Genomic DNA, 57,671 nt, shown 5'->3' with positions numbered 1-57,671 from the left:
GGCCGGCTTCAGCAAAATCGCTCTCGACCAGCGACGGGTCGGTCAGCGAGGGATCCTTGACGAAGCCGCTGATATCGGCAAGCCAGCCGCCTTTTTCAAACTGCCGCTTCTGGACGTGATAGCTGAGATGCACGACGTCGAAGCTCGGCTTGCCCGAGCTCAGTTCGATCGTGGTCTTCTGGCGCTGCTGCTGTTCGGGTGTTGCTTCGGCATTGACCTTGATGCCCGTCAACGCTTCGAATTCGCTGAGATACTTCAGGATCGTTTCGCTGCGCGGGCTCTTGACGAGGTTGACCTCAAGGGTTGTTCCGGCAAAACGCTTCCAGTCCACAGCCRCAGAGGCGGGCTTGATGCCGAGAAGCCCGGCAGCACCGATGGCCGCCGATCCCGCCAGAAAGTGGCGACGTGTCGGATGAATGAATGACGATGGCATGCTGCTCTCCTCCTCTTGTGTGGCCCGCGATCTCCTCACCGCAGGCGTCAGTCTATAGTCTCAGCGCACGACTTCGTGCGTGATTGATATGGGCGGCAAGGGCATCAACGGCCTCTCCCGCATTTCTCTGTTCAATCGCCTCAAGCACACGAAGGTGCTCTCCCATGACGGGACCGACGCGGCCGTCGATGCGGAAGCGTTCCTGGCTGATCAGGCGCATCTTGATCGAATTGACGCGATAGGCGTTGGAAATGATGGTATTGCCCAACGCATCGATAAAGGCGTCATGCATGCCCCAGTCGACCGCCTGGGCGCGAACCTCCAGATCATGCGAATGATTGCCGCCTTCGATTGCCGACATGATCTCGCGATGCTCGCTCAGCATTCCGCCAATCGTCTCGTCACTGGCCGTTTGCGTAAAGATCGCAACGGCCTCCTTTTCGAGAAAAAGCCGGAGCTGAAAGGCTTCACGGATGAGATTGAGATCGATATGGGCAATCTGCAGGCCGCGTTGCGGCACGGTCTTGATGAGCCCTTCCGCTTCAAGGCGTGGAATAAGCTCGCGGATTGCGCCGAGCGTCAAGCCGGTCAACTCGACGAGCCTGCGCTGGGAGACGAATTGCCCAGGACGGACGTCACGCGCCAGCAGATGCCGGGTAAAGCTCTCATAAGCTTTTTCTCTCAGCGTCGGCTGCTCGTCAGCTCCATCCATCGGGCTCTCCTCGTACATGACCGCTATGCTGCCTTTGTGCGGAAAAGTCCATCAAAGGCAAGAGCAAGCTCGCGCCTGCCGTCGGCGGAGATTGACGTCAAAGGCGGGCGAACGGCAAGCCAAGTATCATCGCCCGTCATCTTCGACACCATGACTTTTACAGCCGGCGTGACGGGATGCTTCAGAAGCTCCGATACGAAGCGTTCGACGCGCGGATCGTCATTGCCGTCGACAGCCATCGACCGTACTTCATCAGGGGCGAAATTCGCCATGCCCGAAATCGCACCCTGGCCGCCCATGCGCACGCCTTTGGCAAGATGCCGTTCGTCGCCGATCAGGATGATGAGGTCGCCATGTTTGCCCAAAAGCGTTTCCGTATAGGGCCAGTCGCCGGAGGAGTCCTTGACACCGGTGACGACCGAAGGAAACGCGGTTCGCAGGCGTCCGATCAGATCGATACTCAAGGCCACCATCGTCACCGACGGAATATTGTAGACGAGGACGTCACGCGCCTTGCTTCCCACCCGCGCGAACACATCGGCAAACCAGGCAAACAGGCCGTCGTCGCTCACATTCTTGAAATAGGAGGGCGGCGCCAGCAGGATGTTGCGTACACCCTTCAAGAGCGCCTGCGAGATCTGCTGGGCGGCATCTTCAGCCGCGTCGACGAGGACGCCAACGACAATCTGGGAGGGCTGGATACCGTCGGCGAGAAATGCGTCGAGAATCCGTTCCCGTTCCTGGGTGCCGATCGAGGCCCCTTCGCCGGTCGTTCCGAACAGCGTGACGCTGGCGCAGCCTGAATCCAGGCTCCGCTTTGCCTGAGCGAGCATGACCTCAGCTGCAATCGCACCGCTGCTCTCGAAAGGCGTCGCCAATGCGACCGACAAACCAAACCCCGTCACCAATTGATCTCCTTCATGTCAGTACGGGATGACTAACATGTTAATTATGGAGTGTAAACCTGTTTGTGGTGAAAGGTCTCCGGTTGATGTGAACTGTGGATTATGGCAACGGCGCGCGCGGCCCTGGCCATCAGCGGAGCATTGCCGGTGGTGTTGCGATAGGCGGGTTTGCGGGTGCGCGGCACTACAACGTGCCGGGAGGTTGGTTGCATTCGGCGCAGAGCGAAATGCCACTGGCAGACGGCTGATGTCTCCAACAGTGGTTTGTTGCGGCGGCGCGCGATCGAGAAAGGAAGGACCGCGAGCCTGATCTTCTGGGGGAATCAGGGAGCGCAATTTGGAGGATTGCGCTCCCTCTGGCCTGCCGTCTCACCAGTCCAGGCGTAGGAGAGACACGCCTTGACGCGGTAGGGAGAAATGCAGATCGATCTTGCCGTCCGTGACGGAGACCGATGCCTTGTCGTCGATCTCTGCGAGCTTGCCGGAGGCTTCGAGCTTGCTGTAGTCCGTGCTCTCGATGTCTTGCGGCTTGCCCATTTCCTTCCAGATACGGAAGGAGTTGGAGTGCTGTTCGTCCATGCGGAAGTGCTTGAGCGCAGCCGGACGATTGCCCCAGCCATCGATCGAAAGGCTGACCTCGGCAGCGGGGCCTGCCTCGTCATCGTCATGATAGTGCCAGACGAGAACCGAGACGCCCTTGTCGTCACGGGTCGCCACGACATTGACGTCGGGCTTGTCGCGAACGCCGTGGCTCATGATGTCCTCGATATCGCGGCGATAGTCGCTGTCTGATTCCAGCCATTGCCCGTCGAGCTTGCCGAGCATGCGGAAGCCGTTCAGCACCGCCTTGTCGACGCCGTTGGTCGCCAGATCCCGGAAGCCGTCGAAATAGGGCTGGTCGTCGAAGAGGAAGGCCCAGGTGACGGCGCCCTCGATTTCGATATTGGCGCGGCGAGACAATTCGTAGGTACGAATCATGCTTTCGACGACATAGACGCCGTAAAGCGGGCCGTTGCGATAGCCGTTTTGCGGGTGCACGCGGGCCGAGCAGGCCGCGCATCCCTCCGGATCGGATTCGCCGATGACGACAGGCAAGTGCCGCAGTTCGGGGAATTCGTTGATGATGGCGAGGTTGGTTTCGATATCGCGCAACTGCTTGTGCAGGCCCATGCGCACGTGGCCGTCGTAGATGACCGGATTTCCCTTGGCGTGGAAAGCGATGAAATCGAGCGGCGGCTTGTTCTCGACGACGTGGCGCAGGAAGGCGCGCAGGAAAGTCTGCGCCTTCTCATTGGCAAAGGCACCACAGGTGTGCGGGCCACCGACGCGCGCCTTCGGCAGGGCGCGCTTCACGGCGCGCGCGCTTGCGTCATACATGGCGCAGAATTCCGGGATCGTACCGGTCCAGTAATGGCCGTCGGGCTCGTTCCAGACTTCCCAGGGCCAGGAAGAGACGACGTCTTCGCCGTAGCGGTCGGCAAGATGCCGTGCCCAAGCCTCGATCAGGTCGCCCCACTTTTTCAGGTCCTTGGGCGGCGCGGTCCAGCCGGTGGTGATCGTCGCATATTTGTCGGCCGGCTCCCAATCATGCTTGTAGGGGCCGTCGAAATTGGAAAGCGCTTCCGGCGTGAAGCCGATCTGGATCAGCGGTATGTTGCCGGCCTCGACATAGGTGTCGAAGATCTGGTCGATGATCGTCCAGTCATAGACCGGATTGCCGTTCGCATCCTCTGTGTAAGCATTGGTCGAGCCCCATTTCAGGGCCGGCTTACCGTCGCCGCTCGTCAATAGATTATGGGCGCGAATGCGTGGTGCGACGGGGCTGAGCTCCGTCAACTCCTTCAGGAGCTTTTTGCCGTGTGGAGAATAGGTGTAGTTCGGCTCGTCGTAACCGAACCAGTTCCACAGCGGCTTATAAGGCCCGGTCGGCCTTCCGGCGTGAACGTTGATGGTCACGTCATAGGAACTCGTCATCGTCTTTTCCTCTTGAACGGTCATGCCTCAGCCTCCCCCCGAGGGCCAGCCGACCGATATGGTGATGAGGTGCGGCTGTCTTGGGAGGGCGCCGCGCTCGTCGCAAAAGCTATGCGAAATGACCATTTTGTCAATAATATAAAAAGTCACACTTGTATTAGAGTTAGAAAATGCCCGGAATACCAAGAGTTTTGGGCATTTTTAAAATTACCTGTTGCCGTTTGGTGAAAAATTGTCGATAAATGCTGCAGCGAGGCTAAGCGTTTGGAGGAGTCATACGGGTCATCAGATCCCTATGCAGGCGCTTTTGCCGGAACGCGATCGATAACGGATTACGGGAAGCGCCCGCCCATGCGGGCCGAGGAGGAGGAGCGTCCGATGAAGTTCCCTAGATTTGCAGTGATTGCCCTATTGTCTCTCGCCGCCCTCCCTGCCTACGCGCAGGATTTCATTGCCGGCATTCCGCGCAATGAAACGCTGATCATTCAGGGCACGCCGCAACAGAATGCAGACTGGTTCAACGTCTGGGCACCGGGCGGCGGTGGTGCGGCCAATCTCAACGGCCTGCAGCAACTGACGACCGATACGCTGTGGTTCATCAATCCCGAAGGTGGTCCGGATGCCTGGCAGAATGCGCTGGCGACGGAGCCTCCTGCTTATAATGCCGATTTCACGCAGATGACCGTGAAGCTGCGCAAGGGCATCTACTGGAGCGATGGCGTCGAATTCACCAGTGACGATGTGGTCTATACTGTCCAGACGCAGATCGACCATCCGGGCATGTCCTGGAGCGCCCCTTTCACCGTTAACGTCGCCAGCATCGAGAATCCCGATCCCCAGACGGTCGTCTTCCATCTGAAGAAACCCAATTCTCGCTTCCACACACTGTTTACTGTGCGCTGGAACGCCGCCTGGATCATGCCCAAGCACGTCTTCGAAAAAGCGGGCGACCCCTTGGCATTCAAGAACAACCCGCCGGTCTCGCTCGGCGCCTACGTGCTGCAGAGCTATGACAAGGGTGGCAACTGGACCATCTGGAAATTGCGTGACGACTGGCAGCGCAGTTCGATCGGCATGGCCGCCAAGGAGCCGCCGCAGGTCAAATATGTCGTCTATCGTGCTGCCGGAAATCCAGAGGCTCGCGTCATCGAGCAGCGCAATCACAACCTCGATGTGATCAATGACATGGCGCCAGAGGGAATGTTCGCCATGATGCGCGACAGCAAGAGCGTCGCCTCCTGGCTGAAGGGCTTCCCCTTTGCCCATCCCGATCCGACCCTGCCGTCGGTGCTCTTCAACACGAAGAAGGCGCCCTACGACAACAAGGATGTCCGCTGGGCACTGGCGCTGATGATCGATATCCGCGCCGTGGCGCTCGGCTCCTATCGCGGGGCCGCCAATCTTGCGGCCCTTGCCACACCGCCGACCGGCTCGGCGCCGGACGATTATTATGCGCCGATGCAGGACTGGCTCACCAATTTCGAGCTTGATACCGGCAGCCGCAAGATCAAGCCTTATGATCCCAACATCTCCGCGCAAATCGCCACAATGGTCCGCGGCCAGTGGGGCGACCAGATTCCGACCGATCCGAAACAGCTGCAGCGCACCTTCGGCTTCGGCTGGTGGAAACAGGATGTCCAGGCCGCGACCGAACTGTTGCAGAAAGCCGGTTTCAAGAAGAATGGCAAGCAATGGATGAAGCCTGACGGCACGCCGTTCACGATCCGCCTGCAGGTGGAGGGTGACGCCATTCCGACCCTTGCCCGTGCCGGCACGGTCATCGCCCAGCAATGGAGCCAGAACGGCATCGCCACGAAGGTGGACGTCGCCGGCCCGACGAACGGCCAGCGTCTGAGCACCGGCGATTTCGAAACGGCGATCTACTGGAGCATCGAAACCTGGGGAGGCCATCCGGATCTGTCCTTCTTCCTGGACAGCTACCATTCGGAGTTCATCAAGCCGGTCGGCCAGATTCAGCCGCCGCGAAACCTGCAGCGCTGGCAGGATCCGCGCCTCGACCAGCTGATCGCGAAAAACCGGTCGATCGCCTTCGATTCTCCTGATGTCACGAAGGTCGGCCAGGACTTCCTGAAGCTCGCTGTCGAAGAGATGCCGATGATCCCGCTGATGGCCTACAACAAGTTCGCGCCGTTCGACACAACCTACTGGACCAATTATCCGAGCGCTGAGAACCCCTATTCCGCCTCGGGTCCGAACTGGTCGAACATCCGCTATATGGTTGTCGGCCTGAAGGCCAATCCGGACGCTCCCAAGAACTGATCGCGTCGATATGGGGCGTGGCCGGGCTGCCGGCCGCTCCCCTTCTGCTATTGGAGGGTGGATGCCATGAATGGCTTTCTGATCTATGCGGGCAAGCGTTTCCTGCAGTTCCTATTTGTCGTCGGCACCGGCATCACGCTCGCGTTCCTGATCGCGCATTTCTCGCCGGTCGATCCTGTGGAACAGACCGTGTCTCTGCTGACGAGCTTCGGCTCGACCGATCCGAAGGCGGTCGAAATCCTGCGCGAGTCGCTGCGGGAACTCTATGGAACCGGCGGTCCTCTCCTCGACCAGTATTTCACGTTCTGGGGGCGGGTGCTGACGGGCGATTTCGGCCCCTCGCTGTCCTCTTTCCCGACGCCTGTCATGACCGTCATCGGCCGCGCCTTGCCCTGGACCGTCGGGCTGTTGTCGCTCGCAACGATCATCGCCTGGATCATCGGCAATCTGCTCGGCGCGCTCGCCGGCTATTTCCGCAACAGCCGGCTACTCAAGTTCGCCGGCATCGTGATCATGGCGCTGCAGCCGATCCCGACCTACATCATCGGCCTCAGCCTGGTCATTCTCTTCGGTTTCATCTGGCCGATCCTGCCGATCAGCGACGGCGCCCAGGTCAACCTTGCGCCCGGCTTCAGCCTGGCTTTCATCGGATCGGTCATCGAACACGGCATCCTGCCGGCGCTGACGCTGGTGCTCGTCGGTATCGGCGGCTGGTTTATTTCCATGCGCTCGCTGGTTTCCAACATCGTCACCGATGACCATGTGGTCTATGCCGAACTCGGCGGGGTGCGTTCGCGCAGTATCTTTTCGCAATATGTGGCGCGCAACGCCATGCTTCCCCAGGTCACCGGCTTGGCGCTCAGCCTCGGTAATGTCTTCGGTGGTGCCGTCATCGTCGAATTCGTCTTCAACTATCCCGGCATCGGCAAGCTTTTGATCTCGGGCATCTATTCCGGCGATTACAGCCTTGTGCTCGGTGTGACGACCATTGCCATCATCGCCGTCGCTTCGGCCGTCTTCGTGATCGACATCATCTACCCGCTGATCGATCCGCGCGTGAAACTGGGATAACCGCGATGTTCAAGATCCTCAGAGACCTGCTCCGCTATAACAAGGAATTCCTGTTCGGGACGATCCTGATCCTGATCATCGTCGGGTTGATCGTCGCCTCCTTCTTCTCGCCCTATGACGAGAACGCCATCTACGTCGTGATCCCCGACATGCCGCCGTCCGCCGAATTCTGGTTCGGTACGACGTCGCGCGGGCAGGATGTCTTCTGGCAGATCGGCGCATCGCTGCGTAACACGCTCCTCTTCGGCATCATCGTTGCTGTCATCAGCCGCCTCATCGCGCTGGTCGTCGGGCTGGTCTCCGGTTACATCGGCGGGCGCACCGACCAGATCATCATGGGCATCAACGATACGCTCGGCGCATTGCCGAATATTCCGATCCTGCTTCTCCTGGTCTTCGTGCTGCGCGACCAGATGACCTGGTCGATGCTGGCGATCGTCGCAGCCCTGCTCGGCTGGACGCATGATAGCCGACTTATCCGTTCGGTGGCGCTGTCGCTTCGCCATCGCGAATTCACGCGTCACGCTGTTTTTTCGGGCATGCGCACGTCGCAGATCCTCATCCGCGAGCATCTTCCCTATGTCATGCCGATCGTCTTCTTCACGACGATGAATAACCTCATCTGGGCGATCGGTCTGGAGGTAACGCTCTCCATCCTCGGCTTTTCCGACATCAACCGGCCGACGGTCGGCGGCATGATCTATTGGGCCAATGCCCATTCCGCCATGGTCGCCGGCGTCTGGTGGTGGATCGCCTTCCCGATGCTCTTCGTGGTGATCCTGTTCCTTGGCCTCTTCATGCTCGCCATGTCGGTCAACGAATATATCGATCCGCGCTCGCGGCTGGCACGGATGGGAGCATGAGACGATGCAGAACCTATTGAGGAAAGCGCCCTTGACCCTCGTCGAAAAATCCCAGGACGCACTGACGATCGATGGGCTGAAATGCTACTATGTCAACGACTATTTCGGCGTGCGGCGCGAGATCCGCGCCGTCGACGACATCAGCCTGACGGTGCGCAAGAACGAGATCTATGGCATCGCCGGAGAATCCTCGAGCGGCAAGACCTCGCTCATCAAGACGCTTGCCGGCGCCATCCGCCCGCCGATGCGGGTCGTGGGCGGCACGGTCAATTTCAATTTCGATGGAAAGCTGATCGACGTCTATGGCGAACCGCAGAAAATGCGGGCCGCTCGCTGGCGCCATCTGTCCTATATCATGCAGGGCTCGATGAACGTGCTGAATCCGGTCCGCCGGGTGAAGCACGCCTTCAACGATTTCGCCTTCCGCCACATGAACCTCGATCCGGCCGCTTTCCGCCAGCGGGTAGAGGCGCATCTTGCCCGTCTGCATCTCGATCCGCATGTGCTCGAAGCCTTCCCACATCAGCTCTCCGGCGGCATGCGCCAGCGACTGACCATTGCGCTTGCAACCGTCTGCGAACCGGAATTCATCATCGCCGATGAGCCGACGACGGCGCTCGACGTGCTGGTGCAGCAGGATGTCCTGGCGCTGATCAAGGAAGTGCAGACCCGCATGCAGTCCTCGGTCATCTTCGTAACTCACGATATGTCCGTGCATGCCGCCATCACCGACCGGTTGGCCATCATGTATGCCGGGCGGCTGGCCGAAGAAGGGCCGACCCAGGCGATCTTCGACAACCCGCAGCATCCCTATACGGTCCACCTGATCGGCAGCCTGCCGCGGATCGGCGACACGAAGACCAGAAAGAGCCTGCAGGGCAAACCGCCGGCGCTCTCGAACCCGCCGTCTGGATGCCGATTTCACCCGCGCTGTCCGATTGCGGTCGAGAGATGCTCGAAGGAGGTGCCGGTCATRCAGCCGAGTGCGAGCGGCGGGCGCGTGGCCTGTTTCAGGGCAGGGGAGTACAAGATCCAATGAGCGGCGAACATCTTCTCGAGCTTGACAATGTCAGCAAGTTCTTCCCGATCGGCGGCTTCTTCTCGCGCGCCAAGATGACGGCAGTGAACCAGGTCAGCTTCGCACTGGAGACCGGCCGGCCGGAGATTTTCACGATCGTCGGCGAGTCCGGTTCAGGCAAATCAACGCTTGCCAAGATGATCCTCGGCAGCGAGACGGCTGACCGTGGCACGATCCGTTTCGATGGCGCAGATGTTGCCGGCATGCGTAGCCGCAGCGCCCGCGAAGCCTTCATGACGAGTGTTCAGCCGGTCTTCCAGAACCCGTTCGAGGCATTCAATCCGCTGACGCGCATCGACGAATATCTTTTCTCCACCGCTCATCGCTTCAAGGGCGCAAAAAGCCGGGCGGACAGGGAGGCACTTGCCGATATATCGCTACAGCGGGTTGGCCTCTCGCTCGCGGAAATCCGCGGACGCTATTCGCACGAATTGTCTGGCGGGCAGCTGCAGCGTGTGGCGATCGCCCGCGCCCTCATTCCCGAACCGAAGCTCATCGTCGCCGATGAGCCGGTGTCGATGGTGGATGCATCGCTGCGCATGTCGATCGTCAATCTCTTCCGCGAACTGCGTGATACGCTGAAAGTGTCAGTCATCTACATCACGCATGATCTGGCGACCGCCTACTATATCGCCGACCGGGTCATCATCATGCGCAGGGGGATAGTGGTGGAGAGCGGCGATGCGCGTACAGTGCTCGACAATCCGCAACACGAATATTCGATCGCCCTGAAGAACGCCGTGCTGCCCCCGAACCCACGCGAGGCCTCGGCGATCATCCGCGAGCGCCAGAAGGATGCAGGTGCTTCTGCGCCCCGGGAGATCGTTAGCGCCTGAAAAGCCACGCCCCTCGATGGGCGAAGCCTTCGTCTCAAGCGGCGCGGAAACGCAGATTTCCAGCCGAGAGGTCGCTGACAGAAGCGGCCCCCATCAGCTTCATGCCGCGCTCGATTTCAGTGCGCATCTGCAGCAGCGCGCGTTCGACACCGGCCTGGCCGGCGGCCGCAAGCGGGAAGAGATAGTAGCGGCCGACGCCGACCGCCTTGGCGCCAAGCGAGAGAGCCTTCAACACATGCGTGCCGCGCTGGATGCCACCATCGACCATCACATCGATCCGGTCTCCGACGGCCTCGACGATTTCCGCGAGCTGGTCGAAGCCGCTGCGCGAACCATCAAGTTGACGCCCGCCGTGATTGGAAAGCACGATACCGGTGCAGCCGATATCGATGGCGCGCTTGGCATCCTCGACCGTCATGATGCCTTTCAGGCAGAATTGCCCGCCCCAGATCTTCACCATCTCGGCAACGTCGTCCCAGTTCATGGCGGGGTCGAGCATTTCGGTAAAATAGCGGCTGATCGACATAGTGCCGCTGCCCATGTCCACATGGCTGTCGAGCTGCGGCAGGCGGAATTTCTCATGGGTGAAATAGTTGATGGCCCAGGCGGGTTTTACGGCGAACTGCGCCATGCCTGAGAGGTTGAGCTTGAAGGGGATGGCAAAGCCGGTGCGTTTGTCGCGCTCGCGGTTACCGCCGGTGATGCTGTCGACGGTCAGCATCATCACCTGCACGCCGGCCTGCTTGGCTCTCGCCATCATTTCGCGATTCAGGCCGCGATCCCGGTGGAAATAGAACTGGTAGACCTGCGGCCCGCTGCTGATCTTTCGCGCTTCCTCCAGGCTGATCGTGCCGAGCGAGGAAACCCCGAACATCGTGCCGAATTTGCCGGCGGCATGGGCGACTGCCCGTTCACCCTCATGATGGAAAAGCCGCTGCAGCGCCGTCGGCGAGCAATAGACCGGCATGGCGAGCTTCTGGCCCATGACGGTAACCGACATGTCGACCTCGCTTACGCCTCGCAGCACGCTTGGAAGAAGATCGCAGCTTTCGAAGGATGAGGTATTGCGCCTGTAGGTGACCTCGTCGTCCGCCGCGCCGTCGATATAGTTGAAGATCGGCCCGGGAAGGCGCTGCTTGGCAAGGCGGCGGAAGTCGTGAAAGTTATGGCAGTCTGAAAGGCGCATACCCGTATCCAATCGAGGGCCAGCGCGTCATGCCTCCGCATGCGGAAGTATGGCGTGCTGGCCGATGAACGGCCGCGAGACCTCCTCGTCGTCGCGATCCACGGCCTATGGGATACGATTATTACCGCACCAATCTCAAGCTCTCTTGCGCGTGCTTTCGTCGCCTTCGCTGATAAAGGTGCATTTTATTGCCGGGGATATGCGTCAACGACCGGGCTTGACTGCCAGCCAGATGACGTGCCGCGCTCCGCCGCGCTTGCCATTGGCCCGCGTATTGACTGCATCCGCGACAAAGCCGCTCTCCTTCAGCCGTCGTGTGAAGGACGCATCCGGCCCGGAGGACCAGACGGCTAGCACGCCGCCGGGGCGCAGCGCCTCTTGGGCGGATTTCAGCCCGGCATAGTCGTAGAGCCGATCATTGGATTTGCGTGTCAGGCCGTCAGGACCATTATCGACGTCGAGCAGGATGGCGTCATAGCCGGCCTTTCTGGCGCGGATCGCCTCGCCGACATCGCCCTGATGGATCGATACGCGCGGATCGTCGAGACAGCCCTTGAACACCTCCGCCATCGGTCCGCGTGCCCAGTCAACGACTTCCGGGATCAGTTCGGCGACGACGACACCGGCATCCGCCGGCACGACCGCAAGGGCAGCCCGTAGGGTGAAACCCATGCCAAGCCCGCCAATCAAGATCTTCGGCTTCGGATGCGATTTGATCCGCTCGAAGGACAGGGTGGCAAGCGCTTCTTCAGAGCCGCTGAGGCGGCTGTTCATCAGCTCGTTGGTGCCGAGCATGATGGAAAACTCAGCACCGCGCTGCTTCAGCCGTAGTTCACCGCCATCGCCGGGAATGGTCGCGGAATCGAGCTGGATCCAGGGGAGCATGGCGGTTTCGTCTCGCTGAAAGGGACCGTCCCCTAGCATAGGGCGACGGTCTAAGCCAGCAAGCCGTGCTCAGACCACGCGCACGAAATGGTCCGGCTCATGTTCCACCACCTGTTCCTGCGGTGCGGCGGAACGGCGGCGGATATCCTCGACTTCCTGCGGCTGCAGGCGCATCCGTGGATCGTCGAAGCGCACATCCGGGTCCGGCACGGCTGACAGCAGCAGGCGGGTATAGGGATGCAGCGGATTGTCGATCACCTTGGCAGTGTTGCCCCATTCGACGATCTGGCCGGAATACATGACCGCGATATCCTCCGCCACATAGCGGGCGGTGGCGATATCATGGGTGATGTAGAGCAGGCCGAGATTCATCTCCTTCTTCATCTCGTTCAGGAGATTGAGAACGCCGAGACGCACCGAGACATCGAGCATCGAGGTCGGCTCGTCCGCAACGATCACTTCCGGCTGGGCCGCAAGTGCGCGGGCGATATTGACGCGCTGGCGTTGGCCGCCCGAAAGCTCGTGCGGATATTTCGGTGCGACAAGATCCGGATCGAGCTTCACGCGCTCAAGCAGTTCACGCACTGTCGTATCGATCTGGCTGCCACGGATGTCAGGCCGATGCAGCTTCAGCGGCCGCCGTAGATGATGGGCGATCGTATGGGCCGGGTTCAGCGAGGCGAAGGGGTCCTGAAAGATCATCTGCACGGAGCGGCGGTAGCGAGCGATTTCGTCTGACTTGGCACCTTCGACCGGGCGCCCCTTATAGAGGATCTGACCTGATGTCGGCAGATATTCGCGCATCGCCATACGGGCGCAGGTGGTCTTGCCGCTGCCGGATTCGCCGACCAGCGCCAGCGCACGGCCGGCATGGAGCGAGAACGAGATGGCGCGGGCGGCATGAACGGCGGAATCGCCGTGGCCGAAGGTCTTCGTGACCTTATCGAGGGCGAGGATGGCATCGCTCATAGCAGCACGCCTCCGTGAAGCGAGGGGAAGGAGGCCCAGAGTTTCTTGGTGTAGTCGTGCTGCGGCGTCTTGTAGATCGCCTCGGCGTCGTTCTGCTCTACGAGCTTTCCCTGGAGCATAATGCCGATGCGGTCGCAGAACTGCACCATCAGCCCAAGATCATGGGTGATGAAGAGCACCGAGAAGCCGAATTGCTTGCGGAGTTCATTGATGCGCTGCAGGATTTCCCGCTGCACCACGACGTCAAGCGCCGTTGTCGGCTCGTCCATTACGACGAGCTTTGGATCGAGTGCCATGCAGATGGCGATGACGATGCGCTGGCGCATGCCGCCGGAAAACTGATGCGGATAGTTGCGCATGCGGTCCGGCGAGATATCGACGAGCCGCAGCATTTCGGCAGTGCGCTCGCGCGCATGCGCCTTCGTCATGCCCTTGTGGGTGCGCAGTACGTCGTAGAACTGGTCTTCGATGCGCAGCACCGGGTTCAGCGAATTCATAGCGCTCTGAAAGACCATGGCGACTTCGCGCCAGCGGAAGGCGGCAAGCGCCTTCGGGTCGAGGTCCAGCACGTCGCGGCCGGCAAGCAGGATCTGGCTGTCCTTGCGGATCAGCGCCGGCGGCTTGTGAAGGCGGCTGATGGCAAAGGCGATCGTGCTCTTGCCGCAACCGGATTCGCCGGCAAGGCCGAAGACCTCGCCGGGCGCGACGTCGAAACTGACATCGTCGACGGCGCGGAAATCCTTTTCCTCGCCGATATAGTCGATCGTAAGGTTTTTGACCGAAAGCAGCGGCTGGCTCACAGGCGGCCCTCCCCGGAGCGGATGAGAAGGGACCAGCGCTTCAGATGATTGCCGGTACGCAGGCGCGGATTGGCGATCTCATCGACGGCGAAGTTCAGCAGCGACATGCCGATGCCGAGGAAGGCGAGCGCAAAGCAGGGTGTGAGAATATCCCACCAGGCGCCGACCGACAGCGCCGAAGCCTTCTGTGCGTTATAAAGCATGGTGCCCCAGGACACGACGCGCGGGTCRCCGAGACCGAGGAATTCCAGCGTCGCTTCGGTGATGATCGCGAAGATGACGCTACCGATGAAATTGATGCCGACGATGGAAATCACGTTCGGGAAGATCTCGAATGTCATGATGCGCCACTGTGGCTCGCCCATCATCTCCGCCGATTTGACGTAGTCCTTTTGCTTGACGGAGAGCGTTTCGGCGCGGGTCACTCGTGCTCCCCAGGCCCAGGACGTGCCGCCGAGGATAAGCGCGATGACGAGCGGGCTTGCCTGGCCGATGAAGGCCGCCAGCACCAGCAGCAGCGGCAGGTTCGGCACGACGAGCACCATATTGGTGAAGAAGCTGATGATCTCGTCGATCTTGCCGCCGCGATAGCCGGAGATGATGCCGAGGGCCGTGCCGACAGCGGTGATCAAGAGACCGGCGCCGAAGCCGACGGCAAGCGAGGTGCGTGCGCCATAGATCAGCCGGGAAAAGACATCCTGGCCGATGCGCGTCGTGCCGAGAATATGTTCGGCGGACGGAGGCTGGTGCGGACGGCCGGTCCGGGCGGCGGGGTCGTAATGCGTCAGCAGGGGTGCTGCGATCGCCACGATGATGATGAAGGCGATGATGGCGAGGCCGATCAGCGCCTTGCGATTGCGGAGCAGGGTTTTCATCTCACGCTCCCTTCAGTCGCGGATCGAGCAGCACATAGCTGACATCGACGATGAAATTGGCGATCAGCATTGTCGCGGTCATGATCAGAAGCTGGCCCTGGATGACGGGGTAATCGCGCGCAAGGATCGCCTGGTAGAGGATATTGCCGAGGCCGGGGTAATTGTAGACGACCTCCGTCACCAGCGAACCGCCGAGAATGGTGCCGATGGCGATGGCAAGGCTGGACACGGTCGGCAACAGCGCGTTGCGGGCTGCATACCAGAGCATCACATGCCGGTCGGAGAGACCCTTGGCACGGGCCATGACGATATAGTCCTCGCCAAGCAGGTTGATCATGTTGTTGCGCATGGTGACGGTGAAACCGCCGACCAGCACGGTGCAGAGCGTGATCATCGGCAGGATGCCGTGATAGGCCAGACTGCCGATATATTGCAGGCTGAAGGCCGGATCGAGCGAGGGATCGGCCGCATAGCCGTTCGGGAACCACCCGAGTGTAAAGCCGAAAATGAAGAGCACGATCAGCGAGGTGACGACGGCCGGTACCGACGTCGCGAAGATCGCGCCGATCGAGACGATGACGTCGAATTTGCTACCGCGCCGCCAGGCCGCGACGATGCCGAGGAAGGTGCCGAGCGTAAAGCTGATGATCGTCGCCGTGCCCATCAGGCCGACGGTCCAGACGAGCGCATGGCCGAGGACCGACGTGACCGGCAGCGGGAAATATTTGATCGACCGGCCGAGGTCGCCGGTGAAGATGCTGCCGAGATAGGTGAGATATTGCTGCCAGAGAGGCCCATCGACAAAGCCGAAGGTGAGCTTCAGCGCCTGCAGGCTTTCCGGCGGCAGTTCGGCGCCCGCACTCGAAAACATGATGCGCACGGGATCGCCCGGCATCAGCCGGGGCAGGAAGAAATTGATCGTCGCTGCCGCGATGAAGGCCGCCAGGTAAAAGGCGAGGCGGCGAAGCAGAAAGGCCATGGGGACTCCGTCAAAACAGGAGCGGCGCTTGCCGCGCCGCTCCCGCCGTTTGTAATAATGGCTTACTTGACCGGCTCGAGCGCCAGCAGGTTCAGAAGACGTGCCGGGTTGGTACGCGAGATGGACGGATTGACGAAGGGGTTTTCCTTGGTCGACCAGCCGGTGAAGCGCTTGGTGTTGTACTGATACCAGTTCGGATTGTTGAAGACCGGGATGACAGGCATGTTTTCGGCAACGATGCGCTGCGCCTTGTTCATCGCTTCCTTCTGCTTGTCGAGATCGGCCGTGTGCGTGAACTGGGTGACCAGATCTTCCACTTCCGGGTTGAACCAGCGCTGCGCAGTGAAGCGCGTCTTGCCCTTGTCCGAAGCGCTGAAGGCGCGCTTGTAAGGATAGTAGGGCGAGGCCGATGCCGGCAGGCTGTTGATCGCCGCATCGAACTTGCCGTCGATGAGGTCGGAGGTCCAGACGGCCTCTTCCGGCGTCTCGATCTTGGCGTCGATGCCGACGGCCTGCATGCCTTCGATGGCGATGTTGACCGTGTCGATCCAGTCCGTCCAGGAGTTCGGAACGATGATCGAGAAGGAGATTTTCGAACCGTCAGGATTGTCGCGCAGGCCGTCGCCGTCCTTGTCGACATAGCCGGCAGCATCGAGCTGTGCCTTGGCGGCATCAGCGTCATAGGCGGCGAACTTGCCGAAGTCGGCCTTGACGGACGGGTCCGCCCAGCTCTTGTAGAGCTCGCCCATCAGGCCCGGGTCTTCGTTCAGCGTCGGATAGCCGTAGCCGGCGACATCGATCATCGTCTTGCGGTCAAGCGCCATGGAGACCGCCTGGCGGAACTTCACGTCGTTGAAGGCCTTCTTGTTGGCCTCGTTCGAAGTCTCGAGATTGAACAGGAAAGCAACCATGCTGCTTGGCGAGTACCAGTAGTGATAATGCGCCGGATCCTTCGAGACATAGACATTGTCGATATCGGGAATGAAGGAGACGCCCCAGTCGAGCGTGCCGTCGGCCGTCGCCGTCAGGATCTGGTTGTTATCGGCAAGCTGCGGGAAGCGCATGCAGTCGACCTTCAGATGCTCGGCATMCCAGTAGTTCGGGTTGCGGCACTGGTCGTAGGTCTGGCCGGTGAAGCGCGGCACTTCCGTCAGCGGACCGCTGCCGACCGGGGTTTCGTTGGCGTAGGTGACCGGATCGGCAACGTCCTTCCAGACATGCTCAGGCACGATCGGCAACTGCGACAGCTGTTCGGCGGCAAGCGAGCTCGGATTGGCGAGCGTGAAGCGCACCGTCTGGGCATCGACGGCCTGCACGTCGGTAATGAAGCTCCAGATGCTGACGAAGTCGAGCGCCGGGAATTTCTTCAGATAGTCGTAGGTGAACTTGACATCGGCAGAGGTCAGCGGCTTGCCGTCCGACCACTTCAGGTTCGGGCGCAGCTTGAAGTCGATGCTCTTAAGGTCGTCGGAGAGCTTGAAGCTCTCGGCCAGGCGATAGACCGGCTTGTTGCTGTCGAAGCGGTTGAAGACGACCAGCGGCTCGTAGATGAAGTCGAGGGTCGACTGGCGCGACGAGGTCTGGTTGAACGGGTTGAAGTTGCGCACCCAGGTCGTGGCCGGCTCGATATTGGCCGTCAGGATGGTCTGCGCCATGGCCGAGCCTGACAGCATGGTCAGGGCCGCGGCCGCCAGGATATATTTCTTCATGTCAAATTCCCCTTTTCTTATGCGATGAAAAATGGCGGCGCCGGTCAGGAGGCCAGTGCGCTTGCAAACATGGCTTCGACTTCCGCCTGGGCAGCGCGATAGTCGATCTTGAGAGTGCCGAGACGGGCCTTCCCCGCGGCAATACGCTTCTGTGCGGCTTCGGTCAGCGGGCGCGCGCCCTTGGCGGCGGCTTCGCTTTCCCTAACATCGCCATGGCTGTGCAGCGCGATGTCGAAACCGGCATCGAGAACCTGGGCGACGCGTTCCGGCAGGGTGCCCTGCAGCGACTCCATGAAGATGCAGTCGGAGATCAGCACGCCGTCATAGCCCATGTCGTTGCGGATCACGTCATGCATGATCGGCGAGATGGAGGCCGGAAGCTCCGCATCGTAAGCGGAGTAGACGACGTGGGCGACCATCGCCCAGGGCGTGTCCTTCAGCGCCACGAAGGGCTTGAAATCGGTGGCGACAAGCGTCTCGCGCGAGGCATCCACGACAGGACGCTCCTTGTGAGAATCGAGCGTCGCGCGGCCATGACCCGGAATGTGCTTCATAACAGGCATATTGCCGGTTTCGAGCAGACCATCCACCACTTCGCGGCCGAGCGCGGCGATGAAATCCGGATCCGAACCGAAGGAGCGGGCGCCGATGACAGCGCTCGTCGTCTCGAACACGAGGTCGAGAACGGGCGAGCAGCCGCTCGACAGGCCGAGTTCGCTCATCATCGCGCCCATGGCCTGGGTGGAAAGGCGCAGCGCCTGCTTGCCGAGCTCGAGATCATGGCGGGCAAGCTCGGCGAACTGGCCGAAGCTGCGGAAGAGCGGCCAGGGGCCGGCATCCATATGCTGCACGCGGCCACCTTCCTGGTCGGTGAAGACGGGCGCATCGTTGCGGCCCACGGCCTCGCGGAAACGGTCAATCAGGATCTTTGCCTGTTCCGGATCCCGCAGGTTGCGGCGGCCGACGAAGAGGCCGAGCGGATTGGTTTCACGGAAGAGGGCGAATTCGTCGTCCGAAAGCGTCGGATTGGGAAGGCCGACGAAGAGAGCGAGCGGGGTCGAGGACACTATTTAAAAACTCCGGTATCAGATGGTCATTTCGGCTGGCTTCGCAGCATGCCTTCGTAAATGCCCTTGTCGGGGGCGGGAATTTCGACCGCGCCTGCGGTCTTGACGTAGAAATCGACGGGGCCGGCATCGCCAATGAAGGCATAGGCATGGCCAAGCGTCTTCAGGTTTTGCAGGCAAGCGGAAAAGAGGGCGAGGCCGATGCCCTTGCCGCGCGCTGCGGGATCGACGCCGGTAGGGCCGAAGAAGCCGCGGGCGGTCGTGTCATAGCAGGCAACGCCGAGAAGCTTGCCGTTCTCGACGGCGACAAGACAGGCGACGGGCTGGCGGGAAAATGCGACGGCGACTTCACTCGCCCAGTTCTCGCTGAAATGCTCGCGCACCCAGCCGACGACGACGTGAAGTTCCGGCGGCAAAGCCGGACGGATTGTGATGCCGACGGCATCGGCTTTTTCTTTCAGTTCGGCGAGCTTCGTGGAATATAAGCTCACAAGCAGGTCTGACACCCGAATTCCTCCAGATATTCCGTTATTGCGGAATTTATCCCCTTTTAATGTCATAGCTTTGGATATCTGGGCGACCTTGTCAACAGGCTTTTTACCGGGCAGGCCTGGTTCAACGCAGGGTAGGCAAAAGAAAACGGCCCGGTTTGACCGGGCCGTCTGCAATCCTCGAATTGTGATCCGGCTCAGAGGCCGGCGTCTTTCCACAGGGCGTGGAAATGCTGCACAGGCCCATGGCCGGAACCAACCATCAATTCGCCTGCGGCAGCGACCGCTTGCGCAAGATAGGTCTTGGCAGTTGCCACGGCCATTTGCGGCAAAGCGCCCTTCGCGAGCTCGGCGGCAAGCGCGCTGGAAAGGGTACAGCCCGTGCCATGCGTGTTCTTCGTTGGCACGCGCTTGGCCTCGAACCAGTGAAGACCTGAAGCGGTCGATAACACGTCCGGGCTCTCGTCGCTGTCGAGATGCCCGCCCTTCACCAGCACGGCGGCGGGGCCGAGCGCACGCAGGCGCTCAGCCTGTGATGCCATCTGCTCGCGGTTTTCGGCAACCTCTTCGTGCAGCAGTGCGGCAGCTTCCGGCAGGTTGGGGGTGAGCAGCGTCGCAAGCGGCAGCAGATGCCGCGTCAGCGCATCGACGGCCTGCGGGTCGAGAAGTGCTGCTCCGCCTTTGGCGATCATGACGGGATCGACAACGATGGGGATGCCGCGATGCGGCGCAAGTGCCTCGGCAACCGCTTCGGCAATGCCGGCATTGGCGATCATGCCGATCTTGACCGCGTCGACGCGCACATCGGCAAAGACCGCCTTGATCTGCTGGGCGACGAAGTGCGGCGGCACGAGATGCACGCCGGTCACACCCTGCGTGTTCTGTGCCGTCAATGCCGTCAGCGCCGCCATGCCATAGACGCCGCGAGCGGAGAAGGCTTTGAGATCGGCCTGGATGCCGGCGCCACCGGAGGGATCGGAACCGGCGATGGATAGCACATTGCGGATCATCGGCTGACCTTTCGGATTTCCTCTGCGATGCGGAGTGTCGCGGCCATCGGATCCGGGGTGCCGCAGACCGCCGAGACGACGGCAAGCCCATCAGCACCTGCCGCAAAGACAGACGCGACATGCTCGCTCTTCAGGCCGCCAATCGCAACCGTTGGAACGGGCGCGACTTTCACCAGATTCGCCAGCCCGTCGAAACCGATCGGCTGCTTGTGGTCACTCTTGGTGGGTGTTGYAAAGACCGGTCCGATGCCGGCGTAATCGACGACAGCAGGGTCGATTGCCGCAGCCAGCGCCTCCGTCTCAACCGACAGGCCGAGAATCATGTTCGGACCGATTTTCGCGCGTGCGGCAGCAGGTCCCATATCGTCCTGGCCAATATGCAACCCGTCGGCGCCGATCGCGAGGGCAGCTTCCACATCGTCATTGATAACAAGCAAAGCGCCGGTACCCCTCAAAACGTCTCTCAGCGCAAGGCCGGTTTCCACCATCCGCGCCGTTCCGCCGTGTTTGTCGCGCAACTGCACAATGGTTGCACCGCCTACGACGGCAAGCCGCGCCGTCTCGATCATGCCGATGCCGGCGCAGAGATCCGGATCGAGGACCAGATAGAGGGAGAGATCGAAGCGTTTCATGCCGCGCTGATCCTGACCTTCGCATCCAATGCTGCACCATCGAGCGCGGCGAGCGCATCGAGGAAGCGCCAGGAGAAAGAGCCGGGTCCGCTCGCATTTTTCGCCGCCTCTTCGCCGGCAACCGCAAAGGTGGCAAGTGCTGCAACGGCAGCAGCGAAGGGGTCGCCGGGGATGGCGGCCGCGAAGGCGCCGGTCAGGCAGGTCAACGAGCAGCCGAGCGCGGTCACCTGCGGCATCAGCGACGAACCACCCTCGATGCGCAGCGCCTGTGCGCCATCAGTCACGAAATCCACGACACCGGTGACGGCGACGACTGCGCCATGCCGTTCGGCCAGCCGCTGCGCAGATGCTTCGGCCTGTTCTACCGGGTCACGGCTGTCGACGCCTTGGCCGCGGCTTTCGCCGCCGGCAAGTGCAATGATCTCGGAGGCATTGCCGCGGATGATCGTCGGGCGAAGGGCCAGGAGATCGGCAACCGCCTTGCGGCGGAAGGACGTTGCGTAATGGGCGACCGGATCGAGGACCCACGGCTTGCCGCCTCCATTCGCGGCCGTTGCCGCCGCATGCATGCCGTCGATCCATTGGGGGGAGAGCGTGCCGATGTTGACGGTCAAAGCCCCGGCAATCGCGGCAAATTCCCCCGCCTCCTCGGCCGCATGAACCATGGCAGGCGACGCGCCGGCCGCGAGCACCACATTGGCGGCGATGTTCATGGCGACATAATTGGTGATGCACTGCACGAGCGGCGGCTTGGCGCGCATCTCCGTCAACAGAGCTCCGGGTGTCTTGTTCTCCATAGTACCCCTTTCAGGCGGGGCAGGCGCGGGAACGATCATGCAATGAAGCAGACTGCGACCCGAGCGACTCCCTCCGCCGGCATTATCCGGTTCAGGTTCGAAGGGTGCTTCTCAGCCCGTTCTTGCAAACGGGCGCCCCTGTCTCTCAACGGTAATCTTTCTTGCAGAGAATGATGCCGATGTCACTGGCAAAATGACGGTTTTGCCAAAGAGGATCCTCGCTTGGTACCGCCGCGCCGGCTGGAGTCATCAGTCAAGCTGATGTCTGCTTCCAGCCGGTGCGGGAGCTTGCCAATCTCTTCGGTGGCCTCCTTGGAGACTCCGCCGTTTGAACGCTGACAAGCTCCGATCGATCAACGCAACGGTGTCGGAAGCAGGTTCACCGTAAAGTCCTGATACGAAACCGGCCGCAGGAACCTGTAGATCGCCAGCGTCCCGACCGAGGTCGATCTGCCATCGGCTGTTGCCGGGTAGGGGCCGCCATGCACCATGGCGGGCGATACCTCGACGCCGGTTCCGAAGCCGTTCACGAGCAGTCGTCCGGCAAGCATCTCCAGCCTGGGAACGAGGCGCTTTGCGTCCGGCTCGTCTTCGCTCGTGATGTGGAGGGCTACGGTCAGCTGGCCTTCCAGGCCGTCAAGCACCCGCTCGAGTTCGGCGAGATCGCGGCAGCGCACGATGAGCCCGGCGGCGCCGAAGACCTCGTCCTGAAGCTCGTGATGGGCGAGGAATGCCGCAGCCGTCGTCTCGAAGAGTGCAGCGGTACCTTCGAATTCGCTGCCCGGCTTGCCATTGGCAACGAGACGGACTTCGGGATGCTTTTCCAGCCGGGCGACGCCATTGCAGAATGCCTTGGCGATGGAGCCCGTCAGCATGGTCTGCGCGCCGACATCAGGCAGAAGCTCCCGCGTCTTGGCGATAAAAGTGTCCAGACCTTCACTGTCGACGGCGAGAATGAGGCCGGGATTGGTGCAGAATTGTCCGGCGCCCAGAACCAGCGAGCTGACAAAAGCCGTTGCAATCTCTGTCGCGCGGCTTTTCAGGGCATCGGGGAAGAAGATGACCGGGTTGATGCTGCTCATTTCGGCATAGACCGGGATCGGCTGCTTGCGCTCGGAAGAGATCTTCATCAGTGCCGTGCCGCCGCGGCGCGAGCCTGTGAAACCGACTGCTCGAATTCGGGCATCGGCGACGAGCTTCTGTCCGACCTCGAAGCCGGTGTCAAAGAGAAGCGCGAAGGTGCCCGCATGCAGCCCGGCCTTGGCGACGGCCCGCTGAACGGCGCGACCGACCAGTTCCGACGTGCCCGGATGCGCCGAATGCGCCTTGACGACGACGGGGCATCCTGCTGCGAGCGCAGAGGCCGTGTCACCGCCGGCCACCGAGAAGGCGAGCGGAAAGTTTGATGCGCCGAAAACCGCAACGGGGCCGAGGGGAACGTTGCGCAGGCGCAGATCGGGCTTCGGAACGGGCTTGCGGGAGGGATCCGCGCCGTCAAAACGAAGTTCCTGGAATCGGCCTTCGCGAACCTCTTTCGCAAACAGCCGAAGCTGTCCGATCGTGCGGCCGCGCTCACCCTCGATCCGTCCGCGTGGAAGTCCGGTTTCCGCCATTGCACGCACGATCAACTCATCGCCGATCGCCTCGATCTCGCTGGCGATTGTTTCAAGAAAATCGGCCCGCGTTTCCAGATCTGTTTCCCGGTAGGAGGCGAACGCCTCCCATGCAAACCTGGTTGCCTCCTCGACGTCTTCCGCGGTGGCGCCACCGAAAGAGACGGGCAGTGCCGCTCCGGTGGCCGCCTCGACGCCGTAGAGCTCCCCGCGAGTGCCGCGTTTCTCCGATCCCGCGACGAGCAGGCTTCCATTGATAGTCATGATGGATTTCCTTTCAAACAGACTCGGCAGCTATATAGGCGTTCGCTTTCTCATTTTCACGACATCTTTCCCCGATATCGCATCGAAGATGGAGGTTCCCGACAGAGACGTCGTCGTGTCGGCGAATGGGCCATAGGGACAACGCGCGCAAAAGCGGTTGCGTGTCGAAATGCCGCCCCTTTTTTACGTTCATCCTCTGGTGGAATTTATATCGAGGGGGTCACATGAAATACGCATCCACCATCTGTGCGGCGCTTACCGCAATACTGCTCTCCACAACCGCATTCGCGCAAACCGGGACTATCAAGTCTATCAGGCTGTCCTCAGGAGGCGTTGCCGAATATGTGCGCAGTCTTAATGTCGGGGACGACGGCAACGCTGTCGTCGATGTGCCGACAGACCAGATGGATGACTTTCTGAAGACCCTCGTTGTCTCGGGGCCGGCTCCCGTAAAGGGATTGTCGACCACCGGGCCGGGCATGGTCGATGAAACATTCAAGGTGCTGCCGATCAAACGGAAGGATCTGGATTCGGCTGCTGCTGTGCTGCGGGCTCTCAGAGGCGCGCCTGTCTCTGCGAACGGGGTGAAGGGTCGCATCGTCGGGGTAGAGCCCGCCACTGAAAAGCAGCGCGCGCGGCTGATCGTGATGCTTGACCGCGGCGCCTTCGACGTTGCCGAGATCGGTGGCGCCATGGCCTACAAACTCGATAATCCCAAAGATGCCGAGATGGTTGCTCGGGCAGTGGAACTGCTGTCGAGCGATGGAGTGCAGGGGACGCGTGCAGTCACCATTTCGCTCAATGGCAAGGCGTCGGCGGCCGTGGACATTTCCTATGTCGTCGCAGCCCCGCTCTGGAAGCCGTCCTATCGGATCATTGTCGACGCCAAGGGCAAAGCGCGGTTGCAAGCATGGGCAGTTCTGGAGAATGCCTCTGGCGAAGACTGGAAAGGGGTTTCAATATCTCTGACGTCAGGCAAGCCAGTGACGCTTCGCCAGAGGCTGTACGCCAGAACATGGCCATCACGCCCTGAGGCGGAGGCCGCATATCTTGACGTCGCGAGCGCCAAACGGGGGATGGTCGCGGGTGCGTTGCTGAACGAGCCCGCTGCGGAGGCTCCTGCTCCCGTTATTGCCGCTCCGGCCGCTACCATTGCTGCCGCCGCCGACGAGGGCGATGTGGTCGCAAACTTCGATCTTCCCGGCGCATACGACCTCAAGAACGGTGAGACGATTTCCGTGCCGATCCTCGATCGCGAGATCGGCGCGGAGTTCGTCGCTCTCTATCGCGATGGCGCCCAACATCCGGATGCGGCGCTGATGCTGACGAACGACACGGGTACCTCGCTGCCGCCGGCGGTCGCCGCGGTCTATGACGAAAAAGGGCGCTATGTTGGCGATGCGCGCATAGGCAACGTCAAGCCGGGCGGAGTTGAAAAGGCGACGTTTGCGGCTGATCAGAAGATCGAGCAGGAAATGGCCATCACCAACTCCAGTTCCTTCCGGACAGTTGTCGTCAAGGACGGTTATCTCGACGCAACATTGGAGCGTCGCGTGCGAAAGACCTTCACCGCCTGGGGCGCAGACACTGACAGGAAGTTCGTTGCGGAAGATCCAGGCATGCCAGGGTGGGAACTCGTTCTGTCCGAGGGGGTGGAGGAAACACCGCAGGGCGCGCGGGCGACTGTCGTGGTGCCCGCCGGAAAGAAGGTTTCGACTTCAATCGAATGGCGCATGGTAGAGAGCGAAACGCAGGCGATTGCCGATATCGACGACGCGGTGATCCTGCAATGGCTCGATGAGGGGCCGTCCCCGGAGATCGCCGAGAAGCTTCGCGGGCTCGTGACGGCGAGGACGGCCCAGAAGGAGGCGGAGAGAGATCTGTCGGCGGTGATGCAGGCGATCGAGGATGCAACTTCGGAATCCTCACGGATTTCAGGCATGCTTGCCTCCGTAGGCGACACACCGCTCAAGCAGCAGTTCCTTGAGGATCTGACGGAGCAGGAGAAGTCGATCAAAGAGCTGCGGGCGCAAAGGGACGAGGCACGGGCTCGGCTTGAAAAGCTTCGCAAGGAACTAGGGGAGGCGATAGCCCGTCTGTAGGCGGGCTCGCTGTGGACGCGGCGCCGTGCATTGACATTAGAGATCGACTTTCCCGTTCTCTTCGCCGTCCCAATATTGGGCGAAACGTGCAGTAACCTTGATAAGAATAAGTCCAGGCGTCTGCACGCCCTCGGGAAACCATCGTTCCAGTCCTTTGACCCAGTGGGTCTCGAACTGCGAGGTGTCCTCGATAAGCACGGCGTCGCCATCGATGGCTATGAATATACCCGGCTTTCCCAGCAGATGCGGCGGCGCCGTAAAGGTTAGCAACACCGCGGGGTCTTTCCGAATCTCGGATATTTTGTGCGTGTCCGCATAGGAGAAAAACCAGGAATCGCCGTCATATTCGACGTCGCCATTGTTACTCATCGGGCGACTGGTTATCCGGTTTGAGGTTCCGCGTGTTGAAAACATGCAGAAATCCAGCTTCTTCAGCTGCTTGGACAGCTCTTCTCTCGTCATAGATGCCATTTGCAGTCCTCCAATCCAGATGGAAACAACGCGCGATGATCGAAGTTCCATAGAGGTGGGACCTGCACGACGGTCGCCTGCCAAACAATCCATCATGCCAATCGCGGATTTGCACCTTTAAGCGTGATCGCGCGTTCATCCTTATGCCGAACGGAGGCAGAGCGATGCGCACAAATTTTCGTTTAAGCCTGCGATCAACCGCGATCCTGTCGCTCGCTACGTTTGGCGGCGTGCTGCTCGTGATGCGCCGTTTCGACATGAGCCCGAAGGCGGCCATGCGGGCCGATTTATCGACAGAAGACGACGGGCATGGCCGGCAGGCATCGGTCCCGGAATCCATTCCGAGGCAAGGACTGAGAGACGTGTTCTGGCGTGTCGTGCATGAGGTATTGGATGACAGGGTGACGCTGATCGCTGCCGGCGTGACTTTCTACCTTCTCCTTGCGATGTTTCCGGCGCTTGGCGCACTGGTCTCTCTGTACGGGCTTTTCGCAGATCCTCTGACCATGTCGGAACACCTGGGCAAGCTGGCGGTGGTGCTGCCGCCAGGCGCCTTCGATCTCGTTTCGGAGCAAATCCGTTCGCTCGCCGAGAGACGCGACAGTACGCTGGGCGTGACTTTTTTCATCGGTCTGGCTATCGCCTTGTGGAGCACCCACAGCGGTACCCTTGCGCTCTTCGACGCCATGAACATCGCCTATGAAGAGCGGGAAAAACGCAGCCTGGTCCGCTTGAACCTGATTGCACTCTGCTTCACGGTCTGCGCCATTATCACCGCGACAATTCTTATCGGGCTCGTTGCCGTGATGCCGGTCGTGCTTTCGTTCCTCTGGCTGGATCGCTTCGACGAACAGATGGCCCTCGTTCTCAGGTGGCCGCTACTCCTGGCCGTGGTTGTGGCCACCGTCATGGCCATCTACCGGTTCGGTCCTAGTCGTGAGCCGGCGCGTCTGCGGTGGATGACATGGGGCGCTCTGCTGACGGCGTTTGCCTGGTTTCTCATGTCGCTCGGCTTCTCGATCTACCTTGGCCACTTTGCCAACTATAATGCGACCTATGGAACGCTCGGCGCGTTGATCGGCTTCCTTGTTTGGACGTGGCTTTCGGTCGCGATCCTGATTGTGGGGGCCGAACTCAACGCCGAACTCGAACACCAGACCGCAAAAGATACGACGACAGGGGCACCGAGAGCGATGGGTATGCGCGGCGCTCATGTCGCCGATACGCTGGGTGAAACAGCAGATTGATCCAGAGTTTTATCGAACACCGAACGCCTGCCTGCTGACGCGGTCTGATTGGCCTCTAACTGTGGGCGAGTGAACCTGGATCTGACGGGTGAGGGCGCCTGTGTCATCGAACATGAGAGACGGCACGTCTGCAATTCCGACTTCCGGTCAAGAGAGATTGGGATGGCTGCAGATACGCAACGCGCAGCCATCCCATTTTGAGCAAGCCTACCCTCGTCGTAGGCTTGCAACCGGCCCCCGCCAATCGTTGAAATGTTAGCAACGCCTAAAGCATTCCCGCTAGGGCGTAAGTGCAACACTTCGTCAAAGGTTTCTAATGAAACGATTGCTCGCGAGCGCCTTTCGACTCTTCCGACAAGGAAAGCAGAGGCTGATCAGGGCGCGAAKAAACGCGCCCTGATCAGTTCATGATCGGAGATTGCCACGCCATCGGCATCAACAGCCGGAACGGTTACGGCGTCGCTTGCAACAAGACCGCGGGTCAACAGCCAGTCGAGCCGGGCGAGGGGCGGCTGCGGCGTTCCATCCGGGCGCGTGCGGCGCGTATGCGCAAAATCGTTGGCCGTTTCCCAGTGATAGCCGGCCTCAGCCAGCAGACCGAAAAGCGGCTCATATGCTTCCGGCTCGCGCGATCCATCGGGAAGCAAATTGGTATTAAAGTCGCCGCCGATGACGACGGGCAGATCGCCGGCGAGCTGTTCAACGGCCGCAATCAGCCGCCGCGTCTGCTCGGCGCGATCCTCGATATCGGTCTTGCTTTCCAGATGAACGCTGACGGCAAGGATCGGCCCGAATGCAGTCTCGACCTTGGCGGCAATCGCCATGCGTCCGCCGATCCGGCCCTGTCCATCCTTCGCATCCGTCCACCACGTGCCGCCATCATCGAGGCGGATGAGTGCGGCGTCTTTGAGGGGCAGGCAGGAAAGCAACGCATTGCCGTGGAAACCGACCGAATTCGTCTCCCCCTTGTGCCATTCGCGTTCGCGTGAATTCCCGAGGCCAAGTTCGACGAACTCCACGCCAAAGACATAGGACATACCGAGATCGCTGGCGAGATCAGCAACGGTATGGCGGTTGCCTGCGCGCGCCGTACCGAGATCGGCTTCGGTGAGCAGCAGGATATCCGCGCCGCTCTGGCGCACGAGTTCGACGGAGGGAGCGTGATACTTGAGCCGCTCGGCATTCCACGCGGCGACGACAAGGCCGTTGCTGGCACCGGTGCCGCTGTCGATGTTCAAAACTTCGATCGTCGAGAGCGCGGGCAGGGTTGCCGCCAGCCGGTCATGCTCGGCCTGCGTCAGCTTCGCGGCCCGTGCCTCGTCGAAGAAGGCGGCGGAGGGCGCCGAGAGCGTTTCCACGGCAACCGCAACGAGGTTGCGGTTGCTAGCGGCGATATCGGAAAAGCTGGTCATCAGCGTCAGGCTCAGGCGTTCACGGTGATGGCGCCGCTGCGTGCCGGAGCGACGAGGACTGCGCCGGTGTCGGCCGAATAGAGATGGATCGAATCCTGATCGATGGCGACGCCGATACGGTCGCCGGTCTTCAGCGAGACCGAACCGGTCATGGCGACGGCGAAAGGCAGGCCATCGAAATCGGCATGCACTATACGGCTCGCGCCGAGTTCTTCGATGAAGTCGGCAGTGGCCAAGAGCGCACCAGGCGCGTCCGGAGAGACGAGGCGGGCGGCTTCGGCACGCACGCCGAGAACGACGCGCTGGCCGGCAAGCTGCTTGCCACGTTCGGCCGGCAGAGTGACTGTACGTCCTTCGTCATAGATGAAGACGCCGTTTTCGTTGACACGGCCTTCCAGGAGGTTCATCGCCGGCGTACCGACGAAGCCGGCAACGAACCGGCTTGCGGGATAGTGATAGACCTCTTCCGGCGTGCCGACCTGTTCGACATATCCGGAATTCATGACGATGATGCGATCGGCGAGCGTCATTGCCTCATTCTGGTCATGCGTAACAAAGATCGAGGTAGCACCGAGGCGGCGATGCAGGCGGCGGATTTCCGCACGCATGGCGATGCGCAGCTTGGCGTCGAGGTTGGAGAGCGGCTCATCGAAGAGAAAGACCTTCGGCTCGCGGATCATGGCGCGGCCCATGGCGACGCGCTGGCGCTGACCGCCCGAGAGGGCTGCCGGGCGGCGTTCGAGGAAGGGCTCGAGGCTGAGTGCCTTGGCGACTTCGGCGATGCGGCGGTCGCGCTCGACCTTCGGCACGCCGGCGACCTTCAGCGCGTAGCCGATGTTTTCGGCAACGCTCATGTGCGGGTAGAGCGCATAGTTCTGGAAGACCATGGCGCAGCCGCGTTCACGCGGCTCGAGCTGGTTGACGACCCGGCCGTCGATGGCGATTTCGCCGCCGGTGATTTCTTCCAGGCCGGCGACCATGCGGAGCAGCGTGGACTTGCCGCAGCCGGACGGACCGAGGATGACGATGAACTCGCCCGACTGGATTTCGAGATCGACGCCATGAACGACGGCGTTCTTGCCATAGCTCTTTTTCACGCCACGGATGGAGATCGGTGCCAAGGGTCTGTTCCTTTCACTTCTCGGTGGAAATAAGGCCGCGCACGAACCAACGCTGCATCAGGATGACGAGGATCAGCGGCGGCGACATGATGATCAATGTTCCGGCCATTGCGACGTTCCAGTCGGGCAGGCCGAATTCGGAGGGGATGAGTGTCTTGAGCTGGGTCACGGCAATGCCGAACTTCGGGTCGGTGGTGATCAGCAGCGGCCACAGATACTGGTTCCAGGCCCAGACGAACATGATGGTGAAAAGCGCGATCATGTTCGGACGCGACAGCGGCAGCAGAACGTCCCAGAAGAAACGGACCGGGCCTGAGCCGTCCATCTTCGATGCCTCGGCGAGTTCGTCCGGCACCGTCAGATAGAACTGGCGGTAGAGGAACGTGCCCGTCGCGGTCGCGACCATCGGCAATATCAGGCCTGGATAGGAGTTCAGAAGACCCCATTCCATCTTGATCTGGATGCCGGTGATCTGCGCGACCAGCCACGTGATGCCGGTCACATCGAGGATCGCCTGAAAGGGCTGAAGCGCATTGGCGGCGATCGAATAGGTCGGCACGATACGCACTTCCAGCGGCAGCATCAGAGTGATGAAGATGATCCAGAAGATCAGATAGCGGCCGCGGAAACGGAAATAGACGATCGAGAAGGCAGCCATGGACGAAAGCAAAACCTTGCCGGCGCCGACCGTCGCGGCGAAGATGACGCTATGGAACAGCTTGTTGCCGAGATCGGCACGAACCCAGGCAGTGTGCACGTTTTCCCAGAAGTGCGAGCTCGGAACCAGCGGCAGCGGCACCCGGTTGACCGTCTCCAGATCAAGTGTCGACGCGATGATGACGATGGCGAATGGCAGGAGTGCAATCACCAGGCCGAGCGCGAGCAGCGTGTAGCAGATGAAGTTGAATATCGGCGTGCGTTCGATCATGTTCGCGACCTCACTTGTAGTGCACGCGCCGCTCGATGAAGCGGAACTGGAAGATGGTGAGCAGGATGACGAGCCCCATCAGGATCATGGATTGAGCTGCGGCGCCGGAATAATCGAGGCCTTTGAAGCCGTCGAAATAGATCTTGTAGACCATGAGTTCGGTGGCGCGCGCTGGACCGCCCTGGGTCATGACATCGACGATACCGAAGGAATCCTGGAAGCTTTCCGTGATGTTGATGACCAGCAGGAAGAAGAGCGTCGGCGTGAGCAGCGGCAGCTGGATGTCCCACATGCGGCGCAGCGGCCCGGAGCCGTCCATGGCCGCCGCCTCGATCAGCGAGCGTGGGATACCCTGCAGGGCCGACAAGAAGAAGATGAAGTTGTAGCCGATATATTTCCAGGAGAAGGCGACGACGACCGCGATCATCGCATCCTTGCCGTCGAATGCCGGGTTCCAGAGGCCAGGCCAGACATGGTTGATGACCGACAGAAGACCGGCTTCAGGCGCCAGGATGAAGCGGAAGGCGAGGCCGAGCGCAGGAGCGGCAATCGCATAGGGCCAGATGAAGACCGAGCGATAGATTTTATGGCCACGCAGCTCACGATCCGTCAGGAGCGCCAGGATGAGCGCCAGCCCCATGGCAATGGCAGTCGAACTGAAGCCGAAAATCATGCTGCGGGTAATTGAGTCCCAATAGACCGGGTCGCTCAGCAGCTGCCTGAAATTGTCGAAACCGACCCAGGCGTTACCGCCGCCCCATGGCTGCTCGAGCGTGAACGCCCAATACAGCGCCTGCGCGCTCGGCCAGTAGAAGAAGACGAAGATCAGCAGCAGCATCGGAAATGCGAAAAGAAGGCCGATCGTCGTCGAGGAGAAAGTGACGCGCTTTTCCATGAGTGGTCGTTTTCGTCCGGGTTTGGTTCTGGCGCGGGCGGCGATCTCGCTTCCGCAGCCGGTAGGGAATGTACAAAGCCGCACCCGGAGCGCCAGAAGCGGACCGGGTGCGGCTCATATCAACCGATTAGGGGAGCTGAACGCCCTTGTAGGTCTGCTGGAAGCGACGCAGGAGCTGGTTGCCGCGATCGGCAGCAGAGTCGAGCGAAGCCTGGACATCGGCATTGTTGACGAAGATCGCCTGCAGGCCGTTAGCGATTTCGGTACGGACCTGGAGCAGGCCACCGAGACGGATGCCCTTTGCAGACGTGTCGCCAGCCGGAGAAGCGGTCAGGCTCTGAATGGCAAGTTCGCGACCGGCATAGGGAGCCTTGTCGTAGAAGCCCTGCTTCTTCAGGTATTCGAAGCCGGAGTTACGAACCGGGATATAGCCGGTAACGGTCGACCAGGTGAGAGCTTCTTCCGGCTTTGCAATGAAGTTGAAGAAGGAAGCGGCAGCCTTGTATTCGGCGTCCGAATGACCCTTCAGAACCCAGAGCGAAGCGCCGCCAACGTAAGAGCTGTGACGCGTTGCGTCGCCATAGGTCGGCAGCATCGAAACGCCCCAGTTCATGCCCTGCTTGGCGGTACGGCCGATGTTGCCATGGTCGCCAACCGAGGTCAGGATGACCTGGCATTCGCCAGCAGCGAAGGCCTCGACGAAGGTCTGGCCGACAGCCTTGTTCTTGATGACAGCGAGCTTGTTGTCGTACCAGGACTTCAGGTCCTTGACGTAGTTGACGAGCATCGGGTTCTTGTTGAACACCAGTTCGGCGTCGAGGCCTTCAAAGCCGTTCTTCTTTGTTGCGATGGCTTCGCCGTTTACAGCTTCAAACTGCTCGATGAACTGCCAGACTTCGTTGTTGGAGATGTCGAAGGCGAGCGGGCAAGCGTAGCCTGCGTCCTTCAGAGCCTTGAAGTCTTCGCCTGCTTCCTTCCAGGTCGCCGGAGCATGGTCCTTGCCGATCTTGGCGAAGGCGTCCTTGTTCCAGTAGAGCAGGGCCGTGGAGGAGTTGAAGGGGAAGGAGTACATCTCGCCCTTCGACGTTGCGTAGTAGCCGGCGATGCCGGAGAAGTAGTCCTTCCAGTCGACATTGTAGCCCATGTCGCTCATGAGCTTGTTGGCCGGATAGTAAGCGCCCGACAGCATGATGTCGAGCGTACCAGCGTCGGAGACCTGTGCGATGGTCGGCTGCTTGCCGGCGCGGAAAGCGGCGATCGTGTTCTGCAGCGAGGCGTCATAAGAACCCTGGCTGGTGCAGACGACTTCGAAGTCGTTCTGCGACTTGTTGAAACGGTCGCACTGTTCCTGAACGCGCGTAGCAATATCGCCCGAGTTGCCGAACCAGAAATCGATCTTGGTCTTTTCGGCGGCGGCGACAGGACCAGCAGCAAGGAAGGCTGAAGCGAGTAGGGCGCCTACGGCGCCGAGAAGCTTGGCTTGCATGAGAACCCTCGAAAAATAGGACGCGCCCCCTCTTGAGCGCACGCCCTATTAACTGGTTCAATTTCCGGTAACCAATGAAGTTTCTATGACATGAAGAGAGTAGAAAGTTTCTGTCATAAAATATTCATGTCCAAATTTTGTGAAATTCTGGTGGAACATCGATGCATTAATTTCTTACGATCGGCCGATCGGATCGCCTATATTCTATTTATATACAAAATATAGCCGGCATTGTGAAAGCCGTGGTTCCTATTCAATTCTATTAATAGACATTATTATTAGGTTGATTTTAAAAGCTCTCGAAGGCCCGGCCGAGAACAACCTGCTATCAGATGAATTCCACCTCGGAAATAGCTTTGCACAGCTGTGCGTTGAGCTATCGAAATGCGACATATGATATTTGTTTTACGACATAAAAGCTTCTTTGCTTATTTATTGGGCGTTTTCAGGTCTCGCGAACCCRCATATAAGGCCTTGCAGCAGTTGCTTCTTCGCTGCGCACAAAAGAGCGAAAGACCGTGGCGGCTGGTGTCACCTTTCATTTTATATTTTTCCGGCCTGCAGAATACGTTTCGCGAGTTTCAGATGCGGCAGGTCGAGCATGCGCCCGTCGATCTGGATAACGCCGATATCGGGACAGGCGGCAAAGGCGGCCACTACTTTTTCCGCCCAGCCGATCTCGGCCGCGTCAGGTGTAAAGGCATGGTTGATCGGTTCCACCTGGCTCGGATGGATCGCCATCATGGCCGAGAAACCGTCGCGCCGCGCACGGGCCGCATAGGCCGTAACGCCGTCGAGATCGCGGAAATGGGGATAGACGGTCTCGACGGCAGGAACGGCAGCTGCGTGAGCGCCAAAGAGAACGAGAGAACGGGCGAGCTCATAAGGCGCAGTATAGCGTCCATCTGCCTCGCGGGCGGTCGCCGCGCCGATCGCGGCAGGCAGATCTTCCGCTCCCCATGTCAGTCCGCAAAGATGAGACGCGACATCCCGGTAGCTGCCGATCTCGAAGATAGCGGCCGGCGTTTCGGTTGCGATCGGCAGGATAGGAACGGAGGAGGACAGGCGGCTTTTAAGCTGGCGCACGGATGCCGAACCTTCAGCCTTCGGCAGCATGATCGCGAAGGGATCAAGATCGCTGAGTGCAGCAAGATCGTCCTCGAAGGCGGGCGAGGCGAGGGGATTGATGCGAATGACAAGCGCCGCATCGGCCGCGCGGCGCATGACGAAGTCGCGTACGGCGTCCCGCGCCTTAGGCTTGTTCTGCGCGGAAACGGAATCTTCCAGGTCGAGGATGACGGCATCGGCGCCCGAGGCGAGCGCCTTGTCGAAGCGCTCCGGTCGATCGCCGGGCACGAAGAGCAGCGAACGCAGCCTCATGACGGCTTCACCTGCAGCATGGCCGTGCGCAGGCACTGGCAGACGGTCTCGTTTCGCTGATTCAGYGTGACATGCCGGAACGTGATGATCCCGGCATCGGGCCGGGAGTTAGAGCGCCTGAGCTCCGTCACCTCGGTTTCCACCCGAAGCGTATCGCCGATGAAGACCGGCTGCGGCATCGTCACCTTGTCGTAGCCGAGGTTGGCGATCAGCGTGCCGAGCGTCGTGTCGCCAACCGAAAGACCGACGGTGAGCGCGAAGGTGAAAGTGCCATTGACGACGATGCGGCCGAATTCGGTGCGCGCCGCATAATCGGCATCGAGATGCAGCGGTTGCGGATTATGGGAGAGCGTCGTGAAGAGCAGGTTGTCGGTTTCCGTGACCGTGCGGCGGATCTCGTGGGCAATCCGATCGCCGACTGTCCATTCGTCGAAATAGCGGCCGGCCATCACTCTTGCTCCTTCACGACGCTGACGACAAGCTGGTTTTCCGAAACCCTGGCACCTGCCGAGACCGGCAACTTCTGGACGATGCCGTCAAAGGGCGCGCGCAGCGTATGTTCCATCTTCATCGCTTCCACTGTCAGCAGCCTGTCGCCTTTGGCGACATGGTCGCCTTCCGCAACATCGACAGAGATGATGAGGCCAGGCATCGGCGAAAGGATCGCGCCATCACTGGCACCCTGGTGCGCTTCGACTTCGCTTGCGACGGGCAGGCAAATTGGCCAGGCATTACCGGCATCGAAAAGGACAATGGTTTCGCCGGACTTGACAGCATTGGTTTCGAGGCCGAGCCGGACACGGCCCCAATAGAGATGGTCGCCTACGCGAACGCGCGTACGGCAATCGCTTGTGCCCGAGATGCGCAGGCCGGCAAGAGCTGACCAGGGATCGGTCGCATCTGTTGCTGTCAGTCTTGTAACGGCCTTGTCGATTGTCGTCTCGTCAGGCTCCTTTGCCAGCAGGGTTTCGCCGTGACGATCGAGGAAACCCGTATCGACCTTCGCCGCGCGGAAATCCGGGTCGGAGGCGATGCGGGCGAGAAGGCCGGCATTGGATTTCACCGGCCAGACTTCGATGCTCTCGCAAGCCTTGGCGAGGATTGAGAGGGCTACTTCACGGTTCGAGCCATGGGCGATGATCTTGGCGATCATCGGATCGTAGAAGGCGGTGATCTCATTGCCTTCCTCGACACCGCTGTCGACCCGAACATTTTGGGGCAGGCGCAAATGATCGAGACGACCGATCGAGGGCAAGTAGCCGGCAGCCGGATTTTCGGCATAGAGGCGGGCTTCGAATGCCCAGCCCTTCATGGTGATCTCGTCCTGCTCTTTCGGCAGAGGCTCCCCGGCGGCGACCTTCAGCTGCCAGAGCACGAGGTCTTCGCCGGTGATGGCCTCGGTGACAGGATGTTCGACCTGCAACCGGGTGTTCATTTCCATGAACCAGATGCGGTCGGGACGCAGGCCCTCGGAGGCGTCTGCGATGAATTCGATGGTGCCGGCCCCGACGTAGTTCGCGGCCTTGGCGGCCTTGACAGCGGCATCGCAGATCGCAGCACGGGTGATGGCGTCGAGGCCGGGTGCCGGCGCCTCCTCGATCACCTTCTGGTGTCGACGCTGCAGCGAGCAGTCGCGCTCGAAGAGATGGACGCAATTGCCGAAGCGATCGGCAAAGACCTGCACCTCGATATGGCGCGGATTGGAGATATAGCGCTCGATCAGCACACGCTCGTCGCCAAAGGAAGAGGCCGCCTCGCGGCGGCATGAGGCGAGCAGTTCGGCGAATTCCTCCGACCGGTCCACCCGGCGCATGCCCTTGCCGCCGCCGCCGGCGACGGCTTTTATGAGCACGGGAAAGCCTGTCGCTTCCGCCTCAGCGGCGAGCCTCTCGTCGCTCTGGTCCATGCCCATATAGCCGGGTGTGACCGGCACGCCGGCCGCCTGCATCAGCTGCTTGGCCGCATCCTTGAGCCCCATGGCACGAATCGCGGCGGGCGGCGCGCCAACCCAGATCATGCCTAAGCTCTCCACCGCTTCGGCAAAATCGGCATTCTCCGACAGGAATCCATAGCCGGGATGGATGGCGGCAGCGCCGGTCTTGCGAGCTGCGTCCAGAATGCGATCCTGCGAGAGATAGCTTTCACGCGCCGGCGGCGAGCCGATTGCGACCGCCTCATCCGCTTCCGCCACGAAGGGCAGGCCGGCATCGGCTTCGGAATAGACGGCGATGGTGCGGATGCCGAGGGTTTTCGCCGTCCGGACGATGCGGCGGGCGATCTCGCCCCTGTTGGCAATGAGAAGGCTTTCCATCATTGCGTCACCTCACATCCTGAACAGGCCGAAACGCGGTCCCTTCGGGATCGGCGCATTCAGGCAGGCGGAAAAGGCAAGGCCCAGCACATCCCGCGTTTGACGCGGATCGATGATCCCGTCGTCCCAGAGGCGGGCGGTGGCATAATAGGGGTTGCCTTCCGCCTCGTAGCCGGCGCGGATCGGCGACTTGAAGGCTTCCTCCTCATCTGCGGGCCAGGTCTCCCCACGCGCTTCCATGGCGTCTCGGCGGATCGTGGCGAGTACGGAGGCCGCCTGATCGCCGCCCATGACGCTGATACGGCTGTTCGGCCAGGTGAAGAGGAAGCGCGGCCGATAAGCGCGGCCGCACATGCCGTAATTGCCGGCGCCGAAGCTGCCGCCGATGATGACGGTCACTTTCGGCACGCTGGCAGTTGCGACTGCGGTGACGAGCTTCGCCCCATCCTTGGCGATGCCGCCGGCCTCATAACGGCCGCCGACCATGAAGCCCGATATGTTCTGCAGGAAGAGCAGCGGCACGCGACGCTGGCAGGCAAGCTCAATGAAATGCGCGCCCTTCAATGCACTTTCGGAAAATAGCACGCCATTGTTGGCGATGACGGCAACCGGCATGCCCCAGATGCGCGCAAAGCCGCAGACCAGCGTCGTGCCATAGAGCGGCTTGAACTCGTGCAACTCCGAACCGTCGACGAGGCGACCGATGACCTCGCGCACATCGTACGGCGAGCGGACATCTTCGGGGATAACGCCGTTGAGATCCTCGGGATCGAGTTTTGGCGGGCGCGGGGCCTGAACGTCGATATCGACCGTCTTTACGCTGTTGAGGCTGGCGACGATATCGCGGACGAGCAGCAGTGCATGCTCGTCATTTTCGGCGACATGATCGACGACGCCGGAGCGGCGGCCATGGGTTTCAGCACCGCCGAGTTCCTCGGCCGAAATGATCTCGCCGGTCGCAGCTTTCACCAGAGGCGGGCCGGCCAGGAAAATCGTGCCCTGATTGCGCACGATGATCGTTTCGTCGGACATGGCAGGGACGTAGGCGCCGCCCGCCGTACAGCTTCCCATCACGCAGGCGATTTGCGGAATGCCTTCGGCCGACATCTGCGCCTGATTAAAGAAGATCGCGCCGAAATGATCGCGATCGGGGAAGACCTCGGCCTGATGCGGAAGGTTGGCGCCGCCGCTATCGACAAGGTAGACGCAGGGCAGTCGGTTCTGCATCGCGATCTCCTGCGCCCGCAGATGCTTCTTTACGGTCATCGGGAAATAGGCGCCGCCTTTCACCGTCGCATCATTGGCGACAATCATCACCTCGCGGCCGCAAACGCGGCCGATGCCGGTGATGATGCCGGCACCCGGCGCCTCGTCGCCATACATGCCGTTCGCCGCCAGCGTTCCCATCTCCAGGAAAGGACTGCCGGCGTCGAGCAAAAGCTGGATGCGGTCGCGCGGCAGGAGCTTGCCCTTGCCTGTATGGCGCTCGCGGGCTGCCCTTGAACCGCCCTCGCGGGTTTTTGCGGAGCGGTCGTAGAGTTCGTCGACCAGAGTGCTGTTCTTGTTGGCATTCGCCTTGAAAGTTTCGCTGTCGCGATCGATTTCAGAGGAAATCACCGTCATGATGCGATGAGCTCCCGGCCGATCAGATAGCGGCGGATTTCATTCGTGCCGGCGCCGATATCATAGAGCTTGGCATCGCGCAGGAAGCGCTCGACGGGCCACTCCCTGGTATATCCGGCTCCGCCGAGCGCCTGGATCGCCTCCAGCGATACTTTCACAGCATTCTCGCTGGCAAATAGGATGGCGGCTGCAGCATCCGAGCGGCTCGTGCGGCCGGCATCGCAGGCGCGGGCGACGGAATAGACATAGGCGCGTGAGGAATTCAGCGCGACATACATGTCCGCAATCTTGCCCTGCATGAGTTGGAAGTCACCGATCGGCTTGCCGAACTGTTTACGGTCCCGCACATAGGGCAGCACGACATCGAGGCAGGCCTGCATGATACCGAGCGGGCCTGCGGCAAGCACGGCGCGTTCATAATCGAGGCCGGACATCAGGATCTTAACGCCGTCACCTTCCCGCCCCATCAGCGCTTCTATCGGCACCTCACAATCCTGGAAGACCAATTCTGCCGTATCGCTGCCGCGCATGCCGAGTTTGGAGAGTTTCTTCGAAACGCTGAAGCCGGGCATGCCCTTCTCAATGATGAAAGCCGAAATACCCTTCGGTCCGGCCGCCGGATCGGTCTTCGCGTAGACGACGAGCACATCGGCATGCGGTGCATTGGTGATCCAGAACTTTGTCCCGTTAAGGAGGTAGCGATCACCCTTGCGTTCCGCCTTGAGCTGCATGGACACGACATCCGAGCCGGAGCCGGCTTCCGACATGGCAAGCGAGCCGACATGCTCGCCGGAAATCAGTTTGGGCAGATGGCGCTGCTTCTGCTCCGGTGTGGCCCAGCGACGGATTTGATTGACGCAGAGATTGGAATGGGCGCCGTAACTCAAGCCTACGGAGGCCGAGGCACGCGAGACTTCCTCCATGGCGACGACATGTTCGAGATAGCCGAGACCGGCACCGCCGAATTCTTCTTCCACGGTGATGCCGTGCAGACCAAGCGCACCCATCTGCGGCCAGAGCTGACGTGGAAACGTATTGCTTTCGTCGATCTCCGCGGCCAGCGGAGCGATGGTATCGGCGGCAAATCGCGCCGTCGCCTCGCGGATGGCGTCCGCGGTTTCGCCGAGCGAAAAATCAAACATGGCACTCCTCCCGCTATCATATGTAGCGCGGGTTGGGGTCGCTTCAAAGCTCCCTCGAACGAAGTCTATTCCCACTGCACTGATTTGGGTTCTTCCCGGCGGAAAGCGTCGGGGCTCTTGCCCATCCATTTCCGGAAAGCGCGAAAGAAGGCGCTGGGTTCGGAATAGCCGAGTTGCACGGCGATTTCTCCGATGGTCTTCGATGTGTTTATCAACAGGTCGACCGCGAGGTCCCGGCGGATATCGTCCTTGATGCCGGCATAGCTCTGGCCCTCGTCATGCAGGCGATGGCGGAGCGTCGAGGATGGCATGCGCATCTCGGCAGCGAGCGTCCGGAAGCTCGACCAGGCCGCGGGAGAGGTCTGCGAGAGACGACGGCGCACGGCAGCAGCAATGCCGGCATCGTAGCGATAGCGCACGAGAATATTGGCGGGCGCCCCCCGCAGGAACTGCTTCAACGCCTGTTCGCTGCGCGATATCGGCAAGTCGAGCATGGCGCTATCGAAGCCGAGCCGGCTGATCGGCTGCGAGAAGCGCACAGGCGCACCGAAGAACAGCCGGTAGTCAGCGCCCTGGATGGGTTCCGCGCAGCGGAAATCGACGAGGCGGATTGGGATGCGACGGCCGACGAGCCAGCAGATGATGCCATGCAGGATGATCCAGTAGGTGCGATAGGCGAAGGCCGAGCGCGGCTCACCGGCATCGCGAAGCTCGATCTGCGCCAAACCGTCGCGAATGACCAGTTTGCCGCGCGGATCGTCCAGCACCACGTCGAGGAAACGCAAGGCCCGGCGAAGGGCGTGGCCGAGCGTGGGCGCGTGCAGTACGCAATGGCAGAGCAGGGTGAAGCTGCCGCTACGCATCGGCCGGGCGCCCATGCCGAAGAATTCGTCGTCGAGTTCGGCCGCGATCGCCAGCCACAACGCGCCATAGGCCTCAGTCGAAACCGGTTGATCGATCCGCTGCGGCAGGCCGAGCTTCGTCAGAAGAGACGCTGTCGGTTTCCCAAGGCGGCGCAGGCTGTCGAGCGCTTCCTCGACGAAGCCCGGTGCGATCATGCGGCGTTCGGTTTCGGCCATCGTTGCTTCACCCCGATAAATCAATATGGCAAAACTGGCCGAAATAATGGAGCAATCCTGTCATCGCTTGCAATAGGGCGAGGGAATAGAATCTTTGCTCAGGCGGACTCGGAGGAGATGTCTGCCGGGCAGAGAGGAGCGATCCGTGCAAATCCGCGGCGCAAGTTTCATCATTACCGGCGGCGGCTCCGGGCTTGGAGCGGCAACGGCACGTATGCTCGCCGAAGCCGGCGGGCGCGTGACGATTGCCGATCTTAATCTCGATGCAGGCGAGGCGATCGCTGGCGAACTGGGACAGGATGCACGCTTCATCAAAGCCGACGTGACTGATGAAGAGGACGGTGCGGCGGTGATTGCCACCGCCGTGAATGCTTTCGGCCCGCTTCGCGGGCTTATCAACTGCGCCGGCGTAGCCCCGGCCGAAAAGGTGATCGGGCGTGACGGCCCGCATCGGCTGGAGAGCTTTACGCGTACGATCAGCATCAACCTCATCGGTACCTTCAATATGATCCGGCTTGCGGCGGTTGCCATCCAGACTGCGCAACCGGATGCTGAAGGTGAGCGGGGCGTGATCGTCAATACAGCCTCGGCTGCCGCCTTCGACGGGCAGATCGGTCAGGCAGCCTACGCCGCCTCCAAGGGGGGTGTCGCGGCGATGACGCTGCCGATCGCCCGCGAGTTGGCACGACACGGCATCCGCACCGTGTCGATCGCACCCGGCATTTTCGAAACGCCGATGATGGCCGGCATGCCGGCCGAGGTGCAGGAAGCACTCGGCAAAAGCGTTCCTTTCCCGACGCGTCTCGGACGGCCGGCGGAATTTGCCGCTTTGGTGCGTCACATCTTGGAAAACAGCATGCTGAACGGTGAGGTCATCCGCCTCGATGGCGCATTGCGTATGGGCGCGCGCTGAGCGCCTGGCCCGAAGGAGAAAACATGGCCTTACAGGATCCCATCGTCATCGTTGGCGCAGCCCGCACGCCGATCGGCAGTTTTCAGGGTGAACTCAAGGATGTCGCGGCCCCTGAACTCGGCGCCGCGGCAATCCGCGCGGCCCTGCAGCGCAGTGGCGTCGAAGCGGATGCAATCGAGGAGGTCGTTTTCGGCTGTGTATTGCCGGCCGGACAGGGTCAGGCACCGGCCCGTCAGGCGGCGATCCATGCCGGACTGCCCTTTGCGACAGGTGCGAGTACCATCAACAAGATGTGCGGCTCCGGCATGAAGGCGGTCATGATGGTCCATGACCTCATTGCGGTGGAAAGCGCTTCGGTGGCTGTTGCCGGTGGCATGGAAAGCATGACGAATGCGCCCTATCTCCTTGATCGTGCCCGTGCGGGCTACAGGCTTGGTCATGGGCGGGTCGTGGACCATATGTTCCTCGACGGGCTGGAGGATGCGTATGACAAGGGGCGCTTGATGGGCAGCTTCGCGGAGGATTGCGCCGAAGCCTATCAGTTTACACGCGAAGCGCAGGACGCCTATGCGGTCACGTCGCTGACGCGGGCGCAGAAGGCGATTGCCGAGGGTTATTTTGACAGCGAAATTGTGCCGGTGACGGTGAAATCCGGCAAGGCCGAGCAGGTGGCAAGCCGTGACGAGCAGCCGGGCAAGGCGAGGCCTGACAAGATCCCGACACTGAAGCCGGCCTTTCGTGACGGCGGTACGGTGACGGCCGCCAATTCCAGTTCGATTTCCGACGGTGCGGCCGCACTCGTTCTGATGCGCCGCTCGGAGGCGGATCGCCGCGGCCTCACGCCACTTGCCACTATTCTCGGCCATGCCACGCATTCGCAGGCCCCCAATCTCTTTGCCACCGCGCCGATCGGCGCTATGCAAAAACTGTCCGATCGCACCGGCCTGCCGCTCTCCGATGTCGATCTCTTCGAGATCAACGAGGCCTTTGCCGTCGTTGCCATGGCAGCGATGCGCGACCTGAACCTGCCGCATGAGAAGGTGAACGTGCATGGCGGCGCCTGTGCACTCGGCCATCCAATCGGAGCGTCCGGCGCCCGAATTCTGGTGACGCTGCTTTCGGCGCTGAAGCGTTATGACCTGAAGCGCGGCGTGGCCGCACTTTGCATCGGCGGCGGTGAGGCAACCGCGGTCGCCATCGAGCGACACTAGGAAGGGGAAGCAGATGATCCTTTCCGAACTTCAACAGCAGATCCGCGATCTGGCCCGCGATTTCGCCCAGGAGCGGCTGGCGCCAGGAGCGGCAAAACGCGACCGGGAATCTCTCTTTCCCCGCGAAGAATTGAAGGAAATGGGCGAACTCGGGCTGCTTGGCATGCTGGTGCCGGAGGCCTATGGCGGCTCAGATACCGGCGTCATCGCTTACGCTGCAGTGCTGGAGGAAATCGCCGCCGGCGACGGGCCCTGCTCGACCATCATGAGCGTGCACAGTTCGGTCGGCTGCGTGCCGATCCTGAAATTCGGCAATGAGGGACAACGGCAACGCTTCCTGCCGAAGCTTGCAAGCGGCGAATGGATCGGCGGTTTTGCGCTGACGGAACCGCAGGCGGGCTCCGATGCCTCGAACCTCAAGACGCGGGCGCGGCGCGACGGCGATCACTACGTGCTCGACGGCGCCAAGCAATTCATCACCTCGGGTAAAAACGGACAGATCATCATCGTCTTTGCCGTCACGGATCCCGATGCCGGAAAGAAGGGCATTACCGCTTTCATCGTGCCGACCGATACGCCGGGCTACGAGGTGATCCGCGTCGAGGAAAAGCTCGGGCTTCATTCCTCCGACACCTGCCAGATCGCTTTCAGTAACATGCGTATTCCGGCCGAGCTAAGGCTCGGCGAGGAGGGTGAGGGCTATCGCATCGCGCTTGCCAATCTAGAGGGCGGGCGAATCGGCATTGCAGCGCAGGCCGTTGGAATGGCGAAGGCGGCCTTCGAGGCGGCGCGCGATTACGCCCGCGAACGTAGCGCTTTCGGCAAGCCGATCGTGGAACATCAAGCGGTCGCCTTCCGGCTCGCTGACATGGCGACGCGGATCGAGGCGGCGCGGCAGCTCGTTTTTCATGCTGCCTCACTCAGAGAAGCGGGATTGCCCTGCCTGTCGGAGGCGTCGATGGCCAAGCTCTTTGCCTCGGAAATGGCCGAGCGGGTTTGCTCCGACGCGATCCAGATCCATGGCGGCTACGGCTACATGGCTGATTATCCGGTGGAGCGCATCTACCGCGATGTGCGCATCTGCCAGATCTATGAGGGAACGAGCGACGTGCAGCGCATGGTGATTGCCCGCAATCTATAAGATTAAGGCCTTGGTTCTGGAGGAGAAGCAAGGCCGATAAAGGGAGGAAAGAGATAATATGGTGGAATCTGCTCGTTTGAGCCTGCATGTCCCCGAACCCGCCGTCCGCTCGGGCGGCCAGCCAGATTTTTCCAACGTCAAGATCGCCAAGGCCGGTGTCGTGCCGCGGCCGGAAGTAGATGTCGCGTCGGAGGACATCCGCGATCTCGCCTACTCGATCATCCGCGTGCTGAACCGTGACGGCGAGGCGGTCGGTCCATGGGCAGGGTCGTCGACGGACGAGGAATTGCTGACCGGGCTTCGCAACATGATGAAGCTGCGCGCTTTCGATGCCCGCATGCTGATGGCGCAGCGGCAGGGCAAGACCTCCTTCTACATGCAGCATCTCGGCGAAGAGGCCGTCAGCTGCGCCTTCCGCAAGGCGCTGCAGAAGGGCGACATGAATTTTCCAACCTATCGCCAGGCTGGCCTGCTCATCGCAGACGACTATCCGATGGTCGAGATGATGAACCAGATCTACTCGAACGAGAGTGATCCGCTACGCGGTCGGCAGCTGCCGATCATGTATTCCTCCAAGGAGCATGGCTTCTTCACCATCTCCGGAAATCTCGCCACGCAATATGTTCAGGCGGTGGGCTGGGCCATGGCCTCGGCGATCAAGAATGACAGCCGCATAGCAGCCGCCTGGATCGGCGACGGCTCGACGGCGGAATCGGACTTTCATTCGGCTTTGGTCTTTGCTTCCACCTACAAGGCGCCTGTTATTCTCAACATCGTCAACAATCAGTGGGCGATCTCCACCTTCCAGGGCATTGCCCGCGGYGGCTCCGGCACATTTGCCGCCCGCGGCCTCGGCTTCGGCATTCCGGCGCTGCGGGTCGATGGCAACGACTATCTCGCCGTCCATGCCGTCGCCCGCTGGGCGGCGGAGCGAGCCCGGCGCAATCTCGGCCCGACGCTGATCGAATATGTCACCTATCGCGTCGGAGCCCATTCGACGTCCGATGATCCGAGCGCCTATCGGCCGAAGACGGAATCGGAAGCATGGCCGCTCGGCGATCCCGTTCTGCGGCTGAAGAAACACCTGATCGTCAGGGGCGTCTGGTCGGAAGAGCGCCATACTCAGGCCGAAGCGGAAATCCTGGATGAGGTGATCGAGGCCCAACGTCAGGCCGAAGGGCACGGCACGCTCCACGACGGCGGCAAGCCCTCGGTGCGCGACATCTTCGAGGGCGTCTATGCTGAGATGCCGCCGCATATCCGCCGCCAGCGGCAGAAGGCGGGATACTGACATGGCCCGGATGACGATGATCGAGGCCGTGCGCAGCGGCATGGACGTCTCGATGGCGCGCGACGACAATGTCGTGGTTTTCGGCGAGGACGTCGGCTATTTCGGCGGTGTCTTCCGCTGCACGCAGGGCCTGCAGGCGAAATACGGCAAGACACGCTGCTTCGACGCGCCGATCAACGAATCCGGCATTGTCGGCACGGCGATCGGGATGGCGGCCTATGGGCTGAAGCCCTGTGTCGAAATCCAGTTCGCCGACTACATGTATCCTGCCTACGATCAGCTGACGCAGGAGGCGGCGCGCATCCGCTATCGCTCCAATGGCGACTTCACCTGCCCGATCGTCGTGCGCATGCCGACCGGTGGAGGCATCTTCGGTGGCCAGACGCACAGCCAGAGCCCGGAAGCACTCTTTACTCACGTCTGCGGCCTGAAAGTGGTCGTGCCGTCCAACCCCTATGACGCCAAGGGCCTGTTGATCGCAGCCATCGAGGATGCCGACCCCGTGATGTTCCTGGAACCGAAGCGACTTTATAACGGCCCCTTCGACGGTCATCATGAGAGGCCGGTCACGCCCTGGTCGAAACATGATCTCGGCGAGGTGCCGGAAGGGCACTATACGATCCCGATCGGCAAAGCCGAAGTGCGGCGCGCAGGAGCGGCGGTAACAGTCGTTGCCTACGGCACCATGGTGCATGTGGCGCTGGCTGCCGCCGAGGATGCTGGCATCGATGCCGAGGTGATCGATCTCAGGAGCCTCTTGCCGCTCGATCTCGACACGATCGTCAAATCCGTCACCAAAACCGGCCGCTGCGTCGTCGTTCATGAAGCGACCCTGACCTCCGGCTTCGGCGCCGAGGTTGTGGCGCTGGTGCAGGAACATTGCTTCTACCATCTGGAAGCGCCGGTCGTACGCGTCGCCGGCTGGGACACGCCCTATCCGCATGCGCAGGAGTGGGATTATTTCCCCGGACCCGGCCGCGTCGGACGCGCGCTTGCCGAAGTCATGGAGGCCTGAGCCATGGGCGAATTCATCATCAAGATGCCCGACGTCGGCGAAGGGGTCGCCGAGGCCGAGCTAGTGGAATGGCACGTGAAGACCGGCGATCCGGTGCGCGAGGACATGGTGATCGCCGCCGTCATGACCGACAAGGCCACAGTCGAAATCCCGTCGCCCGTCAACGGCACGGTGACCTGGCTTGGGGGCGAGGTGGGCGACCGAATCGCGGTCAAGGCACCGCTGGTGCGCATCGAGACGGCAGGCGAGACAGGGGTTGCGGAACCTGAAACCATCCCCCAACCGCGCCCCGCCGAGCCGGTGAAAGCCGACGCTCCGAAGTCCGTTTCAAAGGCATCGTCCCCGGCAAGTCCACCGGCCGAAAAGCCGCTCGCCGCGCCGTCCGTGCGGCTCTTCGCGCGCGAGAGCGGCGTGGATCTCAGGCAGGTTCAGGGTACCGGCCCAGCCGGCCGCATCCTGCGCGAGGATATCGAGCAGTTCCTGAACCAGGGTGCGGTACCCGCTTCGGCGCGGGCCGGCCTGGCGAAGAAGACGGCGACCGAGGAGATCAAGCTGACCGGCCTTCGCCGCCGCATCGCCGAGAAGATGGTGCTCTCCACGTCGCGCATTCCCCACATCACCTATGTGGAAGAGGTGGACATGACGGCCCTCGAGGAGCTGCGCGCCACCATGAATGCCGACCGCAAATCCGAGCACCCCAAGCTGACGGTGCTGCCTTTCCTGATGCGCGCTTTGGTCAGAGCCATTGCTGCGCAACCCGACGTCAACGCCACCTTCGATGACGATGCCGGCATCATCACACGCCATGGCGCCGTGCATATCGGCATAGCCACACAGACGCCGGCGGGTCTGACCGTGCCTGTCGTGCGCCATGCCGAGGCTCGCGGCATCTTCGATTGCGCAGTCGAAATGAACCGGCTGGCGGAAGCCGCCCGCTCCGGTACGGCCACGCGCGACGAATTGTCAGGATCGACCATCACCATCAGCTCGCTCGGCGCACTCGGCGGCATTGTTTCCACGCCCGTCATCAATCATCCGGAAGTGGCGATCATTGGCGTCAACAAGATCGCCACGCGGCCGGTCTGGGACGGCGCGCAGTTCGTGCCGCGCAAGATGATGAACCTCTCCTCCAGCTTTGATCACCGCATCATCGACGGCTGGGATGCGGCGACCTTCGTGCAGCGCATCCGCACGCTACTCGAAACGCCGGCACTTATTTTCATCGAAGGCTGAGCCATGAAAGAGATTGTCTGTAAGCTCCTCGTCATCGGCGCCGGCCCAGGCGGTTATGTCTGCGCCATTCGCGCCGGCCAGCTGGGTGTCGATACAGTTATCGTCGAGGCCGGCAAGCCTGGTGGCACCTGCCTGACGGTCGGCTGCATTCCCTCCAAGGCACTGATCCACGCCGCAGAAGAATTCGATGCCACGCAGAAAATGCTGGCCGGCAAAAATCCGATGGGCATCCGCGTCGAAGGCGTTTCCATCGATCTTTCCAAGACCATCACCTGGAAGGACGGAATCGTCGGCCGGCTCACAGGCGGTGTCTCCGGCCTCCTACAGAAGGCGCGCGTGAAGATCGTCCACGGCCGCGCCCGTTTCCGAGACGGCAAGACGGTCGAGGTGGAGACGGAGACCGGACAGCAGATCATTCGCGCCGAAACCGTTGTCATTGCCACCGGCTCGGATCCGGTGGAACTCGCGAACCTGCCCTTCGGTGGCCGGGTGATGTCCTCCACCGAGGCGCTGTCGCTGACGGAATTGCCGAAGAATCTCGTCGTGATCGGCGGCGGTTATATCGGGCTGGAACTCGGAACAGCCTTTGCCAAGATGGGGTCGCAGGTGACCGTGGTAGAAKCAACTCAGCAGGTCTTGCCGCAATATGATGCCGAACTCGTCCGTCCCGTCATGCGCAAGCTGACCGAGCGTGGCATCCGCGTGCTGACTGGTGCCAAGGCGATCGGCCTTTCCGATGCCGGCGATGGGCTGGTCGTCGAAATGCCTGACGGAGGGCAGCAGGCGCTGCCGGCCGACCGCATTCTCGTCACTGTCGGCCGTCGTCCGCGAACCGCGGGCTCGGGGCTTGAAGAACTGGATCTCGACCGCGCCGGGCCCTTTCTCAGGATCGACGACCGCTGCCGGACTTCGATGCGCGGCATCTATGCGATCGGCGATGTCACCGGCGAGCCGATGCTGGCGCATCGAGCGATGGCGCAGGGAGAGATGGTGGCGGAAATCATCGCGGGCAAGAAGCGTGCATGGGACAAGCGCTGCATTCCGGCTATCTGCTTTACCGATCCGGAAATCGTCAGCGCCGGCCTGTCGCCGGCCGAAGCCCGCGCCCAGGGTTACGACATCAGGACCGGTCAGTTTCCCTTCAGCGCCAATGGACGGGCGATGACGATGCTGTCGGAAGAGGGCTTTGTGCGGGTGGTGGCGCGGGCCGATACCAATCTCGTTCTCGGCCTGCAGGCGGTGGGCGCTGGGGTTTCCGAACTCTCGGCCGCCTTTGCGCTCGCCATCGAAATGGGCGCGCGGCTGGAGGATATCGCTGGCACGATCCATGCTCATCCGACCCGCAGTGAGGCGGTCATGGAAGCAGCGCTCAAGGCTTTGGGGAACGCGCTTCACATGTGAGCCTGCTCGACGCGGTCTTACCGGGTCTTTTGCTTCGCGCCGTTCGACGAGTTCTCCCGAAAGGCGGATGATCGTCGCTGAAGGACATCTGCAAGGTTGATCGGCTCCCGCGCTGCGAAGTCCCGCCGAACCAGTTCACCGCCTGCCATTTCGCAGCACCTAATCCGCTGACGCTGGCGGGGGTAAGCCATCGACCTTCAATGCACCAGGCCTGCCGGCGCATCTTCGACCGTTCCCTCCACGGGCAGGTTTATGCCGCTCTCGGTGAGGTCCTGCAGCAGCGCGCCGAGCGCGAGGTCGAGGCAATAGACCGAGAATTCTGCATTGAGTTCCCGGGCGTTCTGACGAGCGTAGGAAACGAGCCGCGCGAGCGATGCGATATCCCGCAGCCGTTGGTCCTTCTCGGCGGTCCCGAGTTCGATGATGTCTTCCATTGCCATTCTCACTGAGCTCCCCAGCCGTGTTGGGAGGAGTTCTAGCGGATGTGGTCGAGGAAAGCGCGTGACATGGGCGTGACACCAGTCTGGCTGGCGTATTGGCAGGCGGCAACTCTGCGGTATGGACCGAACGTGTCAGAAGCCTGCCTTTCGCAGGGCCTCGCGATACTGTTCCTTCTGCCAGGCCTCCTTGAAGGGCACGAGCGACAGCCATTTGTCGACTTCGAAATCCGGATGGGTTTTGCGTGCCTTGCGCATGTAGAGACGGGCTTTTTCCACGTCGCCGAGCATCGCCCAGCAAGCGGCCGCAAGCCGGTCGGCGGGCGTTCGGTCATCCATTTTGCCGATCGCGTCCAGCGCTTCGGTATAGTTGGAAAGAGCGAAATTCGCGCCGGCCTCGGTCCAGAGATAATCGGCAGGGCTCAGCGGATTGAGCGAGATCGCCCGCTCAATCTTGGCCAGTCCATCGGCCGGGCGCGAGGCATGCACGAGCGTGTCGGCATAACTTGCGATGCCGTCGGCATAATGCGGGCTGAGTTCCTCGGCGACCTTCAGGGCCACCACGCTTTCATCGAGGTCGTTCAGATAGAGTTTGGCGACGCCGAGCTGGCGGAAGCCTGAAGCCAACGACGGATCGGCGACGATCGCCTGGTTTGCATAATCTTCCGCAAGCTGGATCAGTTCGCCATCGCCGCGGGCCGTCAGCAGCCATTCGACAAGGAAGGTACGCGCAAGGCCGGCAAGGGCGGGTGAGAAATGGGCGCTGTGCTGCAACGCTGTGCGGAAAGCCTTCCGCGCGCGGCGAATATCCGGCAGCGAAAGCCGCTTCATGTCGCGGAAGCCCAGGAGATAGCTGTGATAGGCGGCAGGGTTGTTTTCGAAAGCCCCGCGCACGGTCTCGTTCTGGCGAATCTGCCCGGAGAGCTCCCTGGCGATGCGCCGCGCGATCTCCCGCCGGTTGGTGATCAGGTCGTATTTTTCGAGGCTGAAGCGCTCGGCCCAGATGACCTCATCACTGGCGGCGTAGACGAGCTGGACGAACAGCGATGGCATCCCGCTGCCGGTGGTCAGTCGCGTATCGAGCACGTAGGAGATCGAATGACGCAGGATCATGCCCGATCTATCGGCATGGCGCGCGATCTGCGCGGCGGTATGCGGCGCGACGACCGAGACGCTGTTCAGGGCGCAAAGGCCGATGGTCACGTCTTCGATCAGCGCCTCCGAGAGCACCGGCAGGGCCCCGAGATCGCTGGCTTCGACCGGCGGCAACAGGGCAAGACGGGGCAGGGGCGCAGTTTTCAGGATGATGCCGCTTTCAATCGACGGCGCAGCCGGCAGAGCTGGCGTCCTGCCGGCATCGAAAATCTTGCGCACTTCCTTCAGTGCCTGCAGGTCGAGGCCGACCTCTAGCGAGTGCTGGAGATCGCGCCGGCGGCTTTCGAAAAGCTGCCTGGCGTTTTCCAGATGCCCCTCGGCCTCATAGGCCTCCAGCAGGATATGGCGGATGCTATCGTCATCGGGCGCATCGCGGAAAATCCTGAGCGCGGCCTCCTTGAAGAGGCCGATATCGGTCCGCGAGCGCGCTTCCGGCAGCGCCCGCTTCAGCACGTCGACGAGGATCGCTATATGCCGGTTGCGCTCGCTGGATACCCATTCTCGTGTGCTGGCGCTTTGATCGGCGAGATCGGCAAGGAACTCCTGCCGTAGCAGGAATACGAGCCGTTGCAGCATTTCGAGCGGATCGGCCGAGGATGGCATATCAAGTTCGGAGCGATCAGCCACGAAGACCTCCCGCCTGATCCGCACGCCAGTTGCCGTAAAGACCAGCAGTTCCACGCCGAGTTCTGCCTGCCGCGCCTGGACGCGCGAAATCATCTTGCGCAGGTTCGCCATGATATCGGGGTTGTCGTGACTGTCCCACAGAAAACGGGCGAGTGCGCCCCGCGGGCATTCGCTGTCAGGCCAGTCGAGCAGATAGCAAATCGCCAACAGGCCCTTTTCGGGGAAGGCGACAGGTTCTTCCGCCGCGTCCTGCAGCCGCAATGCGCCGAATGACTTAAGCCTGAGGGTCATCGGACCGCTATCGCCTGCTTATTCTGGGCGGGATTCCGGCTCATCCATTCTCAGCGCGTCCAACGGGATGTCGCTGCTTTCGGCTTGCGCCATCGCATTGACGAGCGAGATGATCGTCTCGCGGATGCGCCGGTCTTCGATCTTCACAAAGGCTCTGTTGAGGACGAGGCCCTCCTTCGACCGCAAAAATTCTGCGACCGGATCTACGGGGGCGGAAAGATCGAGGCCGGCAAGGCTCGGCGCTTGCGAATCATCCTGTTCGAAAAAGAAGGCCGGCGAGGTGCGCAGCACTTCGGCGATCCGCTGCAGGCGGCTTGCGCCGATGCGGTTGATGCCCTTTTCGTACTTCTGCACCTGCTGAAAGGTAACGCCGATCTGCTCGGCAAGCCGCTCCTGGCTCATGCCGAGAAGCTGCCTGCGCCTGCGCATGCGCATGCCGACATAGGTATCAATCGCGTTCGGTGTCTTGACGTTCATGGTCTACCTTCTGTCTCGTTCGCATTTCAGTCCATTGACTTGTAGACGGCATCGCGGTGCTTTTCTATGATTTGTTTTTGATGTCATATTAGACATCCAGGAATTACATGCGCCATGTGCGATCCAGTCGATCTCTCAGGCAGTATACACCGTCGCCGCCGAGTTGGACATTTGCCGCACGACCTTCAGGTTCTGGAGATGAAGAGGATGCCGGGGCAGGAAAGCTCTTGCGGGTAAACACGCAAGCGTGATCTTGAAAGGAGCCGGCGCATGCGGCCGCAAGAGGCGGGAGAACTACATCGCCAATCGGGGGAGAACTTGCGGTGATTGTCGATCTTCGTGGAGGGCCGTATGACGCTTCCGACGAGACCGAGTGCGACCGTATTGTTAGCCCCCACGATCAGCCAGGCAGGGCCCCTATTCAGGACGGTGACCATCAATAAAGGGACGGACGGCCGGTGTTAGAATCTCGCCCGTTTGGCGGAGGAAATTTGACGCCGGCCGAACTCCTTCTCAATCGTCGTGCTTGCAGGCAGTTTTCCGCCGACGCTCCAGCAGTTCGCCCTCACCGAGATGAGCAAGGGTTTCACAAGTCTCGGCCCTGATTTGTCGTGAAGATGCTGGTTGCCTCAAGCCCGATCAACGGAGGTTGATCATGTATCGTCGTGAAGCCGCTACTTTGGCATCTATACCCTCTCGCTGCTGCGAGCGGGATCAGATATCAATGTAATGACCGGACGAGAATAGCTGGCTATTCAAAGCCGTGGACTTGATCAAAGCGTGTCGACGTTCTCTGCTTTCGACTTTCCGGTCTTGCGGTCTTGGCCCAGCTCGTAGCTTACCTTTTGTCCCTCTCTCAAAGATCCGCCTTGTTGCAGGGCAGAGACATGCACAAATACATCCGCCCCACCATTCTCAGGGGTGATGAAGCCGAACCCCTTGTCATCGTTAAAAAATTTGACTGTACCGGTAGGCATGGAAGCTCCTGATTGTTGCGCGGCCGCTTGCCGCTGTGGCAATGTTATAGGTCAATCCTCTCGCTATCAATGGCATGCAAGTCTCGCTGCCAATGGCCGGCATTCTTGGAGCAGCTCGGCCTCTCGGGCGGTGGCCTACGGACTGATTGGAAAACCAGTGCGCTGGCGTCGCCGGTATTCGCCTGCAATGGCCGGTGGCAGATAGCCGATCTTGACCGGCTACACCTTCTTCCGACCCTTCGATGATCGGGCTGTGTTGTTGTCTGTGCCGGTTTGCCACGCGCATCCTGTAGTGCGATGGCCAAGCGTTCTCTTGGGGATTAAATTTCACCTAAATCGGTAGAAAATTGGTATTCCATTCCGCGCTCGGATCATTGGAAACCGCTATCACCTCTCCTGAACAATTCGAATGTCAAATGAGGGAACGCAATGCTTTCGAAATCCTTCGCCGGGCTCTTTGCCGGCGCCATCCTGGCCGCCTTCGTGGGTGCACCGGCGCAGGCCGATGCGGTAAAGATCGGCAGCAAGAATTTCACCGAACAGTTCGTCGTCGCCGAAATCTACGCCCAGGCGCTTGAAAAGGCTGGTGTCGAAGTCGAGCGCCACCTCAACCTCGGTGCTACGCTCGTCGCCCACACGGCGCTGACGAACGGCGATATCGATCTCTATCCGGAATATACCGGCACGGCGCTTGCCGCCGTCGTCAAGGGCGACTTGTCAGGTTCCGCCGACAAGATCTATTCCGACGTCAAGGATTACTACGAGAAGAACCTCAAGCTGACGCTTCTGYAGCCGACGCAGATCAACAACGGCTATGCAATCATCACACTTCCGGAAACCGCCGAAAAGTACAAGCTGAAGACGCTGAGTGATCTCGGTCCGGTCTCCAAGGGCCTCACCTTCGGCGCTGAAGGCGGCTTTGGCGAGCGCAAGGACGGATTGCCGGGCCTGAAGCAGGTCTACGGCATCGAGTTCAAGGAATTCAAGATCTTCGCCAAGCTCGGCATCCGTTACAGCGCACTGACGAGCAAGGACCTCGACGTCTCCTATGGTTTTGCAACCGACTGGCAGATCTCCGATAACAAGCTGGTCGTGCTCGACGACGACAAACATCTCTTCCCGCCCTATTACCTCGTGCCGGTCGTGCGCCAGGATGCACTCGCCAAGAACCCGAAGATCGCCGAGGTTCTGAACAAGGTGAGCCCGCTTCTCAACAACGAGACCATGCGCGAGCTGAATGCCAAGGTCGATCGCGACAAGGAAGAACCGGCCGACGTCGCCGCGGAATTCCTGAAGGCCAAGGGCATCTGATCGACAGCGATACGCAAGTTTCGCTTTCCCTGAAGAAAAAATGCGGCGAAGCTTGGAGCTTCGCCGCTTTGTCGTGATCGTGCAGACAGGATTTCTCGCGTTTGAACTGGGCACCCAAGCATATTCCGGAAATCGCGCTTGCCGTCTGGCAGCATCTGGTGCTGTCGATTTCATCCGTGCTCATCGGCCTTGCGATCGCGCTCGTGCTCGGTATCGTCTGCGCCCGACGGCCTCGGCTCTATGCCTTCGCGCTGACGGTAACGAACATCATCTTCGTCATTCCGAGCCTGGCGCTCTTTGCGCTTTTGATCCCCTTCGTCGGTCTCGGCATGAAGCCGGCGCTGATAGGGCTTTCCTCCTATTGCCTGCTGATCCTGCTGCGCAACGTCGTCACCGGTATCCGCGGCGTTCCGGCCGATGTGCTCGATGCCGCCGACGGCATGGGCTACGGCCCATGGCAGCGGCTCTTCCGCATCGAACTACCGCTCGCCCTGCCACTGATCGTCTCCGGCGCCCGCATCGCGCTCGTCACCGTTATCGGCATTGCGACAGTCGCTGCCTTCATCGATGGCGGGGGGCTCGGCACCATCATCCTGATCGGCATCGATCAGGAATATGCCGAGAAGATCCTGGTCGGCGGCATTCTGACGGCACTGCTGGCCATCATCTTCGATTTCATTCTCACCCGGGCCGAGCAGGCCCTGGTGCGCTGGCAGTGAGGGCACGCGCATGCTGAGCACTGCCTTTTTCTGGATCGTCGATCACCAGGACGAATTCTTCCGCGCCCTCGGACGCCATCTCCTGATGTCCGGCGTGTCGTTGGCGATCGCGCTTGCCATAGCGCTGCCGCTGGCTGTCCTGATCGTCAATTACGGTCGCTTCGCCTTTGGCGTCATCAATACCGTCAATGGCCTCCGAACCATTCCGAGCCTTGCGATCCTCGCGATCATGCTGCCGCTACTCGGTATCGGCATCCTGCCTTCGATCGTGGCGCTGACCGTACTTGCCCTGCCGCCGATCCTGCTCAACGCCTATGTCGGGTTGCGCGATGTCGATGCCGATGCGGTGGAGGCGGCGATCGGCATGGGCATGAGCCGCAGCCAGGTCCTGCGGAAGATCCGCATTCCGCTGGCAGCCCCGGCGATGTTTGCCGGCGCRCGCACGGCAGYCGTCCAGGTGCTGGCCGGAGCGACGCTCGCGCCCTTCATCGGCGGCGGCGGGCTCGGCGACTTCATCGCCACCGGCATCGGCATGATGGACATGTCGCGGCTCATCGTCGGCGCCGTGCCGATCGCGATCCTGGCGCTCGCCACCGAATTCATTCTCGGCCGCGCCGAGAAGCATTTATTTGCAGAAAGAACCGCCGCATGATCCGCATGGAGAACGTCACCAAGCGCTATGGCGAAAGTGCCGCGCCTTCGGTGGATAATTTGACGCTTGATGTTCCCGAGGGCTCGACGGTTGCGCTGATCGGCCCATCGGGCTGCGGCAAGACGACGACGATGCGCATGATCAACCGGCTAATAGAGCCGACAGAGGGGCACATCTTCGTCAATGGCGAGGACGTAACCAGGGCCGATCCGGTCAAGCTTCGCCGCCACATCGGCTACGTCATCCAGAATGTCGGCCTCTTTCCGCACATGACGATTGCCGAAAATATCGCCGCCGTGCCGAACCTGCTCGGCTGGGACCAGCCGCGGATCGCCAAGCGCACGGATGAACTTCTCGATCTCGTCGGCCTCGATCCCAAGGAAATGCTGAAGCGCTATCCGCGGCAGCTCTCCGGCGGCCAGCGCCAGCGCATCGGCGTGGCGCGCGCCCTTGCGGCCGATCCCTCGGTACTGTTGATGGACGAGCCCTTCGGCGCTATCGACCCTATCGCCAGAACCCGGCTGCAGGACGAGTTCAAGCAGATTCTGAAACGCGTGCGCAAGACGGTGGTGCTGGTCACCCACGATCTCGACGAGGCGATCCGCCTCGGCGACCGCATCGCCATCATGCGCGCCGGCAAGATTGTACAATATGATGCGCCGGATGCGATCCTCTCCCATCCGGTCGACGATTTCGTCGCAAATTTCGTCGGTATAGACCGGGCGATCAAGCGGCTCAGCCTGTTTTCGGTCGCCGACGCGATGCGGCCTGGTGCCCCCTCGTCACCCGCTGCCAGTGTCACCGCAAGCGCCAATCTGCGCGATGCCTTGTCGCTGATGGTCGCGGCCAACAGCGATGTGCTTTCGGTGGTCGATGGCGGTGGCATTGTTACCGGGCAGCTGACGCGCGACGCGATTTTCTCGATCTGAGTGCAGGAGTTTCTGATGCATCTCGGCTTTTCTCTCACACCTTTCGGTCATCACCCATCGGCCTGGCGCAATGCCGCAAGGCCCGAACCTCTCGGTTTTGATGCGCTGCTTTCCCAGGTTGCGATAGCGGAGGAGGCGGGGTTCGATTTCGTCCTGCTCTCGGACCGGCTCGGTGCCCGGCCGGTCGATGATCTCTCGCCCATTGCGACGCCCTTCGAGCCGACGACGCTGGTCGCGGCTCTTGCGACGAAGGCGCGCCGGATCGGCTTCCTGGCAGCTGCTGCGACCAGTCAGCACGAGCCCTATAATCTCGCCCGGCGCTTTGCCTCGTTGGATCAGATCAGCGGCGGCCRCACAGGCTGGGTAGCYATCCCCGCATCCGGCCAATTCGAACGCGACCAGGAATATCTCGGCCTTGTGAGCGCGCTCTGGGATAGCTGGGAAGACGATGCCTTCCTCTACGACAAGGCTGAGGGCCGTTTCTTCGAGCCAGGCAGGATGCATGTGCTCAACCACAGGGGCGAGCATTTTACGGTGCGCGGGCCGCTCAACGTCAACCGCTCGCCACAGGGCAAACCGGTTATCGCCCAGCTTGTGAGCGGAGAGAACAAAGCGTTGGCAGCGCACGGTGTTGAAGTCGTCCTGCTTCAAGATCGGACACCGGAAAATGCGAACGAGACGGCGGCCGATTTCGTGCGCCTGCTCGAAGCGGCCGGACGCCGGCGGCAGGACGTTCGCATACTGGCAAATATAGTGCCGATCATTGCAGAGACGTCCGAAGCGGCGCAGGCGGCAAGCGATGCGCTCCGATTTGGTGAGGCCGACCGGGCGAGCCAACCGCTGTCCGCGTCGCGTCTCGTCGGCACGCCGGCTGAGATCGCCGATGCCCTGCAGCGGTGGTTTGGCCTCGGCCAGGTCGACGGTTTCACGATCTTGCCACCGACGCTCGCGATCGGGGACCTGTTCTTCACGGAGGTGATTCCGGAATTGCGACGCCTCGGGCTGCTCAAGGCGAATGCAGGCGGGACTTTGCGCGATCGTCTTGGTCTTGCCCGTCCGGCTCATCCGGCGGCAATGTTGGAGCATGCATCATGAGCGGCGATCGCAAGATGAGACTGGGCGCCTTCCTGATGGCAGGCGGCCATCATATCGCGGCATGGCGGCATCCGGACGCCCATGCCCCGGCCGGTGTCGATATCGACCATTTCATCGAGCTTGCCCGCATCGCCGAGCGCGGCAAATTCGACATGCTCTTCGTGGAGGAC

General features: G+C 61.2%; 52 protein-coding genes, 1 pseudogene and 1 riboswitch (1 of these 54 running past the window's edge). Of the genes and pseudogenes, 20 read left to right on the top strand and 33 right to left on the bottom strand.

Annotated elements, in window-relative coordinates; translation table 11 throughout:
- The 4 genes from AC1D35_RS14105 to AC1D35_RS14090 form a co-directional block, all read right to left on the bottom strand.
- A protein-coding gene (locus tag AC1D35_RS14105) for an ABC transporter substrate-binding protein (RefSeq protein WP_477938739.1) crosses the window boundary here: on the bottom strand, positions 1-433 show its start. 899 nt of this gene lie to the left of the window's left edge; 433 of the gene's 1,332 nt are visible here — the first part of the coding sequence; its start codon is at positions 431-433; its stop codon lies beyond the left edge, outside the window.
- 52 nt (positions 434-485) lie between these two features.
- Entirely contained in the window at positions 486-1,145 is a 660-nt protein-coding gene (locus tag AC1D35_RS14100) for a GntR family transcriptional regulator (protein WP_113308883.1), read from the bottom strand.
- Between the two features lie 23 nt (positions 1,146-1,168).
- Positions 1,169-2,053 (bottom strand): dihydrodipicolinate synthase family protein, encoded by an 885-nt coding sequence (locus AC1D35_RS14095; protein ID WP_477852035.1) that lies wholly within the window; start codon positions 2,051-2,053, stop codon positions 1,169-1,171.
- A gap of 366 nt (positions 2,054-2,419) precedes the next feature.
- Positions 2,420-4,048 (bottom strand): GH39 family glycosyl hydrolase, encoded by a 1,629-nt coding sequence (locus AC1D35_RS14090; protein WP_477852034.1) that lies wholly within the window; start codon positions 4,046-4,048, stop codon positions 2,420-2,422.
- 354 nt (positions 4,049-4,402) lie between these two features.
- Here AC1D35_RS14090 and AC1D35_RS14085 point away from each other — a divergent pair, with 354 nt between their 5' ends.
- From AC1D35_RS14085 to AC1D35_RS14065, 5 genes are all read left to right on the top strand, one after another.
- Positions 4,403-6,304 (top strand): ABC transporter substrate-binding protein, encoded by a 1,902-nt coding sequence (locus AC1D35_RS14085; RefSeq protein ID WP_477852033.1) that lies wholly within the window; start codon positions 4,403-4,405, stop codon positions 6,302-6,304.
- A gap of 66 nt (positions 6,305-6,370) precedes the next feature.
- On the top strand, positions 6,371-7,375 hold the full coding sequence (locus AC1D35_RS14080; protein ID WP_477852032.1) for an ABC transporter permease: 1,005 nt from the start codon (positions 6,371-6,373) through the stop codon (positions 7,373-7,375).
- Positions 7,376-7,380: 5 nt separating this feature from the next.
- Complete coding sequence (locus tag AC1D35_RS14075) at positions 7,381-8,238, top strand: ABC transporter permease (protein WP_113308887.1); 858 nt, start codon at positions 7,381-7,383, stop codon at positions 8,236-8,238.
- A 4-nt stretch (positions 8,239-8,242) separates the two neighbouring features.
- Positions 8,243-9,277 carry an ABC transporter ATP-binding protein gene (locus tag AC1D35_RS14070; protein ID WP_477938735.1) on the top strand — a complete coding sequence of 345 codons (1,035 nt, stop codon included), beginning with the start codon at positions 8,243-8,245 and terminating at the stop codon, positions 9,275-9,277.
- Positions 9,274-10,152, top strand: coding sequence for an ABC transporter ATP-binding protein (locus tag AC1D35_RS14065; RefSeq protein ID WP_477852030.1), 879 nt, complete (start codon positions 9,274-9,276; stop codon positions 10,150-10,152). The genes AC1D35_RS14070 and AC1D35_RS14065 overlap by 4 nt, the downstream gene beginning before the upstream one ends.
- Before the next feature lie 34 nt (positions 10,153-10,186).
- Here AC1D35_RS14065 and AC1D35_RS14060 read toward each other — a convergent pair whose 3' ends face one another.
- The 13 genes from AC1D35_RS14060 to AC1D35_RS14000 form a co-directional block, all read right to left on the bottom strand.
- The gene (locus AC1D35_RS14060; protein ID WP_477852029.1) at positions 10,187-11,338 is read right to left on the bottom strand and encodes an alpha-hydroxy acid oxidase; all 1,152 of its coding nucleotides are present in this window, start codon (positions 11,336-11,338) and stop codon (positions 10,187-10,189) included.
- Between the two features lie 204 nt (positions 11,339-11,542).
- Positions 11,543-12,223: a spermidine synthase gene (locus tag AC1D35_RS14055; protein WP_477852028.1), complete on the bottom strand. Its 681-nt coding sequence runs from the start codon at positions 12,221-12,223 to the stop codon at positions 11,543-11,545.
- Between the two features lie 69 nt (positions 12,224-12,292).
- Positions 12,293-13,192 (bottom strand): ABC transporter ATP-binding protein, encoded by a 900-nt coding sequence (locus AC1D35_RS14050; protein WP_477852026.1) that lies wholly within the window; start codon positions 13,190-13,192, stop codon positions 12,293-12,295.
- Positions 13,189-13,992 (bottom strand): ABC transporter ATP-binding protein, encoded by an 804-nt coding sequence (locus tag AC1D35_RS14045; protein WP_477852024.1) that lies wholly within the window; start codon positions 13,990-13,992, stop codon positions 13,189-13,191. The genes AC1D35_RS14050 and AC1D35_RS14045 overlap by 4 nt, the downstream gene beginning before the upstream one ends.
- On the bottom strand, positions 13,989-14,867 hold the full coding sequence (locus tag AC1D35_RS14040; protein ID WP_477852023.1) for an ABC transporter permease: 879 nt from the start codon (positions 14,865-14,867) through the stop codon (positions 13,989-13,991). The genes AC1D35_RS14045 and AC1D35_RS14040 overlap by 4 nt, the downstream gene beginning before the upstream one ends.
- Before the next feature lies 1 nt (position 14,868).
- Positions 14,869-15,846, bottom strand: a complete 978-nt coding sequence (locus AC1D35_RS14035) for an ABC transporter permease (RefSeq protein WP_115037685.1) — start codon at positions 15,844-15,846, stop codon at positions 14,869-14,871.
- Between the two features lie 62 nt (positions 15,847-15,908).
- Entirely contained in the window at positions 15,909-17,555 is a 1,647-nt protein-coding gene (locus AC1D35_RS14030; protein WP_477938731.1) for an ABC transporter substrate-binding protein, read from the bottom strand.
- 44 nt (positions 17,556-17,599) lie between these two features.
- Positions 17,600-18,622, bottom strand: coding sequence for a glycoside hydrolase family 3 N-terminal domain-containing protein (locus tag AC1D35_RS14025; RefSeq protein WP_477852022.1), 1,023 nt, complete (start codon positions 18,620-18,622; stop codon positions 17,600-17,602).
- 26 nt (positions 18,623-18,648) lie between these two features.
- Entirely contained in the window at positions 18,649-19,128 is a 480-nt protein-coding gene (locus AC1D35_RS14020) for a GNAT family N-acetyltransferase (RefSeq protein ID WP_477852021.1), read from the bottom strand.
- A 182-nt stretch (positions 19,129-19,310) separates the two neighbouring features.
- Complete coding sequence (gene thiD / locus AC1D35_RS14015; RefSeq protein ID WP_477852020.1) at positions 19,311-20,123, bottom strand: bifunctional hydroxymethylpyrimidine kinase/phosphomethylpyrimidine kinase; 813 nt, start codon at positions 20,121-20,123, stop codon at positions 19,311-19,313.
- Positions 20,120-20,755, bottom strand: a complete 636-nt coding sequence (thiE, locus tag AC1D35_RS14010; RefSeq protein WP_477938729.1) for a thiamine phosphate synthase — start codon at positions 20,753-20,755, stop codon at positions 20,120-20,122. The genes thiD and thiE overlap by 4 nt, the downstream gene beginning before the upstream one ends.
- A complete protein-coding gene (gene thiM, locus AC1D35_RS14005; protein WP_477832237.1) occupies positions 20,752-21,552 on the bottom strand; it encodes a hydroxyethylthiazole kinase in 801 nt (266 codons plus the stop codon). The genes thiE and thiM overlap by 4 nt, the downstream gene beginning before the upstream one ends.
- A 51-nt stretch (positions 21,553-21,603) precedes the next feature.
- Positions 21,604-21,702, bottom strand: a riboswitch (TPP riboswitch).
- Positions 21,703-21,905: 203 nt separating this feature from the next.
- A complete protein-coding gene (locus tag AC1D35_RS14000; protein WP_477852018.1) occupies positions 21,906-23,429 on the bottom strand; it encodes an aldehyde dehydrogenase (NADP(+)) in 1,524 nt (507 codons plus the stop codon).
- Positions 23,430-23,653: 224 nt separating this feature from the next.
- Between AC1D35_RS14000 and AC1D35_RS13995 the strand changes: the two genes are divergently transcribed.
- On the top strand, positions 23,654-25,531 hold the full coding sequence (locus tag AC1D35_RS13995; RefSeq protein WP_477852016.1) for a DUF4139 domain-containing protein: 1,878 nt from the start codon (positions 23,654-23,656) through the stop codon (positions 25,529-25,531).
- 36 nt (positions 25,532-25,567) lie between these two features.
- On the opposite strand, the gene AC1D35_RS13990 is transcribed toward AC1D35_RS13995, so the two are convergent.
- On the bottom strand, positions 25,568-26,002 hold the full coding sequence (locus AC1D35_RS13990; RefSeq protein WP_113508095.1) for a pyridoxamine 5'-phosphate oxidase family protein: 435 nt from the start codon (positions 26,000-26,002) through the stop codon (positions 25,568-25,570).
- Between the two features lie 164 nt (positions 26,003-26,166).
- Here AC1D35_RS13990 and AC1D35_RS13985 point away from each other — a divergent pair, with 164 nt between their 5' ends.
- Positions 26,167-27,249, top strand: a complete 1,083-nt coding sequence (locus AC1D35_RS13985) for a YihY/virulence factor BrkB family protein (RefSeq protein ID WP_477852015.1) — start codon at positions 26,167-26,169, stop codon at positions 27,247-27,249.
- A 374-nt stretch (positions 27,250-27,623) separates the two neighbouring features.
- Here the strand turns inward: AC1D35_RS13985 and AC1D35_RS13980 are convergent, their stop codons facing one another.
- The 11 genes from AC1D35_RS13980 to AC1D35_RS13930 all read right to left on the bottom strand — a co-directional run bounded on the left by AC1D35_RS13980 (position 27,624) and on the right by AC1D35_RS13930 (position 40,626).
- Positions 27,624-28,661, bottom strand: coding sequence for an endonuclease/exonuclease/phosphatase family protein (locus AC1D35_RS13980; RefSeq protein ID WP_477938726.1), 1,038 nt, complete (start codon positions 28,659-28,661; stop codon positions 27,624-27,626).
- Positions 28,662-28,672: 11 nt separating this feature from the next.
- The gene (ugpC, locus tag AC1D35_RS13975) at positions 28,673-29,782 is read right to left on the bottom strand and encodes a sn-glycerol-3-phosphate ABC transporter ATP-binding protein UgpC (RefSeq protein ID WP_113508093.1); all 1,110 of its coding nucleotides are present in this window, start codon (positions 29,780-29,782) and stop codon (positions 28,673-28,675) included.
- A gap of 13 nt (positions 29,783-29,795) precedes the next feature.
- The gene (locus AC1D35_RS13970) at positions 29,796-30,710 is read right to left on the bottom strand and encodes an ABC transporter permease subunit (RefSeq protein ID WP_113298737.1); all 915 of its coding nucleotides are present in this window, start codon (positions 30,708-30,710) and stop codon (positions 29,796-29,798) included.
- A gap of 10 nt (positions 30,711-30,720) precedes the next feature.
- Positions 30,721-31,605 (bottom strand): carbohydrate ABC transporter permease, encoded by an 885-nt coding sequence (locus AC1D35_RS13965; protein WP_113308903.1) that lies wholly within the window; start codon positions 31,603-31,605, stop codon positions 30,721-30,723.
- A 127-nt stretch (positions 31,606-31,732) separates the two neighbouring features.
- On the bottom strand, positions 31,733-33,091 hold the full coding sequence (locus tag AC1D35_RS13960) for an extracellular solute-binding protein (RefSeq protein WP_113308904.1): 1,359 nt from the start codon (positions 33,089-33,091) through the stop codon (positions 31,733-31,735).
- 543 nt (positions 33,092-33,634) lie between these two features.
- A complete protein-coding gene (locus AC1D35_RS13955; RefSeq protein WP_477852011.1) occupies positions 33,635-34,471 on the bottom strand; it encodes an HpcH/HpaI aldolase/citrate lyase family protein in 837 nt (278 codons plus the stop codon).
- Positions 34,468-34,920 (bottom strand): MaoC family dehydratase, encoded by a 453-nt coding sequence (locus tag AC1D35_RS13950; RefSeq protein WP_477852010.1) that lies wholly within the window; start codon positions 34,918-34,920, stop codon positions 34,468-34,470. The genes AC1D35_RS13955 and AC1D35_RS13950 overlap by 4 nt, the downstream gene beginning before the upstream one ends.
- Positions 34,920-36,785, bottom strand: coding sequence for an acetyl/propionyl/methylcrotonyl-CoA carboxylase subunit alpha (locus tag AC1D35_RS13945; RefSeq protein ID WP_477852009.1), 1,866 nt, complete (start codon positions 36,783-36,785; stop codon positions 34,920-34,922). The genes AC1D35_RS13950 and AC1D35_RS13945 overlap by 1 nt, the downstream gene beginning before the upstream one ends.
- Before the next feature lie 9 nt (positions 36,786-36,794).
- Positions 36,795-38,405 (bottom strand): carboxyl transferase domain-containing protein, encoded by a 1,611-nt coding sequence (locus AC1D35_RS13940; protein ID WP_477852008.1) that lies wholly within the window; start codon positions 38,403-38,405, stop codon positions 36,795-36,797.
- Positions 38,402-39,547 (bottom strand): isovaleryl-CoA dehydrogenase, encoded by a 1,146-nt coding sequence (locus tag AC1D35_RS13935; protein ID WP_477852007.1) that lies wholly within the window; start codon positions 39,545-39,547, stop codon positions 38,402-38,404. The genes AC1D35_RS13940 and AC1D35_RS13935 overlap by 4 nt, the downstream gene beginning before the upstream one ends.
- 65 nt (positions 39,548-39,612) lie before the next feature.
- Entirely contained in the window at positions 39,613-40,626 is a 1,014-nt protein-coding gene (locus AC1D35_RS13930) for an AraC family transcriptional regulator (protein WP_113508088.1), read from the bottom strand.
- 145 nt (positions 40,627-40,771) lie between these two features.
- Here AC1D35_RS13930 and AC1D35_RS13925 point away from each other — a divergent pair, with 145 nt between their 5' ends.
- From AC1D35_RS13925 to lpdA, 7 genes are read left to right on the top strand one after another with little or no spacing between them, the layout of a single operon-like run.
- Complete coding sequence (locus AC1D35_RS13925; RefSeq protein ID WP_477852005.1) at positions 40,772-41,539, top strand: 3-hydroxyacyl-CoA dehydrogenase; 768 nt, start codon at positions 40,772-40,774, stop codon at positions 41,537-41,539.
- A 23-nt stretch (positions 41,540-41,562) separates the two neighbouring features.
- On the top strand, positions 41,563-42,750 hold the full coding sequence (locus tag AC1D35_RS13920; RefSeq protein ID WP_477852004.1) for an acetyl-CoA C-acyltransferase: 1,188 nt from the start codon (positions 41,563-41,565) through the stop codon (positions 42,748-42,750).
- Positions 42,751-42,763: 13 nt separating this feature from the next.
- Complete coding sequence (locus tag AC1D35_RS13915; RefSeq protein WP_477852003.1) at positions 42,764-43,891, top strand: acyl-CoA dehydrogenase family protein; 1,128 nt, start codon at positions 42,764-42,766, stop codon at positions 43,889-43,891.
- Positions 43,892-43,949: 58 nt separating this feature from the next.
- A complete protein-coding gene (locus AC1D35_RS13910; protein WP_477938720.1) occupies positions 43,950-45,182 on the top strand; it encodes a thiamine pyrophosphate-dependent enzyme in 1,233 nt (410 codons plus the stop codon).
- Between the two features lies 1 nt (position 45,183).
- Entirely contained in the window at positions 45,184-46,197 is a 1,014-nt protein-coding gene (locus AC1D35_RS13905; protein ID WP_477852002.1) for an alpha-ketoacid dehydrogenase subunit beta, read from the top strand.
- A 3-nt stretch (positions 46,198-46,200) separates the two neighbouring features.
- Complete coding sequence (locus AC1D35_RS13900) at positions 46,201-47,430, top strand: dihydrolipoamide acetyltransferase family protein (protein ID WP_113308916.1); 1,230 nt, start codon at positions 46,201-46,203, stop codon at positions 47,428-47,430.
- 3 nt (positions 47,431-47,433) lie between these two features.
- Positions 47,434-48,831, top strand: a complete 1,398-nt coding sequence (gene lpdA / locus AC1D35_RS13895) for a dihydrolipoyl dehydrogenase (RefSeq protein ID WP_477938718.1) — start codon at positions 47,434-47,436, stop codon at positions 48,829-48,831.
- Between the two features lie 197 nt (positions 48,832-49,028).
- Here the strand turns inward: lpdA and AC1D35_RS13890 are convergent, their stop codons facing one another.
- The 4 genes from AC1D35_RS13890 to AC1D35_RS13875 form a co-directional block, all read right to left on the bottom strand.
- Positions 49,029-49,265: a hypothetical protein gene (locus tag AC1D35_RS13890; RefSeq protein ID WP_113298753.1), complete on the bottom strand. Its 237-nt coding sequence runs from the start codon at positions 49,263-49,265 to the stop codon at positions 49,029-49,031.
- A 138-nt stretch (positions 49,266-49,403) separates the two neighbouring features.
- A complete protein-coding gene (locus AC1D35_RS13885) occupies positions 49,404-51,341 on the bottom strand; it encodes an SARP family transcriptional regulator (RefSeq protein WP_477938716.1) in 1,938 nt (645 codons plus the stop codon).
- A gap of 18 nt (positions 51,342-51,359) precedes the next feature.
- Positions 51,360-51,818: a helix-turn-helix domain-containing protein gene (locus AC1D35_RS13880; protein ID WP_113308920.1), complete on the bottom strand. Its 459-nt coding sequence runs from the start codon at positions 51,816-51,818 to the stop codon at positions 51,360-51,362.
- 773 nt (positions 51,819-52,591) lie between these two features.
- Entirely contained in the window at positions 52,592-52,795 is a 204-nt protein-coding gene (locus AC1D35_RS13875) for a cold-shock protein (RefSeq protein ID WP_113298756.1), read from the bottom strand.
- 429 nt (positions 52,796-53,224) lie between these two features.
- Here AC1D35_RS13875 and AC1D35_RS13870 point away from each other — a divergent pair, with 429 nt between their 5' ends.
- From AC1D35_RS13870 to AC1D35_RS13845, 6 genes and pseudogenes are all read left to right on the top strand, one after another.
- Positions 53,225-54,106 (top strand): glycine betaine ABC transporter substrate-binding protein, encoded by an 882-nt coding sequence (locus tag AC1D35_RS13870; protein WP_477938714.1) that lies wholly within the window; start codon positions 53,225-53,227, stop codon positions 54,104-54,106.
- Between the two features lie 101 nt (positions 54,107-54,207).
- Positions 54,208-54,825, top strand: a complete 618-nt coding sequence (locus AC1D35_RS13865; RefSeq protein ID WP_113183801.1) for an ABC transporter permease — start codon at positions 54,208-54,210, stop codon at positions 54,823-54,825.
- Positions 54,826-54,835: 10 nt separating this feature from the next.
- Positions 54,836-55,477 carry an ABC transporter permease gene (locus AC1D35_RS13860; protein WP_477938712.1) on the top strand — a complete coding sequence of 214 codons (642 nt, stop codon included), beginning with the start codon at positions 54,836-54,838 and terminating at the stop codon, positions 55,475-55,477.
- Complete coding sequence (locus AC1D35_RS13855) at positions 55,474-56,406, top strand: ABC transporter ATP-binding protein (protein WP_477851998.1); 933 nt, start codon at positions 55,474-55,476, stop codon at positions 56,404-56,406. Before AC1D35_RS13860 ends, AC1D35_RS13855 begins: the two co-directional genes overlap by 4 nt.
- Before the next feature lie 15 nt (positions 56,407-56,421).
- Entirely contained in the window at positions 56,422-57,501 is a 1,080-nt protein-coding gene (locus AC1D35_RS13850; protein WP_477938710.1) for an LLM class flavin-dependent oxidoreductase, read from the top strand.
- Positions 57,498-57,671, top strand: a pseudogene (locus tag AC1D35_RS13845) (nitrilotriacetate monooxygenase); the annotation flags it as partial. The gene AC1D35_RS13850 and the pseudogene AC1D35_RS13845, both read left to right, overlap by 4 nt.

The organism is Rhizobium sp. P1_E6 (assembly GCF_056405875.1).
The sequence above is the reverse complement of the archived record's forward strand: the minus strand, read 5'-3'. Positions and strand labels throughout refer to the sequence as shown.

What these genes read in the sequence shown, in the direction of transcription:
- AC1D35_RS13915 (WP_477852003.1), top strand. Translation starts at nt 42,764, where the DNA reads ATGATCCTTTCCGAACTTCAACAGCAGATCCGCGATCTGGCCCGCGAT.
- AC1D35_RS13930 (WP_113508088.1), bottom strand. Translation starts at nt 40,626, where the DNA reads ATGGCCGAAACCGAACGCCGCATGATCGCACCGGGCTTCGTCGAGGAA.
- thiD (WP_477852020.1), bottom strand. Translation starts at nt 20,123, where the DNA reads ATGATCCGCAATGTGCTATCCATCGCCGGTTCCGATCCCTCCGGTGGC.
- AC1D35_RS14085 (WP_477852033.1), top strand. Translation starts at nt 4,403, where the DNA reads ATGAAGTTCCCTAGATTTGCAGTGATTGCCCTATTGTCTCTCGCCGCC.
- thiM (WP_477832237.1), bottom strand. Translation starts at nt 21,552, where the DNA reads ATGGAGAACAAGACACCCGGAGCTCTGTTGACGGAGATGCGCGCCAAG.
- AC1D35_RS13945 (WP_477852009.1), bottom strand. Translation starts at nt 36,785, where the DNA reads ATGATGGAAAGCCTTCTCATTGCCAACAGGGGCGAGATCGCCCGCCGC.
- AC1D35_RS13875 (WP_113298756.1), bottom strand. Translation starts at nt 52,795, where the DNA reads ATGCCTACCGGTACAGTCAAATTTTTTAACGATGACAAGGGGTTCGGC.
- AC1D35_RS13960 (WP_113308904.1), bottom strand. Translation starts at nt 33,091, where the DNA reads ATGCAAGCCAAGCTTCTCGGCGCCGTAGGCGCCCTACTCGCTTCAGCC.
- AC1D35_RS13905 (WP_477852002.1), top strand. Translation starts at nt 45,184, where the DNA reads ATGGCCCGGATGACGATGATCGAGGCCGTGCGCAGCGGCATGGACGTC.
- AC1D35_RS13890 (WP_113298753.1), bottom strand. Translation starts at nt 49,265, where the DNA reads ATGGAAGACATCATCGAACTCGGGACCGCCGAGAAGGACCAACGGCTG.
- AC1D35_RS14080 (WP_477852032.1), top strand. Translation starts at nt 6,371, where the DNA reads ATGAATGGCTTTCTGATCTATGCGGGCAAGCGTTTCCTGCAGTTCCTA.
- AC1D35_RS14050 (WP_477852026.1), bottom strand. Translation starts at nt 13,192, where the DNA reads ATGAGCGATGCCATCCTCGCCCTCGATAAGGTCACGAAGACCTTCGGC.
- AC1D35_RS13995 (WP_477852016.1), top strand. Translation starts at nt 23,654, where the DNA reads ATGAAATACGCATCCACCATCTGTGCGGCGCTTACCGCAATACTGCTC.
- AC1D35_RS14035 (WP_115037685.1), bottom strand. Translation starts at nt 15,846, where the DNA reads ATGGCCTTTCTGCTTCGCCGCCTCGCCTTTTACCTGGCGGCCTTCATC.
- AC1D35_RS13880 (WP_113308920.1), bottom strand. Translation starts at nt 51,818, where the DNA reads ATGAACGTCAAGACACCGAACGCGATTGATACCTATGTCGGCATGCGC.
- AC1D35_RS14000 (WP_477852018.1), bottom strand. Translation starts at nt 23,429, where the DNA reads ATGACTATCAATGGAAGCCTGCTCGTCGCGGGATCGGAGAAACGCGGC.
- AC1D35_RS13885 (WP_477938716.1), bottom strand. Translation starts at nt 51,341, where the DNA reads ATGACCCTCAGGCTTAAGTCATTCGGCGCATTGCGGCTGCAGGACGCG.
- AC1D35_RS13970 (WP_113298737.1), bottom strand. Translation starts at nt 30,710, where the DNA reads ATGATCGAACGCACGCCGATATTCAACTTCATCTGCTACACGCTGCTC.
- AC1D35_RS14100 (WP_113308883.1), bottom strand. Translation starts at nt 1,145, where the DNA reads ATGGATGGAGCTGACGAGCAGCCGACGCTGAGAGAAAAAGCTTATGAG.
- AC1D35_RS13855 (WP_477851998.1), top strand. Translation starts at nt 55,474, where the DNA reads ATGATCCGCATGGAGAACGTCACCAAGCGCTATGGCGAAAGTGCCGCG.
- AC1D35_RS14090 (WP_477852034.1), bottom strand. Translation starts at nt 4,048, where the DNA reads ATGACCGTTCAAGAGGAAAAGACGATGACGAGTTCCTATGACGTGACC.
- AC1D35_RS13920 (WP_477852004.1), top strand. Translation starts at nt 41,563, where the DNA reads ATGGCCTTACAGGATCCCATCGTCATCGTTGGCGCAGCCCGCACGCCG.
- AC1D35_RS13965 (WP_113308903.1), bottom strand. Translation starts at nt 31,605, where the DNA reads ATGGAAAAGCGCGTCACTTTCTCCTCGACGACGATCGGCCTTCTTTTC.
- AC1D35_RS13985 (WP_477852015.1), top strand. Translation starts at nt 26,167, where the DNA reads ATGCGCACAAATTTTCGTTTAAGCCTGCGATCAACCGCGATCCTGTCG.
- AC1D35_RS13955 (WP_477852011.1), bottom strand. Translation starts at nt 34,471, where the DNA reads ATGAGGCTGCGTTCGCTGCTCTTCGTGCCCGGCGATCGACCGGAGCGC.
- AC1D35_RS13940 (WP_477852008.1), bottom strand. Translation starts at nt 38,405, where the DNA reads ATGACGGTGATTTCCTCTGAAATCGATCGCGACAGCGAAACTTTCAAG.
- AC1D35_RS14075 (WP_113308887.1), top strand. Translation starts at nt 7,381, where the DNA reads ATGTTCAAGATCCTCAGAGACCTGCTCCGCTATAACAAGGAATTCCTG.
- AC1D35_RS14065 (WP_477852030.1), top strand. Translation starts at nt 9,274, where the DNA reads ATGAGCGGCGAACATCTTCTCGAGCTTGACAATGTCAGCAAGTTCTTC.
- AC1D35_RS14060 (WP_477852029.1), bottom strand. Translation starts at nt 11,338, where the DNA reads ATGCGCCTTTCAGACTGCCATAACTTTCACGACTTCCGCCGCCTTGCC.
- AC1D35_RS13935 (WP_477852007.1), bottom strand. Translation starts at nt 39,547, where the DNA reads ATGTTTGATTTTTCGCTCGGCGAAACCGCGGACGCCATCCGCGAGGCG.
- AC1D35_RS13900 (WP_113308916.1), top strand. Translation starts at nt 46,201, where the DNA reads ATGGGCGAATTCATCATCAAGATGCCCGACGTCGGCGAAGGGGTCGCC.
- AC1D35_RS14055 (WP_477852028.1), bottom strand. Translation starts at nt 12,223, where the DNA reads ATGCTCCCCTGGATCCAGCTCGATTCCGCGACCATTCCCGGCGATGGC.
- AC1D35_RS13990 (WP_113508095.1), bottom strand. Translation starts at nt 26,002, where the DNA reads ATGGCATCTATGACGAGAGAAGAGCTGTCCAAGCAGCTGAAGAAGCTG.